This window comes from Frankia sp. AiPa1, assembly GCF_023243075.1.
Taxonomy (GTDB): domain Bacteria; phylum Actinomycetota; class Actinomycetes; order Frankiales; family Frankiaceae; genus Frankia.
Map to the genome: position 1 here is coordinate 1 of NZ_JALKFZ020000193.1, position 42,267 is coordinate 42,267.

At 71.5% G+C, this 42,267-nt stretch carries 39 protein-coding genes and 1 riboswitch; of the genes, 24 read left to right on the plus strand and 15 right to left on the minus strand.

All coding sequences use genetic code 11. The features are described from left to right. Positions 1-201: 201 nt before the first annotated feature. Positions 202-801 (minus strand): TetR/AcrR family transcriptional regulator, encoded by a 600-nt coding sequence (locus MXD95_RS26990; RefSeq protein ID WP_285223793.1) that lies wholly within the window; start codon positions 799-801, stop codon positions 202-204. A gap of 39 nt (positions 802-840) precedes the next feature. On the opposite strand from MXD95_RS26990, the gene MXD95_RS26995 reads away from it, so the two are divergent. Beyond that, entirely contained in the window at positions 841-1,002 is a 162-nt protein-coding gene (locus tag MXD95_RS26995) for a hypothetical protein (RefSeq protein ID WP_250643555.1), read from the plus strand. 317 nt (positions 1,003-1,319) lie between these two features. After that, entirely contained in the window at positions 1,320-1,763 is a 444-nt protein-coding gene (locus MXD95_RS27000) for a hypothetical protein (RefSeq protein WP_250643556.1), read from the plus strand. Between the two features lie 78 nt (positions 1,764-1,841). Here the strand turns inward: MXD95_RS27000 and MXD95_RS27005 are convergent, their stop codons facing one another. Continuing rightward, complete coding sequence (locus MXD95_RS27005) at positions 1,842-2,087, minus strand: hypothetical protein (protein ID WP_250643557.1); 246 nt, start codon at positions 2,085-2,087, stop codon at positions 1,842-1,844. Between the two features lie 483 nt (positions 2,088-2,570). Here MXD95_RS27005 and MXD95_RS27010 point away from each other — a divergent pair, with 483 nt between their 5' ends. Both MXD95_RS27010 and MXD95_RS27015 read left to right on the plus strand, forming a co-directional pair. Next, positions 2,571-3,782, plus strand: a complete 1,212-nt coding sequence (locus MXD95_RS27010; protein WP_250643558.1) for a sensor histidine kinase — start codon at positions 2,571-2,573, stop codon at positions 3,780-3,782. After that, the gene (locus tag MXD95_RS27015; RefSeq protein WP_250643559.1) at positions 3,779-4,426 is read left to right on the plus strand and encodes a response regulator; all 648 of its coding nucleotides are present in this window, start codon (positions 3,779-3,781) and stop codon (positions 4,424-4,426) included. Before MXD95_RS27010 ends, MXD95_RS27015 begins: the two co-directional genes overlap by 4 nt. A gap of 93 nt (positions 4,427-4,519) precedes the next feature. Here MXD95_RS27015 and MXD95_RS27020 read toward each other — a convergent pair whose 3' ends face one another. Together MXD95_RS27020 and MXD95_RS27025 are read right to left on the minus strand one after the other, a co-directional pair. Then, positions 4,520-4,735 (minus strand): hypothetical protein, encoded by a 216-nt coding sequence (locus MXD95_RS27020; RefSeq protein WP_250643560.1) that lies wholly within the window; start codon positions 4,733-4,735, stop codon positions 4,520-4,522. Positions 4,736-4,901: 166 nt separating this feature from the next. Continuing rightward, on the minus strand, positions 4,902-5,924 hold the full coding sequence (locus tag MXD95_RS27025; protein ID WP_250643561.1) for a helix-turn-helix transcriptional regulator: 1,023 nt from the start codon (positions 5,922-5,924) through the stop codon (positions 4,902-4,904). Positions 5,925-5,987: 63 nt separating this feature from the next. Here MXD95_RS27025 and MXD95_RS27030 point away from each other — a divergent pair, with 63 nt between their 5' ends. Beyond that, positions 5,988-6,500: a pyridoxamine 5'-phosphate oxidase family protein gene (locus MXD95_RS27030; protein ID WP_250643562.1), complete on the plus strand. Its 513-nt coding sequence runs from the start codon at positions 5,988-5,990 to the stop codon at positions 6,498-6,500. A gap of 74 nt (positions 6,501-6,574) precedes the next feature. Here MXD95_RS27030 and MXD95_RS27035 read toward each other — a convergent pair whose 3' ends face one another. Both MXD95_RS27035 and MXD95_RS27040 read right to left on the minus strand, forming a co-directional pair. Beyond that, complete coding sequence (locus MXD95_RS27035; protein WP_250643563.1) at positions 6,575-7,657, minus strand: aldo/keto reductase; 1,083 nt, start codon at positions 7,655-7,657, stop codon at positions 6,575-6,577. Continuing rightward, positions 7,588-7,998: a MerR family transcriptional regulator gene (locus MXD95_RS27040; RefSeq protein WP_250643564.1), complete on the minus strand. Its 411-nt coding sequence runs from the start codon at positions 7,996-7,998 to the stop codon at positions 7,588-7,590. Before MXD95_RS27040 ends, MXD95_RS27035 begins: the two co-directional genes overlap by 70 nt. A 224-nt stretch (positions 7,999-8,222) precedes the next feature. Here MXD95_RS27040 and MXD95_RS27045 point away from each other — a divergent pair, with 224 nt between their 5' ends. Then, positions 8,223-8,549, plus strand: coding sequence for a nucleotidyltransferase family protein (locus MXD95_RS27045; protein WP_250643565.1), 327 nt, complete (start codon positions 8,223-8,225; stop codon positions 8,547-8,549). Positions 8,550-8,732: 183 nt separating this feature from the next. Continuing rightward, positions 8,733-8,912 (plus strand): HepT-like ribonuclease domain-containing protein, encoded by a 180-nt coding sequence (locus MXD95_RS27050; RefSeq protein WP_250643566.1) that lies wholly within the window; start codon positions 8,733-8,735, stop codon positions 8,910-8,912. Between the two features lie 6 nt (positions 8,913-8,918). Here MXD95_RS27050 and MXD95_RS27055 read toward each other — a convergent pair whose 3' ends face one another. Next, positions 8,919-9,203, minus strand: a complete 285-nt coding sequence (locus MXD95_RS27055) for a hypothetical protein (protein ID WP_250643567.1) — start codon at positions 9,201-9,203, stop codon at positions 8,919-8,921. Here MXD95_RS27055 and MXD95_RS27060 point away from each other — a divergent pair. The 3 genes from MXD95_RS27060 (at position 9,193) to MXD95_RS27070 (ending at position 12,970) form a co-directional block, all read left to right on the plus strand. Beyond that, positions 9,193-10,587, plus strand: a complete 1,395-nt coding sequence (locus MXD95_RS27060; protein ID WP_250643568.1) for an MDR family MFS transporter — start codon at positions 9,193-9,195, stop codon at positions 10,585-10,587. The genes MXD95_RS27055 and MXD95_RS27060 overlap by 11 nt on opposite strands. Positions 10,588-10,807: 220 nt before the next feature. Then, positions 10,808-11,293: a DUF456 domain-containing protein gene (locus MXD95_RS27065; RefSeq protein WP_518456275.1), complete on the plus strand. Its 486-nt coding sequence runs from the start codon at positions 10,808-10,810 to the stop codon at positions 11,291-11,293. A 471-nt stretch (positions 11,294-11,764) separates the two neighbouring features. Then, positions 11,765-12,970 (plus strand): arginine deiminase family protein, encoded by a 1,206-nt coding sequence (locus MXD95_RS27070; RefSeq protein WP_250643570.1) that lies wholly within the window; start codon positions 11,765-11,767, stop codon positions 12,968-12,970. 10 nt (positions 12,971-12,980) lie between these two features. Here MXD95_RS27070 and MXD95_RS29070 read toward each other — a convergent pair whose 3' ends face one another. Further along, on the minus strand, positions 12,981-14,567 hold the full coding sequence (locus MXD95_RS29070) for an FUSC family protein (protein ID WP_250643571.1): 1,587 nt from the start codon (positions 14,565-14,567) through the stop codon (positions 12,981-12,983). 164 nt (positions 14,568-14,731) lie between these two features. Between MXD95_RS29070 and MXD95_RS27080 the strand changes: the two genes are divergently transcribed. After that, on the plus strand, positions 14,732-15,202 hold the full coding sequence (locus tag MXD95_RS27080; RefSeq protein WP_250643572.1) for a MarR family winged helix-turn-helix transcriptional regulator: 471 nt from the start codon (positions 14,732-14,734) through the stop codon (positions 15,200-15,202). 169 nt (positions 15,203-15,371) lie between these two features. On the opposite strand, the gene MXD95_RS27085 is transcribed toward MXD95_RS27080, so the two are convergent. Continuing rightward, a complete protein-coding gene (locus MXD95_RS27085; RefSeq protein WP_250643573.1) occupies positions 15,372-16,145 on the minus strand; it encodes a 4'-phosphopantetheinyl transferase family protein in 774 nt (257 codons plus the stop codon). A 5-nt stretch (positions 16,146-16,150) separates the two neighbouring features. Next, positions 16,151-17,095, minus strand: a complete 945-nt coding sequence (locus MXD95_RS27090; RefSeq protein WP_250643574.1) for a metallophosphoesterase family protein — start codon at positions 17,093-17,095, stop codon at positions 16,151-16,153. Positions 17,096-17,367: 272 nt separating this feature from the next. Between MXD95_RS27090 and MXD95_RS27095 the strand changes: the two genes are divergently transcribed. Then, the gene (locus MXD95_RS27095; protein WP_250643575.1) at positions 17,368-17,727 is read left to right on the plus strand and encodes a YkvA family protein; all 360 of its coding nucleotides are present in this window, start codon (positions 17,368-17,370) and stop codon (positions 17,725-17,727) included. Between the two features lie 83 nt (positions 17,728-17,810). Further along, positions 17,811-18,422, plus strand: coding sequence for a DsbA family oxidoreductase (locus MXD95_RS27100; protein WP_250643576.1), 612 nt, complete (start codon positions 17,811-17,813; stop codon positions 18,420-18,422). Between the two features lie 211 nt (positions 18,423-18,633). Here MXD95_RS27100 and MXD95_RS27105 read toward each other — a convergent pair whose 3' ends face one another. Beyond that, positions 18,634-19,209, minus strand: coding sequence for a TerD family protein (locus tag MXD95_RS27105; RefSeq protein WP_250643577.1), 576 nt, complete (start codon positions 19,207-19,209; stop codon positions 18,634-18,636). Positions 19,210-19,525: 316 nt separating this feature from the next. On the opposite strand from MXD95_RS27105, the gene MXD95_RS27110 reads away from it, so the two are divergent. The 4 genes from MXD95_RS27110 to MXD95_RS29075 all read left to right on the plus strand — a co-directional run bounded on the left by MXD95_RS27110 (position 19,526) and on the right by MXD95_RS29075 (position 22,873). After that, positions 19,526-19,744, plus strand: coding sequence for a hypothetical protein (locus tag MXD95_RS27110; RefSeq protein WP_250643578.1), 219 nt, complete (start codon positions 19,526-19,528; stop codon positions 19,742-19,744). Positions 19,745-19,886: 142 nt separating this feature from the next. Continuing rightward, positions 19,887-20,348 carry a MerR family transcriptional regulator gene (locus MXD95_RS27115; protein ID WP_250643579.1) on the plus strand — a complete coding sequence of 154 codons (462 nt, stop codon included), beginning with the start codon at positions 19,887-19,889 and terminating at the stop codon, positions 20,346-20,348. Continuing rightward, positions 20,348-21,325: an aldo/keto reductase gene (locus tag MXD95_RS27120; RefSeq protein WP_250643580.1), complete on the plus strand. Its 978-nt coding sequence runs from the start codon at positions 20,348-20,350 to the stop codon at positions 21,323-21,325. The genes MXD95_RS27115 and MXD95_RS27120 overlap by 1 nt, the downstream gene beginning before the upstream one ends. 600 nt (positions 21,326-21,925) lie before the next feature. Continuing rightward, complete coding sequence (locus MXD95_RS29075; RefSeq protein ID WP_250643581.1) at positions 21,926-22,873, plus strand: endonuclease domain-containing protein; 948 nt, start codon at positions 21,926-21,928, stop codon at positions 22,871-22,873. A 225-nt stretch (positions 22,874-23,098) separates the two neighbouring features. Here MXD95_RS29075 and MXD95_RS27130 read toward each other — a convergent pair whose 3' ends face one another. Both MXD95_RS27130 and MXD95_RS27135 read right to left on the minus strand, forming a co-directional pair. Beyond that, positions 23,099-24,328 carry a winged helix-turn-helix domain-containing protein gene (locus MXD95_RS27130; RefSeq protein WP_250643582.1) on the minus strand — a complete coding sequence of 410 codons (1,230 nt, stop codon included), beginning with the start codon at positions 24,326-24,328 and terminating at the stop codon, positions 23,099-23,101. A gap of 239 nt (positions 24,329-24,567) precedes the next feature. Next, the gene (locus tag MXD95_RS27135; protein WP_250643583.1) at positions 24,568-28,605 is read right to left on the minus strand and encodes a cobaltochelatase subunit CobN; all 4,038 of its coding nucleotides are present in this window, start codon (positions 28,603-28,605) and stop codon (positions 24,568-24,570) included. A gap of 175 nt (positions 28,606-28,780) precedes the next feature. Next, positions 28,781-28,904: riboswitch (cobalamin riboswitch) on the minus strand. 553 nt (positions 28,905-29,457) lie between these two features. Here MXD95_RS27135 and MXD95_RS27140 point away from each other — a divergent pair. From MXD95_RS27140 to cobJ, 3 genes are read left to right on the plus strand one after another with little or no spacing between them, the layout of a single operon-like run. Continuing rightward, positions 29,458-31,080, plus strand: coding sequence for a ferredoxin-like domain-containing protein (locus MXD95_RS27140; RefSeq protein ID WP_250643584.1), 1,623 nt, complete (start codon positions 29,458-29,460; stop codon positions 31,078-31,080). Then, on the plus strand, positions 31,074-31,730 hold the full coding sequence (locus tag MXD95_RS27145) for a precorrin-8X methylmutase (RefSeq protein ID WP_250643585.1): 657 nt from the start codon (positions 31,074-31,076) through the stop codon (positions 31,728-31,730). The genes MXD95_RS27140 and MXD95_RS27145 overlap by 7 nt, the downstream gene beginning before the upstream one ends. Before the next feature lie 53 nt (positions 31,731-31,783). Continuing rightward, entirely contained in the window at positions 31,784-33,352 is a 1,569-nt protein-coding gene (cobJ, locus tag MXD95_RS27150; RefSeq protein WP_250643586.1) for a precorrin-3B C(17)-methyltransferase, read from the plus strand. Here cobJ and MXD95_RS29775 read toward each other — a convergent pair. Beyond that, positions 33,337-34,971: a cobalt-precorrin-6A reductase gene (locus tag MXD95_RS29775; protein ID WP_308301593.1), complete on the minus strand. Its 1,635-nt coding sequence runs from the start codon at positions 34,969-34,971 to the stop codon at positions 33,337-33,339. The two genes, cobJ and MXD95_RS29775, sit on opposite strands and share 16 nt — an antisense overlap. A gap of 183 nt (positions 34,972-35,154) precedes the next feature. Beyond that, complete coding sequence (locus MXD95_RS27165; protein WP_250643587.1) at positions 35,155-36,084, minus strand: DUF3710 domain-containing protein; 930 nt, start codon at positions 36,082-36,084, stop codon at positions 35,155-35,157. A gap of 305 nt (positions 36,085-36,389) precedes the next feature. Here MXD95_RS27165 and ybiA point away from each other — a divergent pair, with 305 nt between their 5' ends. From ybiA to MXD95_RS27185, 4 genes are all read left to right on the plus strand, one after another. Continuing rightward, positions 36,390-36,986: a riboflavin biosynthesis intermediates N-glycosidase gene (ybiA, locus tag MXD95_RS27170; RefSeq protein WP_250643588.1), complete on the plus strand. Its 597-nt coding sequence runs from the start codon at positions 36,390-36,392 to the stop codon at positions 36,984-36,986. A gap of 147 nt (positions 36,987-37,133) precedes the next feature. Beyond that, a complete protein-coding gene (locus MXD95_RS27175) occupies positions 37,134-38,540 on the plus strand; it encodes a DUF5925 domain-containing protein (protein WP_250643589.1) in 1,407 nt (468 codons plus the stop codon). Positions 38,541-38,998: 458 nt separating this feature from the next. Beyond that, on the plus strand, positions 38,999-40,645 hold the full coding sequence (locus MXD95_RS27180; protein ID WP_250643591.1) for a carboxyl transferase domain-containing protein: 1,647 nt from the start codon (positions 38,999-39,001) through the stop codon (positions 40,643-40,645). Between the two features lie 419 nt (positions 40,646-41,064). Then, positions 41,065-42,267 (plus strand): acetyl-CoA carboxylase biotin carboxylase subunit (locus MXD95_RS27185; protein WP_250643592.1); only part of this gene is annotated, 1,203 nt, incomplete at its 3' end.

A 42,267-nucleotide genomic window follows, 5' to 3' on the forward strand; every position in this document is an offset into this window, starting at 1 on the left:
TTTTTGTTTTTGTTCAAAAAAAAAACCCCCCGCCGCCCGTAAACCTAAGGGGGAACCCCCCGGGGGCCCACCACCAGCGCCCGGCCCCCCGGGGCGCGGGGCCCCCTCGGCCGGTTGCCGCTCGGCCGGATCCAGCGCCGGATCAGGGCCGGATTCCGTGCCGGATCCAGCGCCGGATCCAGCGCCGGATCCAGCGCCGGATCAGCGGGGAAGGTCGCGCAGGATCAGGTCGAGGCCGGCGAGGAACTGCGCCTCGTTGTCGTCGCGCAGGTGCGGGGCGACGTCGGACAGGTCCGGATGGCGGTCCTGCGGCGCGTTGACGGCGGCGACCGGTCCGCCGTCGGCGCCGGCGCCCTCCCGCTCCAGGGCCCGGGCGAGCTGGCGGGCCTCGGACAGGGTGTGGCCGAGGGTGTAGAACAGCAGCGTCTGATAGACGTTGGCCGCGTCCAGCGGGTCCATCCCGGCGCGGTGGAGCTGGGCGACGGCATGGTCGGAGCGTTCCCAGTAGGCGCCGACCCCCGGCGGACGGCGCAGCACCAGCGGCGCCAGCGTCGGATGCGCCAGCAGCGAGCGGCGCAGCTGGCGGAAGTTCGCCCGGATGTCAGCCCGCGGGTCGTCGGTCTGCGGCAGGTCCGCCGAGCCGTCGCGCACGACACTGTCGAGCAGCGCGTCGAGCAGCGCGTTCTTGGTCCGGTAGTGCCGGTACATCGCGGTCGGGTCACATTCGAGGAACGCACCGAGGGCTCGCATACTGAACCCGCCCGCGCCCTGTGTGTCCACGACCTGCATGGCCGCCGCCATCAACACCTCCCGCGAGAGCGTCCCCCGGGGGGTGCGCCGGTGCCGTCTCGTCCGCCGCCCCGCCGGCTGCCCGGTCTCGCCTTCGCCTTCGGCCCCGGGTTCGGCTTCGGCGCCGGGCTCACCCTCGGCCCCGCCTTCACCCTCGGCCCCGGGCTCGGGCTCGGCCCCGGGCTCGGCGCTGTCGGAGGGGCCGGCGGCTGAGTCCTGCTCGTCATCGTCGATGCCGTCATGATAATCAACGCCGTTGACGCCCGCCCGCGGCCGGCCTGATCGTCATCGTGGCGGGAGGATCGGGGCGTCCGGGGGGCGACGGATGGTCGGGTCGTAGGCATCGAGCTCGCCCGGTTAGAAGCGGACGTCCTTCACCATCCACCAGAACCGGCCGTCCGGCTCCCCCATCAGCTTGTAGGAGCCGTCGGGCAGGAGCACCGCCCACCCCCGCCGCCAGGGGGAGCAGCACCGCGCGCATCTCGGCACTCGCGCTGTCCCACAGCCGTACCGTGCCATCGTCGATGGCGGTGGCCAAGGTGGTGCGGGAGTGGGCAGATCTGCTTCCCGCTGAAATCGAGACGCATGTGGCGCAATACCCCGGCCGTGAGGACCGGCTGGCTGAGGCTCCGGCGAGGTCCATGGCGGACCTGGCTGACGCGCTGACGCCCGAGGTCGAAAAGCGCCTTGGCGTGGTCTGGTTGACCCCGGCAACGTTCGTCTCCTCGGGTTTTGTGCCGGCGTCCACCTTGCCCGCGCCGCTGCGCATCGTCGCTGAGTGGAATCCCGCCACGGCGGCCATCAATGCCGCGCGAAAGCTGTTCGGGAATCAGGCTCCAGGAGGATCGGAACTTGTCTCGACCGGCTGGCCCGCGACACATTCTACGTATTACGCCCCGCTTTGCTCACTGGCGATCATGGCGGTCTTTGTTCCGCTGAGTATCCGTGCGTATCGCCGGGCGGCCACCAGCTGAAGCCCACAGGCGAAGCGGTCGGAGACGGACATCGCCGTCTCCGACCGCTTCGCGCTTGGCTGCTTGCTGATCCTTCTTTCAGCGCCCTTTTCGGTTTGGGCTGGAAATCGACCGGTACACGGCTGTTATCAGCAGAAAAAGTACTCCGACGAGTGCTAGGGTGATGGCTGCGTTCGCCACGACCGGGAAGTCTTCGATCAGCTTCTGCTTGGCCAGATTGGCGCCAACAATGATAACGACGTAGACATACCAGGGAGCCCACCTACCGTCAGTCGGCTGCTGATTTTCCATACCTGCCTTCGCACCCTCGGGCCGAGTGGTCAAGACTGCTCCTCAATCGCGCGCGGCTTCGGCGATCCGCGGGGCGTTGGGTGAGAGCGGGCACCGTGGTGGCGCACCGCCTTGCTAGCGTTGACCCGGGACGGGCGAGTGGAAACGGCGGACCGTCTTCCGCCGTCCCGTATTAGGCCTGCCGTCTCCGTCGACGGCATCTCGATCGAGCGCCCTCCAACATGCTCCATCTGCTGTTCGCCTGCCTGCCTGTGCGGGTCGGCCGCACGGGTCTCCCCTGAGGTGACGTGGGCGACACCGGGTCGTACACAGGAGTCCGGTCTGCGGCTATGACGAGCATGCTTGAGCGCGGCCACGGGCGCGTCATGCGCTCGTACCATCTGTGTCTCATCACTTCGAAGGAGGCGCTGTCCCGGTCCCTGTGATGTAATCAAGGTCGTGCGGCTCAGCGGCGGTCGGCGCCTACACCCTCCGTCGTTTTTGCGCCCACGCGATCTTCCGGTATGGCTGCAGGACGTGCTCGTCGTCGCAAGCTCGGTGGCGGTTGGCGGTCTCCTCTACGTGACCCGCCTGTATCCCGTCGACCCCGAGCCGGTCCAGCGTTTCTGGTGGGTTCGTATCGGTTTGTTCGGGGTAATCTGTCTTGTGGAGCTGCTCCGGCGTCGGGCGCCCGGGTTCGCGCTGACGTCGGGGTTGATGCTGGTTCTCCTGGATGGCGCCCTCGCCGGCTACACCGGCGTCAGCCTACCGATGCTGGTGGTATTCGCCGATCTCCTCTACGCGGCTACGCTCTACGGCTCGCCGCGGTTGAGTAGAGATATGGTGTTGGTCGCCGTTCTGTGCATGTTCGGCCTGATTCTGGATGCGCAGATACTGGTCGCGGACTGGCGGGCGACAATCATCACCGGATTGTCGGCCTTTCCTCTCATCGTGCTTCCTGTGTGGTTGGCCGCGAACCTTCGGCAGGAAAAGAGGATTTCCGAGGTCGAGCGAAAAAATTCCGTCCAGGTGGCCTGGATAGCCGAGCTCGACCGGGCCGCAGCGGTTGCCGCCGAAAGATCACGGCTTGCCCGCGACCTGCACGACGTGATCGCGGGTCACCTGTCCGCGATCGCGATCCAGTCTGAAGCGGTCCTAGCGACCAGCGGCGGGGCGATCCGGGACCCCGCCCGAAACGGGCTGGTATCGATCCGCAAAAACAGTGTGAAGGCGTTGGAGGAGATGCGGGCGATCATCAACCTCCTCGCCGCGCAGGACAGCGTGGACGACGAGATGACATCGCCGTCCCGGCTCGCCGCGCTGTCCACCGTCGTTGAGTCGGTACGGAGCTCGGGCATAAAAATCGAGGTGAACTCCGATCTCGAGGACTCGCCGTCGTTGCCGATGGCGGTCGATCTCACCGCCTATCGAATCGCCCACGAGGCGCTGACGAACATTATCAAGCATGCCCCCCGGAGTCGGGCGCACGTGGATATCCAGCGTATTGACGGGGTGCTTTCGGTCCGGATTGTCAATGAGCTGCCCGATCTAAGGAGTCAATCCACCATGGTTCATGATGGCGACTGCGTAGTGGGTGATGAGGCGGCGGCCTCCGCCGCTCAGGCGGGAAACGGCCTGCGTAACATGCGGGAGCGGGCCACCGCGGTTGGGGGATCTTTCAGCGCCGGATTCGCCGATGGTGGCTGGCAGGTGTGCGCCCGCCTCCCGATCGTGGATGGAATTGTATGACGATCCGGGTACTCGTCGCCGACGATCATGCGACTGTGCGTGCTGGTCTGACGGTTATTCTCAACAACGCAGAAGGAGTGGAGGTCGTTGCCGAGTCGGCGGACGGCGCCGCCGCTATCCACGAGGCGCGCCAGCGGCGACCAGATGTTACGCTCATGGATGTTCGCATGCCGGTGGTAAACGGGATAGTCGCGACACGGACGATGGTCAGAGAGGGCCTGTCGGACGTCCTGATCCTTTCGGCCTTTGATCTGGATGAATACGTGTACGCGGCGATGCGTGCCGGCGCCGCCGGCTTCCTGTTGAAGTCGCTGGAAGCGGCCAGGTTGATCGATGCGGTGCGCCTGGTGGCTGCTGGCGACGGTGTGCTGGCGCCACAGATCACACGCCGAATGATCTCAACCTTTGCGACGATGAAAGTGAATGTGTCCCCTCGGCCTGTGGAGGAACTCAAGGAGTCTCTGACCGGGCGTGAGCGCGACGTTCTTGCCTGTCTTGGGAAAGGTATGTCGAACGCCGAGATCGCGGGGGCGCTCTTTATCAGCGAGACAACGGTGAAGACCCACGTGTCGAACGTGTTGGCCAAGCTCGAACTGCGAACGCGGGTTCAGGCGGCCATCGCCGCACGGGAGTGGGGTCTGTGACGGCAAGCACCGACGTGTCTGTCGAGCGCTCATTTTTGTGTGGCGGGATCGTTCACTGGGTGTGCGGACAGCGAGATCCATGGCGGGCGCCGGTCAGGAGGACTTGAGGCCCGCACCAGTGAGCGGCAGCACGACCTGGGGCGGGTGGCCGGTCTCGCGACGGAATCGGCTGCTCCATTCGCCGCCCGGTCCTTCCATCCAGGTCAGGAGCCCGGCGTAAGCCGCAGCGGCGGTGGGCTCCACGAACAGGCCATGTGCGGCGAGCCGGGATCGTGCCGCGATGATCGCATCCTCCGTGACCGTGACCACCGAGCCATGGCTCAAGCGGATCGCGGTGAGGATCTCCGTTTTCCTGGGGGGCCCACCGCGACCAGGGCGGCGGTCCAGCCCTGCCGCCTGGTCCGGCCCTCGCCCAGGCGGCGATGACGAACGCGGTGCCGAGCCCGCCGACGCCGAGGGCCTTGACGGCAGTTTCCTACCCGGCGTGGCGCTGCCTGGCGGGGCATTGTTTGATATCCGACAGCGGTGCGGCATTCCGCTCGGCGGTGCGGCGGGCGCTGGCCGCGAGGGCGGCGCGCAGGTCGGCGGGGTCGAGCACCTCGACGCCGTCACCGAGGGCGCGCAGCTGCCCCAGAGCGACGTCCGGGCCCTCGGTGCACAGGGTCACCACTCGCCAGCCGTCCGCATCCGGATCGGACGCGTTGGCCCGAGCATCCCGCGCGGCCACCGGGCCGACGGCGCCGTGCAGGGTCGTGAACGCCTCGGGCGACAGGCGAAGCCGGCAGGTCCAGCGCATCAGCGAGCGGGCGAAGTCGTCGCCGGCGGCGCGCCACCAGCCGGCGAGGTCGAAGTCGTCCGGACGGTCGAACGTCTCCGCGCGCGGTCCGACCGAGACTATCCGGGCGACCCGGTAGCTCAGGATCCGTCCACGGTGCCGGGCGACGAGATACCAGGTCCCGGCCTTGCAGACCAGTCCCAGCGGGTCGACCCGGCGGGTGATCGAGTCGCCGTCACGCCGGGCGTACCCAAGGTCGAGGCGGCGGGCGGCCCAGACCGCCTCGGCGAGAGCGGACAGCTGCGGCACGGCCTCCTCCCGCGCGAACCAGCCGGGAGCGTCCAGCAGGAACCGCTGGTGCACCTGCCCGGCGTGGACGCGCGGCCGGGGCGGCAGCGCGGCGAGAACCTTCGTGCGTGCGGCCACGGCCGCGGTGGCGAGGCCCAGCCCGGCGAGAATCTGCGGCCCGGCCCCGGCGAGCAGCAGAGCGGCGGCCTCGTCCCCGGTGAGCCCGTCGAGATCGGTGCGCCACCCGTCGGTGAGCCGGACGCCGCCGTGGCGGCCCGGTTCGGACCACAGCGGGACGCCGGCGTCCTGCAGCGCGGCGATGTCGCGGCGCACGGTACGCACCGACACCTCGAGCGCCGCGGCCAGCTCGGGCGCCGTGGCCCGGCGTACCGCCTGCAGATGCAGCAGTAACGCGGTCAGCCGACTCGAACGCACCCCGGAATGGTAGTCGGGAAACGGTGACAGCAGATGTCACGGTTGGGCCCGCAGGATGGGCACATGGCCACCTCCTGGCAGGACTTCGAGAACGCCCAGCCCGCGCTGGCGACGACCGTACGCACCCGGTTCGAGGCGTTTCGCCACCACGTGCTGGCCACCCTGCGCCTGGACGGCGCCCCGCGCACCAGCGGGATCGAGGCGACGTTCCGCTCCGGCGAGCTCTGGCTGGGCAGCATGCCCGGCGCCCGCAAGGTGGCGGACCTGCGCCGCGACCCCCGTTTCGAGCTGCACGCCAACCCGGGCCCCGGCACCGACATGGCCGGCGGCGACATCCGCATCGCGGGCCTTGCCCGGTGGGTGGACGACCCGGCCACTCTCGCCCGCTTCACCGACGAGGTGTCGCCGCCGGAGCCGTTCGCCCTGTTCCGCGCCGAGATCACCGAGATCGTCCGCACCAGCGTGGACGAACCCGCCGAACAGATCGTCCTGGAGAGCTGGCGGCCCGGCTACCCTGGCGTCCGCGTCCAGCGCCGCGGCAACAGCCCCGAACCCGCGGTGGAAAGGTGGGCTTGAGCGGTCGTCAGGGCGACTCCTTCGGCTGGGCGGGCCGTGCCGGTCGGCCGACGATGGCGATTATGCGCTGGGCGTCACACCTGTTCCATCTGGATGGCGGCAGGGTGAGCACGCCATCCGGCCGCCGGCCGGCTCAGACCGGTGGTGGCGACGACGAGACTGGCCGCGCCAAGGTTGTCCTCCAGATGCGCGCGACTGGCCGTGCCGGGGATCGGCACCACGTCGCTTCCCTGGGCCAGGATCCAGGCCAGGGCGAACTGGGCCGGCGTGCAGCCATGGTCGGCGGCTGCCCGCCGGACCTGCTCGGCGAGGTGCTGGTTCGCGGCAAGATTGTCCGGTTGGAAGCGCGGCATCCGGCGGCGCAGGTCCGTCGGGCCCAGGTCGTCGGTGCTGGTGATGGTCCCGGTGAGGAAGCCACGGCCCAGCGGGCTGTACGCCACGATGCCGATGCCGAGTTCACGGGCTGTCGGCAGCACCTGCTCCTCGATGTCCCGCGACCACAGCGACCATTCGGTCTGCAACGCCGTGATCGGATGGGTGGCGTGCGCGCGGCGCAGCGTGGCGGGCCCCACCTCGCACAGTCCGAGATGGCCGACCTTCCCCTCGGCGACCAGCTCCGCCATGGCGCCGACCGTCTCCTCGACGGGCACGTCCCGATCCAGCCGATGCTGATAGTAAAGATCGATATGGTCGATGCCAAGTCGCCGCAGGGACGCTTCGCACGCCTCGCGGACGTAGGCGGGCCGACCGTTGTTGACGTACCCGTCATCCCCCGGCACGAGCCCGAACTTGGTCGCAATCACCACCTCGTGCCGGCGGCCCCGCACGGTTCGCCCGACCAGCTCCTCGTTGGTGTGGGGACCGTAGATGTCCGCGGTGTCGAGCAGGGTCACTCCGCGGTCGATGGCGCGCACCAGCGTCGCCTGCGCCTCGGCCTGGTCCGGCTGCCGGTAGAACCCGTTCAGATTCATGCAGCCCAGCCCGATCGCTCCCACCTCCAGCCCCGCGCCCAGCCGGCGGCGCGGCAGGCTGCCCCGACCGTCCGGCGCGTGGACGCCATCGGGGTTCCATCCCTTGTTCGCTTCATTCACGCCGACTCCCCGGTGCTCGTAGTGGTAACCAGCTGTGATGATCGGATGGTTGTCGACCGCGGACACTCGTCGATCTTTCCGTCGATGGCAGTCAGGCAGTCGTCGATCCGCGTCCGTTGGCGACGCAGGCGCAGCCGCTGCTCCTCGAGGATCTGGCGGCGTCGGCCGGCCGTCCGTTCACCCTGCCGGGCGAGACCGAGATACTCGTGCAGCACTCTCAGCGGCATCCCGGTGTCACGCATCAGGATGACGAAACGGATGCTCGCGAGGGTCTCCTCGTCGTAGAGCCGCCGGCCAGCGCCGTCCCGGCGAACCGGCTCGAGCAGGCCCACCCGCTCGTAGAAACGCAGGGCGTTGGGACTGACGCCGCAGAGCTCCGCGGCTACCCCGACCGACATCAAGGTCATGAACACAACCGTAGGACTTCGCCTGCAGGCGAAGTCAACGCGGCCGGCCGGGCGTTGGCGGGTCATCCCGACTGCGCACGCAGGCCGCGGACACACCGCCAAACCGTGAGCGGCTCAGCCAGCCACACCCACAGATAACTACCGAACGTTAAAGATCGTTACAGATCAACGGGAATGGTGCGGAAATCCAGCCGGTGCATCCAGGCTCAGAGCGGTGCCGAGTCGTGCTGCCGTCGCTGCGTGGAGGTGATAATGGTCAGGTGACCGTCGACCTTCGTGACAGCCGGATCGCTGAGGTGTGCCGCCGTTACCGCGTCGCTGAGCTGTCCGTCTTCGGCTCGGTGGCACGCGGCGAGGACACCGAGTCCTCGGACGTCGACCTGCTGTATGTGCTGGCGCCCGACTCGACACTAGGCTTCGAGATCGTCGATCTCCGAGACGAGCTCGAAAAGATCGTCGGCCGTCACGTCGACCTGGTGCCCAAGTCTCGGTTGAAGTGGGTCATCCGCGATCGGGTGCTAGCGGAGGCCAAGGTTCTCTATGCGGCGTGATGAGCTGTACCTCGTCGCCATGATCGAAGCGGCAGCTGCCGCGACAACGCTCGTCCGGGACGTCGACGAGACCGGCTTCGGAGCGAGCGACCTGATCCAGAGCGCCGTTCTGCAGAAGCTCCTGGTGATCGGCGAGGCGGCCGGACGAGTGTCGCCCGAGATCCGCGCGCACGCTGGCCGGACGTGCCATGGCGGTCCGTCACAGGTTTCCGCAACATCGCCGTGCACACATACTTCGATGTCGACTGGTCCATCGTGTGGCGCATCGCCACCACCGAGCTGCGCGAGCTCCACGAGCAACTGACCGCGCTCCTCAAGGCAGAGTTCCCGCTCGTCGCCAGCCAACTCGACCAACCGCACTGACCACGATCACGGCCGACTGGCGGCCCAGCGGTTGCCCGAAAACGGCAGGTGTTCGGAACGCCTGTTCTCCCGGGTAGACGGTGTTCCGGTCGGCGCGGTCACCGAGCATTGTCCCTGTTCGGGGTCCGTGCCGCCCCGTGCGCTCGAAAGACCGAGCGGGAAGTGAGCGGAGGTCAACTTGCTTGGGGCTGGGGTGAGCCTGTCGCCGCGCAACCCCAAAATAGCCGTCAGTGTCGTCTTCGTGGCGGCGATGTTCATGTCGATCATGGATGTTACGATCGTGAACGTCACGTTGCCGACGCTCGGACGGGAGTTCGGCGTCGCCCCATCGAGGCTCAGTGCCGTCTCGATCGGCTATCTGGCGAGTCTGGCGGTGGTGATCCCAGCCTCGGGCTGGGTCGGTGACCGGTTCGGTGGCAAGCGCACCCTGCTCGTGGCGGTGGCGCTGTTCACGGTCGCCTCGGTGCTCTGCGGAGTCGCGAACAGCTTCGGCGAACTGGTCGCGTTCCGGATCCTGCAGGGTGTCGGCGGCGGACTGCTCACACCGACGGGCATGGCGATGCTGTTCCGTGTCTTCCCGCCGGCCGAACGGGTGCGGGCCTCGGGCATTCTCACGATCCCGACCGCGTTCGCGCCCGCGCTCGGGCCGGTACTCGGCGGCCTGCTGGTCACCGACCTGTCCTGGCGCTGGGTGTTCTTCGTGAACGTGCCGATCGGCCTGTTCGCGCTGCTGTTCGGGCTGGCGTTCCTGCCCGAGCACGCCGAGCCGGACGTCGGCCGCTTCGATGTGCGCGGGTTCCTGCTGTCCGGCATCGGGTTCGCGCTGGTCATGATCGGTATCAGCGAGGGCTCGGAACGCGGCTGGGCGTCCCCGCTGATCCTGACCTGCCTGGCGCTCGGCGCGGTTCTGCTCGCCGTCCTGGTCGTCGACCAACTGCGTTCGCGGGCGCCGCTGCTGCACCTGCGGCTGTTCACCGACCGGCTGTTCCGCTCCACCAATATGGTGATGTTCCTGGCCACCGCGGCCTTTCTCGGCAGCCTCTACATCATCGCGCTGTTCTACCAGGACGGCCTGGGCCTGTCGGCGCTGAACTCGGGCCTGTCCACCTTCCCGGAGGCGGTGGGCGTGATGGTCGGCTCCCAGGTCGCCAGCCGGGTGCTCTACCCCGCTCTCGGCCCGCGCCGGGTCATGATCGGCGGGCTGCTCGGCATCGCGGCCATGACCGCGTCGATGTCGCTGGTCGGCGCCGGCACCAACCTGTGGTGGATGCGGCTGGCGATGTTCGGCCTGGGGTACTCGATGTCCCACGTCTTCGTGCCGACCCAGGCAGCGGCGTTCGCCCGGATCAGTCCCGCCGAGACAGGTCGGGCCTCCACCCTGTTCAACGCCCAGCGTCAGTTCGGCGGTGCGGTGGGTGTGGCGGTCCTGTCCACGGCGCTGGCCGCCGTCGGCACCACCCACCTGGTCGGCGGCCACACGGCGCCCGATCTCGCCAGCTACCACGTCGCCCTGCTCGTCGCCGCCGGCGTCGCCGTCCTCGGTGCTCTGGCTGCCCTGACCATCCACGATGCCGACGCCGAACACACCCGCGTCCGCCGCGTCCGCCGCGTCCGGCTCGCGAGCCGCCCGGCGAAGGAACCCGGTCGGCTGGCCTATGGCAGCGACGGCGGCTGACTGGCGTACCGGCTGGGTGGCACACACGCCGGCGCAGCGGCACGCCGGCGCAGCGGCACGCCGACGGAGTGTGGCTTCGTCCGGACCGAGGTGTCCGGACCGGGGAATCGGACTGACGGCGGAATCGGATGTTTGTCAGGTCGGCCTGGCCCCATACCGGTATGCCGGGGGCGGCGCGCCGGTACCTTCGTCGAAGGGTGGATGCGAAGGAGGGTGCGCCATCAGTACCGCGCAGCTTCTGGCCGTCGCCGCCGTGATGGCGGTCGGACTGGTCGGAGTCGTGCTTCCGGTCCTGCCCGGGCTCGTCCTGGTCTGGGGGGCGGGGCTGTGGTGGGTGATCGCGGACGGCGGCGGGGTGGGCCGTTGGATTGTGCTGGCGCTGATGACGGCACTGTTCGTGATCGGTACGCTGACGAAGTACGTCCTTCCCGCGCGGGCCACCTCGGGGCGGGGCGTGCCCTGGCCGAGCCTGGTCATCGGCCTGGTCTGCGCGATCGTCGGCTTCTTCGTCATCCCCGTGGTGGGCCTGCTGGTCGGTGGGGTGCTCGGCATCTATGCGGCGGAGCTGGTCCGCCTCGGTGACCCTCGTACCGCCGCCGCCACCACCTGGGCGGCGATCGTCGCCTTCGGCATCGGCGTCCTGGTGGAGCTGTTCGCCGGACTGGCGATGGCCGCGGTCTGGGCCGTCGGCGAACTCGTTCTGTAGCTCTGCCCTCCTCGGCAACGCTGCCTCCTTGGCCGCTGCCCCTTCGGCCACGCCGCCCGCTCGGTGACGCCACGCTTCGGCGATTCTGCCTTTTCGATGGCAAAGACCCGTGAACGGCGGCGTCCGGGGCGCACGGCGGCGGTTTTTCGGGCTTTTTGGCTCTTATTCCGGACTGCGCCTGGGCGGGGGAATCGCATCTTCTGTTTTCGTTGTCTACGTGCAGGAACAACGCCGCCGGATGCCCGGGTGCGCCCCGTACGCCGTTCGGAGCGGTGTAGGGGTCGGCATAATGCGGGAATGATGGATCCGCGCCGGGAAATCGGCCAGATGATTGCCGACGCCCCGACGCGGAACGAACGTGCGGCACCGGGGCGTGCGCGCGGCTCTGCCACGGCCCACGCTGTCGCGGCTGGCCCTTTCGCGGCGGGCACTGTCGCCGACGGCTCGCTCGGGAGTGGGCCGTCGGGGCCGATGGTGTTGATTCAGAGTCCGACGGTCGTCCAGCCGGTGGAGACGTTCGTGTTCCAGGCGGGCCGCCCCGCCTATGATCCGGTGCGGGCGGCGGCGGAGTCCGCCATGGTGCGGTCCGCGCTCGTCGAGCTCGGCGCCGAGGCGTGGTCGCCGTCGGAACTGCTCACCATGCTGCCCCGAGGCGTCCTGCTGGAGCTCGCGGCGCGGGCGGTCAGCGCCGACGACGACGCGCGGCTGCACGCGGCCCGGGAGGCGCTGCGGGACTGGTCGGTGCCCGCGCTCGCGCCCGTGGTGCTGCGCCAGCCGCGGTTGCTGCTCGAAGCGGGCGCCGGCGGTGGGGTGATCGGCCCCGAGACGTCCGATGAGAGTTACGCGTTGCGACCGCTGACCGGTCTGATGTTCCCGCGCGACCATTACGTCGATCTGGGCGGTGCCGTCGCCGTCGGGCGGCTGTGGCGGCGCGAACGCGCCCGCGAGACGGTGGTCATGGCCGCGGTGCTGCGCGGGCTGCGGGGACGCTCGGCCGAGGTGCGGGTCCCCGAGCCGCTGTATCTCGCCGGTGGCGACGTGGTGACCTGCGGCGGCGTGGCCGTGCTCGCCACCGGGGCGCGCACCAGCCCGGCGGCGTGGGGGCTGCTGCGACCGCACCTGCGGGCGGCGTTCACCCACGTCGTGCGGGTCCGGGACGAGCTGCGCCGTCCCGGCGAGCCGCACCTGGACCACTGGTTGGGCCTTGGTCCCGGCATCGCCCTGGTGGCCGCCGACCGGCTGGACGCCCCGGCCGTGGTCGAGAGCCCGGCGGGCCGCGCGCATCCTGGTGCCGGCACCGTCCGTGCGGCCTACGTTCCCGCCGGTCCCCGCGGGCATCTGAACGGCGGGTCCGGCGACCCGGACGGCGAGGGGATCGTCGGGCGGGAGACGACACTGGTGGACGCGCTGCGCAGCATCGATCTGGCAGTCTGCCCGCTGGCTCCGGAGATGGTCGCCGGTTTTGCCGCCGGAGTCTTCTTCCTGCCCGCCGCGCCGGGCTCTACTGGCTTCGACGAGCCGGCGGCGCTGGTCTCGACGGCGAGCGCGCCGTGGACGGAGCCGGTGCTCGCCCGGTTCGGCGTGCATACCGTCGCCGTTCCGTTCGATGAGCATCACAAGCAGTTCGGCAGCCTGCACCGGGCACTCAACACCGTTCCCCTACCGCCGACGGCGTAGGCCCGTTCCCCTACCGTGCCCGGGCCGCGGCGCTGGCCCGACCCATGGCGCGGCGGAACTCGACGATGGTGGTCCGTACTCGCGCGATCTGTTCTCCGTGCGCGCGGGCCGGCGGGGCGCCACGAGCGTCGAGGGCACGGGTCATCGCGCGCAGCGCCCCTCGAGTGGCGAGCAGCGCCTCGACACCGTCGTAACGATGCGGCCCGGGATGGCCGTGCTCGCGTGAACTGCCGTGCTCGTGTGAACGGGGGTGTCCGCGCAGCCGGGCCAGCGTCCGCGCGCGGGTTCGGTCCAGGGCGCGATGGGCGCGCAGCGTCGGGGCGATCTCCGCCAGGCGGTCGAGTGAGCTCTCCACCTGGGCGTGGGCCTCGGTCAGCGCGGCCCGCAGATCAGCGGGATCGGGCCCGCGCCGGGGGCCGGGCGGGCGGGGGCTGCCTCGCCGGCGACCGGTCTGGGCGACCACCAGATAGTCGGTGAGCGCGGCGAGCACATCCGCGACCCGGCGGCGCAGCACGTCGCCGGTGCGCACCGGCAGGACGAACCAGGCCGCCGCCAACCCGATCACGGCACCGAGCCCGACGGCGAGCAGACGTTCGCGCAGGATGCCCGTGCCGCTCTGCCCGTAGTAGCCGTAGAGCAGCGCGAGCACCCCGGTCACGCAGGCCGCCCACCACGCATAGGATGCGGCCCGCAACCAGACACCGACCGTGAGCAGCACGAAGATCGCGACGATCGACCATGGGTTGTGCACCGGTAGGTGACCGGCCAGGACACCGGCCGCGGCCGTCCCCAGCGCCGCGCCGACCAGCCGCTGCCCGCTGCGCAGGGCGACGTCCCCTCGCCCGCGGTTCCCGCTGTTGACGATGTAGGCGGTCAGGACGAGCCAGGTCCGATGCTCGGGGAAGAGCCGAGCGCCCAGCACGAAGGCCGTTCCCAGCGCCACCGCGAGCTGCACGGCCATGCGCGTACTGGCCGGCAGCCGACGCCGACCGGGCCGGGAAGCACCCACCATCCTGGCCTGCGCCGGGCCGGCGGCGGCACCGGCGGCACCGGGGGCGGCCGGTGCCGCCGGTGCGGTATCGGGGGCGGCCGCGGCATCCGAGGCGGCGGTATGACGGGCCTCGAGGAGCCTGGCCAGCAGGCCCGCGAGGAGGGTCCAGCCGGTGGCGATCAGCGCGATCACGACCAGGGTGAGCCGGGATATCCCATGGGTGTGCGGCGGAACCGGTGTGATGATCAGGGCCAGGAACGGCAATGTCATCAGGGTGCCGGCCCGGGTGCCTGCCGGGCCGAAGCGGCGCAGCCAGACGGCGCCACTGAGCGCCACGGTGAACAGCACCTCGCCGAGGGCGCGGTGGCGGATGGAGAGCGTGGCGACCTCGCTGGCGACCAGGGCAACTGTCGGCGGCACGACTACCGCCAGCAGGCGGCCGTGCCGGGGCTGGCCGCGCCGCCCGACCCGGCCGAGCGTCAGCGCCAGGACGACAGCGAGGACCACCGCCCCACCGGAGACGCTGGAGTCCGCACCGCCGGTCAGTGCGCGCAGCGCCATCGCCGAACCGAACGTGGCGAGGACGGCGCCCATTGTCGTCGCCACCACGATCCACGACTCGCACCGCCGATACGCCCGCAAGATAGTCGTCAGTGTTAACTTTCCTGTGGCGGGGGTGGCGGCACTTGTGCTGCTGGTGGCGGCCATGATCCCGCATGATAGTAAGTGGATGCGTGATATTCGAGGAGCCGGGTCCGGCGGATCCGGCAGTGCCGGCACTGCCGGCCCGGCGGGTCCAGAGGGCGCACGAGGCGCCCGGCCGGATGGAGTCGGCGGCGGCGGTTCGGCGCGCGGTGACGAACCTGGGGCGTCGGCTGCGGGCGGAGCGGCCCGCGGGTGCCCTGAACGGGACGAAGCTGAGCGTGCTCAGCCACCTGTACCGGCTTGGCCCGAGCACGGCCGGAGCGATCGCCGCGGCCGAACGTCACCAGCCGCAGTCGCTGTCCCGCACCTTCGCCGAACTCCAGGGCGCCGGGCTGATCAGTCGTCGGCCGGCCGAACAGGATCGGCGGGCCGTCGTTCTGGCGATCACCGAGGCCGGCCGGGACGCACTCGTCGTGGACATGGCACACCGGGATTCCTGGCTTGCCCAAGCCATGGAGGATCTCACCGGCGCGGAGGTCGAACTGGTGCGCATCGCCGCCGAGCTCCTCGACCGGCTGGCCGAACGTCCACGCTGAGGGCGCCCGGGGCACCGGCGCCGCCGGCTGGAGCCGGTCGGCTAGCGGGGTTTGCGGCCCTCGACGCCGCGGGTGCGCGGCCGGCGGCCGGCGGGGTGGGACCCGGGGCCGGTGCGGCCCGCTGGGCGGAACCGGCCGGCCGGACGCGGCCGGCGTCCTGGACGGCGCATCACGCGGTGACCAAGGGCGCCGGCGTGCCGTCGATGTGGGGGACGGTGATCGTGGTGATCAGCAGGCCTCCTTCGGCGCGCCAGCGGCCGTCGAAACCGGTGAGAACGCCCTGGCCGAGCGCGGGGCCGTCGACCAGTAGCCGGGCGGTGAACGTCCCTTCGCCTCGCACGGTCGCCGAGGAGGGACGGCTCGCGACCCCGACCGGGCCGTCCAGGTGGTCCGGTGGACGCCCGAGTGGTGCCGTGCCCGGGTCGAGGGCGAGCACGGCGTCCTCGAATCCCAGCCAGCGCTGGGCCAGGGGGAACCACGCCTTGTACACGGATTCCTTGGCGCTGAACAGCAACCGGTCCCAGCGGATGGCCGGCCGGTCTGCGAGGAGATCGGCGAGCCGGGCCGCCTCGTCGGCCACCGTGATCTCCTGGGTGACCCCGGCCGGGTTCGGCTCGTTCGGCTCGGCGTCGATGCCCAGGGTGTGCAGATCGCTGGCCCAGGCGACGGCGGCGGCCCGGTAGCCGGCACAGTGGGTGATGCTGCCGACGACGCCGTCCGGCCAGCCGGGCGCGCCGCGTGGGCCGGGCAGGATCGGCGCCGGGGGCAGACCGAGCTGGCGCAACGCCTGGTGGGCACAGATCCGGGCGGTGGTGAACTCGCGCCGCCGTTTCTCCACGGCCCGTGCGAGCAGCGCCGACTCCTCGGGGAACAGCACCGCGGCGAGATCGTCCTCGAACGCCTCGACCGCGATGGCCGCCGCGGGCAGCAGGCTCGCGAGCACCGCCGTCAGCTCCGCGCCGCCGCGCCGGTGTCCGGCGAGACTGTGCCGGACACGGCCGCCCTCGATGTTCCGCCGGCCGAGGATCCGCCGGCCCGCTGCCCGCCGGCCTGTGCTCGTCCAGGTCGCGGCACGTACGGCAGGATCTGGCGCGGGCCGGCGAAGGGCCAGCCGTGCGCCTCCCAGGCCACCCGTTCCCGCGGATACCCCATCGAGACCTCCTCGAAGCGGACGTCGTCGTACCAGGTCGTGCGGGGGATGTGCAGGTGGCCGTAGACGGCGGCGGCGGCGCGGAAGCGCAGATGCCAGTCGGCGGTGGCGGTGGTGCCGCACCACAGCGCGAACACCGGGTAGCGCAGGATGTCCGTGGGCTGGCGCACCAGCGGCCAGTGGTTGACCAGAACCGGGGGGATGGCCGGGTCGAGCGCCGCCAGCCGCCGCGCGGTGTAGTCGACGCGAGCGCGGCACCAGTCGTCGACGTGGGGATAGGGATCGCTGTGCAGCAGCCACTCGTCCGTGCACACCACGCCGGTGCGGTGGGCCAGGGCGAGCGCCTCGTCGCGGGTGGCCACGCCGGCCGGGCGGAAGCTGTAGTCGTACGGGACGAACAGCGGGGTCACGACGGCCGGACCGCCTTCGCCGGACCACACCGGATAGGGATCCTCCGGGGTGAGTACGCCGAGGTCACGGGCGGCCTCGACCAGATAGCGGTAACGGGCTTCGCCCCGCAGGCGCAGCGGGTCCTGCTTGGCCGTCCACAGCTCGTGATTACCCGGCACCCAGAGGACCTTGGCAAAGCGACGCGTCATCAGACGCCAGATCGCGAGGATGTCGGCCGCGATCTCACCGACATCGCCCGCGAGGATAAGCCAGTCATCGGGGGAGTGCGCCTCGATGCCCTCGACGAGCTGCCGGTTCTCGGCGTAGCCGACGTGGACGTCACTTACGGCCATCAACCGGCCGCTGTGCGCCGACGAATCCGCGGGGGCCACAGTGTGAAGCCTACCGGCGTCGCCGCGATTCTGTCCGCCGCTCGCAGGATCCGCTTCGCGACATCGCCCGCCGGTTTCGCGTGGACCGGGTGTCACCTATGTGTCCGTCGCGGATATCACCACTGTGCCGGTCAATGTTCGGACCGGGCCGTCGCGGGGCATGCCGCGGGAGATCATGCCTGTCGACACGGAGGAGACGATCTCCCGCGGCAGAGGCGAGAGGAACGCGGACGATGGATGACTTCGGGACCGTGCTGCTGGTCGGCCTGGGCGTGCTGGTGGCGGTCGGCCTGGTGCTGACGGCGGTCGCGCTGGTGGTCATCCGGCGCTACGAGCTGCCGGTACGCGGGATCGTCGCGACGCTGGCCAGCCTCGCCTACGTGGTCTCGCCGGTGGACGCCGTCCCCGAGATCCCGCTCGGCCCGATCGGCCTGGTCGACGACCTGCTGGTGATCATCGGTGCCGTGGTCTACGTGCACGGTCTCGTCCAGGCCCGCCGCGGCGGACCAGGCCATGCCTCCGGGCTGGCCCGCGATCTACCCCCACCCGCCCGCTGGCCCCGACTGAGCCGGGGCCAGCGGGGCCGCCGCTGACGGGCGGGCCGCTGATCATTGCAGCGCTGTTACGAGGTTTACCGCGGTGGAACACTGCCGGACGGGTGGGCGTTGCCGCGGATATGACCTCTGCCACGTTCGCCGTCACCTGGGACTACCGGTGCCCCTTCGCGCGCAACGCGCACGAGCACGTGCTGACCGGTCTCGCGGCCGGAGCCGACTGGAATGTCGAGTTCCTGCCCTTCTCTCTGGGGCAGGCCCATGTCGAGGAGGGCCAGCCCAGCGTCTGGGAGAAGCCGGAGCAGGACACCGGGATCCTCGCCCTGCAGGCCGGAGTCGTCGTCCGCGACGAGTACCCCGACCTGTTCCCGGCCGCGCACCGCGCGCTGTTCGCCGTCCGGCACGACGAGGGCCGCCATCTGGAGGACCGCGACGTCCTCGCCGCGGCGCTCACCGGCGCCGGCGTGCCGGCGGACGACGTGCTGGCCCGTATCGACGACGGGTCGGTCCTCGGAAAGGTACGCGCCGAACACGAGCGTTACGTACAGTCGCATTCCGTCTGGGGAGTGCCGACGTTCATCGCGGGCGAGCAGGCCGTGTTCGTCCGGCTGATGAACCGGGCGCCGCTGGGGGCGCCGGCGGCGGTGTCGATCCGCGCCGTCGAACGGGTCGTGGACCTGCTGACCGGATGGCCAGAGCTGAACGAGTTCAAGCACACCTCGATTCCCCGTTGAGGCGGATTACCCGTTGAGCCCGCCCGGCCCCAGCCTCGCCAGAACCTCGCCGAGCCGGGGTCGCCCGGGTCGGCGGCCTGGGCGACCCGGGGTGCCTCGTCTGGCTCGGGCGCCCCGTCTGGTCCGGCACGGGCGCCCGGGTAGGGCGGCCGGACCTCTCTGAGCGGGGGGCATCGGCTGCCCGGCGCCGGCCAGGGCTGTCCGGGCCGGTCTAGACGTCGAGGCCGTAGGAGCGTGCGATCTCCGTGAGCCCTCGTACCCCGCCCTCGCCCAGGGCGCGGAAGTGCCAGCCGTCGTCGGCGCGCAACAGATCACCGAAAAGCATCGAGGTGTCGCGCGCGGCGGACGCGGTCAGGTCGTAGCGGACCAACTCCTCACCCGTGTCCGCGTTGACGATGCGGATGTAGGCCTCGTGCACATCCCCGAAACTCTGCCGGCGGAACTCGGCGTTGTGAATGCTCACCGGAAACACGATACGGGTGATCGCCCGGGAGAGCAGGTCGAGACGCACCTCGATCTGCTCGTCATCTCCGCTGCCCGCGCCGGTGAGATTGTCCCCGCGATGAACAATCTCACCCCGTGGGGTGCTCAGATTGTTGTAATAGACGAAGTAGCTGCGGTTCGGCGCCCGGTCGTTTGCCTGCAGGGCGATGGCGCTCGCGTCCAGGTCGAATTCCTCGGCACCCGGACGGTTCGGATCCCAGCCCAGGCCGACAGTGATGTGGGTAAGAATGCCGCTGGTTTCGGCGAGGACGGTGCTGGCGCCCTTGGCAAGGTCGATGCCCACTGTTCTCCGTTTCCCCCTGCGTCGGTAGGCCAGCCCGCGTCGGTAGGCCAGCTGAGTCGGTGAGCCAGCGTGTCGGCCACGGTCGGTCGGCCCTGTCGGCCCGACGGCGACTGGTCCGGTGAGCGGCGCGCCTGCGGCTGACGCGATCCGTGATCAGCCAAGCACATGCCGGCGTTCGGCCGCAGCGCAACGCCGATACTCTTCCTCAGCCTGGGCATCGGAGGTAGTGCCAAGGTGCCAGGCTGGAAGTACCACAGGGCCGAGCTGTTCCGTTCCACGGGCGCGTGATAGGTGTGGTTGGCTAACGTCGGCAGGTGTGGATCAACTTCCGCTGCTCGTCGGCTCCGGTGACATCGCGCGCACGCTCGGCCTGACCCGTCAGGCAGTGGACCATCGGCTGCGGGTCGACCCGGCGGCGCCGAAGCCGGCCGCGGTGGTGAACCGCACCGCGACCTGGGGCGGAACCCGGATCTGGTGGCGTGCGGAGATCGACCGCTGGCTTCGGCTCGAACCGGAGCACTGGCACCTGAGCTGAGGGGCCCGGTCGGCGGGCACAGACGTTTGACTTGGAGTGCACTTCAGGACCTAGCGTCTGAGGTATGGCCACGCTCGAAGCGTCTGTATCACCGTCCCTTCGGCTGCCCCCCGCCTCTCCCCGATCGTTGCCGCCCGGATCGTTGCCCCCCGCACCGTCGCCGGCCATCCCGCCTGGGCCCGAGGCGACTCCTCGGGACGGCACGGATGGTTGCGCTGACCCGGCGGTCGGCTCCGAGACATCGGCGTGGACGATCGCCCAGGCAGCGCAGGCAACCGGGGTCAGCGTCCACACGCTGCGTTATTACGAGCGGGCCGGGTTGATGCGCATGCCGGTCGCGCGGGCCACGTCGTCGCATCGCCGATACACCGAGACCGACATCGCCTGGGTGATCTTCCTGACCAGGCTGCGCCTGACCGGCATGCCGATTCGCGAGATGGCCCGCTATGCACGTCTCGCCGGCGCCGGGGAGGGCAACGAGGCCGAGCGGCTGGAGCTGCTCACCGAGCACCGGCGCCGGGTACTCGAACGGCTGCACGAGGTGCAGAGCAACCTGGCCGCCATCGACGTCAAGATCGCTGCATACGAGGAGAGGATCCGCTGATGCGTGCTGTCACGCTAGGTAACCAGGGTCTGCGGGTGTCCCGCCAAGGCCTGGGCTGTATGGGGATGTCCGACTTCTACGGAGTGTTCGACGACACCGAGTCGATCGCCACGATCCACCGAGCCCTCGACCTCGGCGTCACCCTGCTCGACACCGCCGACATGTACGGCCCGTATACCAATGAGCGTCTCGTCGGCACCGCGGTCGCGGACCGCCGTGACCAGGTGGTGATCGCCACGAAGTTCGGCATCGTCCGTGACCCGGCCAACCCGGCGGCCCGCGGGGTCAACGGCCGGCCGGAATACGTCCGTGCCAGCGCCGACGCTTCACTGGCACGGCTCGGCGTCGACCACATCGACCTGTACTACCAGCACCGGGTCGACCCGAACGTTCCCATCGAGGAGACTGTCGGGGCGATGGCGGAGCTCGTCACCGCCGGCAAGGTGCGGTATCTGGGCCTGTCCGAAGCGGCGCCGGCGACGATCCGCCGGGCCCACGCCACCGCGCCGATCAGCGCCCTGCAGACCGAGTACAGCCTGTGGTCGCGGGAGCTGGAGGCGGAGATCCTGCCGACCCTGCGGGAACTTGGTATCGGCCTGGTCGCCTACAGCCCGCTGGGCCGAGGGTTCCTCACCGGGACCCTGCGCTCGCAGGCGGATGTCGGTCCCGACGACTTCCGGATGACCCTCCCGCGGATGCAGGGCGAGAACCTGGAGACGAACCTCGGCCTGCTCGCCGAGATCGAGAAGCTGGCCACGGACAAGGGGGTGACGCCGGCGCAGCTGGCCCTCGCCTGGGTCCACCGCCAGGGCGACGACGTCGTGCCGATCCCCGGCACCAAGCGCCGCCGGTACCTGGAGGACAACGTGGCCGCCGCGGAGCTCTCCCTCACCGAGGCCGAGGCGGCGCACCTGGCCACCCTCGCCGCGTCCGTCGCCGGCGACCGCTATCTCGACGCGTCGACGATCGACCGCTGACCGCTGACCGCTGACCGCTGACCCCCGACTCCTGACCGCTGATCGCTGGGCTTGGACCGCTGGTCGCTGACTCCTGTCGGCCGGCTCCCGTCGGCCGACCGCATTGCGCGGCTCCCGGCGGCGGCGCGGCATGGTCTCGACCGGCGACTTCTCCGCTCGCCGTGGTCTCAGGCAGCCAGCCTGACCGGTCCTACGCGCCCTGCGTGAGTAGCCGGAATCGCTGTGTGTCTGGAGTCGCCGTGTGTGACGACGAAACCCGAATCTACCCGGGTCAAGATCCAAGCAGGTCGTTGTGGGGGTGTTCGTGTCTGATTTGCCCCCCACGACGACCTGTGTAGCTGGATCTTGATCGGTGGCCCACTGCGCCGCGTAGCGCTCGGGAGCTGTCGACCGCTCGGGCCGAGTGTGGAGGCTGGAGGCGAGTATCTGGGGCGGAGTGCGATGCGAGCGGAAGAGGACGCGGGGCGGAGGAGGCGGCCTCTCGGGCGGTTGTCCACAGCTGCCTGGTGCGATCCACGGATTTCCACAGAAGGAGGAAACGCCTTTCGCGGGGCGGTCGCCGGACCGCAGACTCGGTAAGTGCACCCGGCCCAGCAGAATGTGACCGCCCTTGCCCGGCAGCAGGATGACGTCGTCACCCGTGTGCAGGCGCTCACCTTCGGTATGACCCCCGACGCGATCAGGACCTTACGGCAGCGGCACGGCTGGGGGTCACCGATCCGCGGCGCGATGTTCGTGCCGCCAGTGCGCAACGAGCTCCGGGCACACGCTCGGGCCGCGTCCACCGTGCTCGGCGGCACGATCTGCGGGCTGACCGCCGCGCGGCTCCACGGCCTGCCTGGCCTTCCCGAGCGTCTGCCTGGCGAACCGGTCGACCTTGCGTTCCCCGATGCCGACCAGGAGCGTCGGCGGCGTGGATACCGCAGGCACCGATCGTCCTTCGAACCCTGGGAGGTCACGGACCACGCTGGGATTCCCACCAGCTCACTTCGGCGAACCCTGGAGGACGTCGCGGTCATGCACGACCGCGAGACGTTTATCACCACGATGGACGCGACCCTGCATGCGCGTCGAATCACCCCGGCGGACGTCGCCGAGATGCGTCGCCGAGTCTGGTGCCGCCGTGGCGGCGGCACCACCAGGACCTGGTGGCCGCTGATTGATGGGAAGGCCGAGTCGCCCCTGGAAAGCCGCATCCGCCTTGTGCTTTGCGACGCCGGCCTGCCGCCGGGCGAGACCCAGTGGCCCGTGCGTGATCCAGTCACCGGCAACGAGGTCGCCCGGCTCGACTTCGCTTGGCCCTCGTTGCAGGTGGCGATCGAGGCCGACGGTGTTGGGCCGCACGGCCAGCCCGCGGCGCTGTACCGCGACCGTCGCCGCCAGAATGATCTCGTCCGTCTGGGCTGGGAGATCCTGCGATTCACGTGGCGTGACGCGATCTCGGATGCCGAGCGCCTGACGGAGATCGTCCGCGCCGTGCTGCGTGATGCCGAGGCCCGCGCGGTCCGTGGGTCCGGAGGGTCTGCGGGGTCCATGAGGTGGCCTTGACCCCAGGGCTGGCTGGCGGGGCAGCGTGAATCGCGGTACGTGACGTCATGGTCGACCGTGTGGGGGGTCAAGATCCAAGCAGGTCGTTGTGGGGGTGTTCGTGTCTGATTTGCCCCCCACGGCGACCTGCGTAGCCGGATCTTGCTCTGCGGCCGGCTGCGGAGGGTGACTATCGGGAGAGGTGGGATGTGGGAGACGGGAGGCGGTAGGTGGTGGGTGGCGGGATCAGCCGGCGGGGATGGGATCACGAGCGGTCGGAGAGCAGACGCGGTAGCCGATGCCGCGGACCGTGAGGATGTGGGTGGGGGCCGAGGGGTCCGCCTCGATCTTGCGGCGCAATCGACGGACGTGGACGTCGAGCATCCGCGCCCCGCCGAAGTAGTCGTAACCCCAGATCCGTTCCATCAGCTGCTTGCGGCTGACCGCCCGGCCGCCGGCCACGGCCAGCTCGCACAGGAGCCGGAACTCGGTCCGGGTCAGATGCTGGTCCTCGCCGCTGCGGCGGACGACCCCCTCGGCCGGGCGGATCTGCAGGTCACCGACGCTGAGTAGGTCGCCGACACTGAGAGCCCGGGCCGCCGCGTGGTCGGGATGGGTCCGGCGCAGTAGCGCCCGCAGCCGGGCCAGCGCCTCCGCGGACAGCGGTGGGGCGGTGATGTAGTCGTCGGCGCCGGCCTCCAGACCGGCGACGATGCTGTCCGGGTCGTACCGGTCGGCGACCAGGACGAGCGGGACGTCGCTCGCGGCTCGGACCCGTCGACAGAAATCCAGGCCACTCAGCCGGGTGGCGTCGGTCCGCATCAGGGCGGTGCCGGAGGCCGACACGGTCGGTGGTACCGCGGTCGGTGGCACCGCAGCCCGAAGTACCGCGGCCCGAAGTACCGCGGCTGGGGGCATGGCGGTCGGGGGCGGCGTGACGGGTGGGGATACGACGGCGGGTGGGTCCGCGGTGGGCTGGGCGTGAGTCTCGTGGACAACGGGGGAGCGGCGGTCTCGGGCGGGGCGGAAGCCAGAGCCAGGTATGGGAAGGAGCCGGAGGGCTGGAGCCGCAGCGGGAATGTCGACGGTCGGTGGGCCCTCGGGGCCGTAGACCAGGGTGTCGAGCCGCTCGGCGGCGAGCTCGGCCCGTTCGGGTGGTGAGAGCTGCTCCCGGGCAGGCGGCCGCTCCGCTTCCCCGAGCCAGGCCAGGTGGTCGAAGCACGAGCCGTCGAGGGCGGCAAGGCGGCTGGGCAGTGGGTCGCCGGGCAGGAGGCCGTCGGGCGGAGGAAGGCATCCCGGTTCGGAGGGCAGGGGGAGGCAGGCCAGCACCAGGTGGATCGGCTGGGCGGCGAGCATGGCGAGGGCCTGATCGCCCGAACGGGCGGTGTCGACACCGTAGCCCTCGTCCATCAGAGCGGGCAGGAGTTCCCGGCGCGCCGCCGTCTCGTCACCTACGAGCAGAAGAGTCGTCCGCACCTTGGCCATTTTCCCCGAACTCCCCGCATTGTCCCGCCAGGGGCGCGGTCGGGTGGTGGATGGTGCTGTCCGAGCACGTGGGCCGATGCGCGGGAGACCCGGTGAAGGCGCTGTCCTGCGGGGTTTCCGAGCCATCCGGGCCCTGCGGGGACAGGCCGGATGGCCCCGGCCGGGGGTACCTAGGCCGTGCCGGGACGGGTCCGTGGCCCCGGCCTGTTCGCGCCGGTACCCGGCTGGTGCTACCTGGCCGCGTCCGGTGTGCCCGCGGTGCCGTCCTCGAGCTGGCCCTCGGTGCGCAGGTAGAGCTCCTGAAGGCCGTCGAGGGTGGCGGGCTCGGGATGCTCCCACAGTCCGCGGGCGGCGGCCTCGAGGAGCCGTTCGGCGATGCCGTGCAGGGCCCAGGGGTTCGACTCGAGGAAGAACTTCTGACTCTCGACGTCCAGGGCGTAGGTCTCGGCGAGACGCTCGTACATCCAGTCGGCGACCACGCCGGCGGTCGCGTCGTAGCCGAACAGGTAGTCGACGGTGGCGGCCATCTCGAACGCACCCTTGTAGCCGTGACGGCGCATCGCGGCGAGCCAGCGGGGGTTCACCACCCGGGCGCGGAAGACCCGGGAGGTCTCCTCGATCAGGGTTCTCGTGCGTACCGCCTCGGGCCGGGTGCTGTCGCCGATGTAGGCGGCGGGCGCCCGGCCGGTCAGCGCACGCACGGTGGCGACCATCCCGCCGTGGTACTGGAAGTAGTCGTCGGAGTCGGCGATATCGTGCTCGCGGGTATCCACGTTCTTCGCGGCCACGGCGATGCGCCGGTAGGCCGCCTCCATGTCGGCGCGGGCTGCCGTCCCGTCGACGCCGCGGCCGTAGGCGTAGCCACCCCAGGTGGCATATACCTCGGCGAGATCGGCGTCGTCGCGCCAGTTACGGCTGTCGATCAGCGGCAGCAGTCCCGCGCCGTACGCGCCGGGACGTGACCCGAAGATGCGCAGGGTGGCGCGCCGCTCGTCGCCGTGGCCGGCGAGGTCGGCGCGGGTGTGTGCGCGCACGTAGTTGTCCTCGTCGGGTTCGTCCAGGCCCGCGGCCAGCCGTACCGCGTCGTCGAGCATCGCCACGACGTGCGGGAACGCGTCCCGGAAGAAGCCGCTGATCCGTACGGTCACGTCGATACGGGGTCGGCCGAGCTCGGCGAGCCCGATCGGTTCCAGCCCCCGCACCCGGCGGGACGCGTCGTCCCACTGCGGACGGACGCCGAGCAGGGCGAGCACCTCGGCGACGTCGTCCCCGCTGGTCCGCATCGCGCTCGTGCCCCACACCGACAGCCCGACCGACTCCGGCCAGCGGCCCGTCTCGGCCTGGTAGCGCGCGAGCAGGCTGGACGCCATGGACTGGCCGGTCTCCCAGGCGAGCCGACTCGGCACCGCCTTCGGGTCGACCGAGTAGAAGTTGCGCCCGGTCGGCAGCACGTTGACCAGCCCGCGCAACGGCGAGCCGCTCGGCCCGGCCGGGATGTACCCGCCGTCGAGCGCGTGCAGCACATGCGTGATCTCGTCGGTCGTGCGCGCCAGCCGGGGCACGATCTCGGTGGCCGCGAACCGCAGCACCGCCGCGACCGCCTCAGCGCGGCCGGCCGACTCCGGAAGCCCGGCCGGTTCCGCGAGGCCGGCCGGTTCCGCGGAACCGTTCGATGGTGCCGGCACGCCGGGAGGTTCCGCGGAACCGCTGACTGCCTCCCCGACGGGCGCCTCGTCAGCCCGTTCGCCGTCAAGGCCTGTGCCACCGTCAAGGCCTGTGTCGCCGTCAAGGCCTGTGCCGGGGCCGGGGGCGGGGTGAGTACCGAGGACGGCGGCGACGGTGGGGGCGATGGCGGCGGGTTCCCAGCCGTGCCGTTCCAGCTCGGTGACCAGGGTGAGGGCGGTGCGTTCGGCGTCGTCCACCGCGGTGCGGCTCGCCGTCTGCAGGCTCTCGTCGAGGCCGAGGGCTTCCCGCAGACCGGGCAGGGTGCGCTGGCCGCCCCACAGCTGCCGGGCCCGCAGCATCGCCAGCACCAGGTTGACCCGCGCGGCACCGGTCGGCGCGACCCCGAGGACATGCAGGCCGTCGCGGATCTGGGCGTCCTTGACCTCGCACAGCCAGCCGTCGACGTGCAGCAGGAAGTCGTCGAACTCGGCGTCGTGCGGGCGGTCGGCCAGGCCCAGGTCGTGATCGAGACGGGCGGCCTGGATGAGCGTCCAGATCTGGGCGCGGATCGCCGGCAGCTTCGCCGGGTCCATCGCCGCGATCGACGCGTGCTCGTCGAGGAGCTGCTCGAGCCGGGCCAGGTCGCCGTAGCTCTCCGCGCGGGCCATCGGCGGCACGAGGTGGTCGATGAGCGTGGCGTGCGCGCGTCGCTTGGCCTGGGTGCCCTCACCCGGGTCGTTCACCAGGAACGGATAGATCATCGGCAGGTTTCCGAGCGCCGCGTCCGACGGGCAGGACGCGCTCATCCCCACCGTCTTGCCGGGCAGCCATTCCAGGGTGCCGTGCTTGCCGAGGTGCACCAGCGCATGCGCGCCGAACCCGCCCTCGCCGGCTGGGGCCGACAGCCAGCGGTAGGCGGCCAGATAGTGGTGGCTCGGCGGCAGGTCCGGATCATGGTAGATGGCGACCGGATTCTCGCCGAACCCGCGCGGCGGCTGGACGAGCAGCACCACGTTGCCGGCCTGCAACGCCGCCAGCACGATCTCGCCATCCGGATCGGCGTCGGTGTCGCGGGAGGTGCTGCTGTTCCGGACGGTGCTGCTGTTGCGGGAGGCGCTGTGGTCGACGTAGAGGTCGCCGGGGGCCGGGCCCCAGTGCTGCTCCACCCGTTCGCGCAGGTCGGCCGGCAGGGTGTCGAACCAGGTCCGGTAGTCGGCGGCGCGGATGCGGACCGGGTTGCCGGCGAGCTGCGCCTCGGTCAGCCAGGCGGGATCCTGCCCGCCGGCAGCGATGATCGCGTGGATGAGCGCATCCCCATCGCCGGCCTCGACCCCGGGCAGCGCGTCCGGGCCGCTGTCCGGGCCGGTCTCGTAGCCGGCCGCGCGCATCGCCCGCAGCAGCCGGACGGTGCTCGCGGGCGTGTCCAGGCCGACGGCGTTGCCGATCCGGGAGTGCTTCGTCGGGTAGGCCGACAGCATGAGCGCGACGCGACGCCGCGCCGGTGGGATGTGGCGCAGTCGGCCGTGTGCCACCGCGAGGCCCGCCACCCGATCGGCCCGCTCGGCGTCGGCGACGTAGCTGGTCAGGCCATCCTCGTCAATCTCCTTGAACGAGAACGGGACGGTGATCAGCCGCCCATCGAACTCGGGGATCGCCACCTGGGTAGCCGCGTCCAGCGGGGAGAGCCCGTCGTCCGAATCGGCCCACGCCGCTCGCGGGCTGGTCAGGCACAGCCCCTGCAGGATCGGGATGTCCAGCGCCGCGAGCGCGCCGACGTCCCACGCCTCGTCGTCCCCGCCGGCACCGGCTTTCGCCGGCTGGCTGCCGCCCGCGGCCAGCACGGTCACGACCAGCGCGTCCATCCGGCCGAGAACGGCGAGCAGCTCCTGCTCGGCGGCCCGCAGCGACGCGCAGAACACCGGCAGCGCCACCCCGCCGGCCCGCTCGACCGCCGCGCTCAGCGCCTCGACGAACGCCGTGTTCCCGGCCACATGATGCGCGCGGTAGTACAGCACGCCGATCACCGGCCGGCTTGTCCCGCCGGCTTCGGGGGCGGGGAACTCGGCGGACTCGGCGGTTGTGGCGGCTGTGTCCGCGGTGGGCCGATGGTCTGCCGGCGAGGCGCCGGACGAACGTTCCAGCACGCCCCAGGACGGGGTGACCACCGGCGGGGCGAAGCCACCTCCGGTGAGCAGAAGCGTGTCGGCGAGGAAGCGGTGCAGCTCGCGGAGGTTCGCCGGGCCGCCTTCGGTCAGATAGGTGTGCGCCTCGGCACAGATGCCCGCGGGCACGGTCGACGCGGCCATCAGTTCGGCGTCTGGCACTCGCTCCCCGCCGAGGACCACCACCGGCCGGGGCCCGGCGAGCAGCGCATCCAGCCCCTCCTCCCACATCCGCCGGCCGCCGAGGATCCGCACGATGACGACGTCGACACCGTCGGTCAGCCCGGGAAGATCGTCGACGCCGAGCCGCGCCGGGTTCCCGAGCCGGAACCGTGCGCCGCTGGCCCGGGCCGAGAGCAGGTCCGTGTCGGACGTCGACAGCAGAAGGATCGTCGCGTCGAACTCCCCGGAAGGGGACGGTTCAGGGCGTGCGAGGATCATGGAGCTGCCTCTCCCGGGGATCCGCGTCCCCGTGTCAGCCGGCTGCCGTGCTCGGCCGTCGGTGCCGGATGGTGCCCGGCCGGACGATGGCCCGGCCGGACGGTGGCCCGACGGGACGGGACGCGCGCGGGCAACGTGAGGTGCGCGGGCAACGCGAGGTGCGCGGGGCCACGGTGGATCGTCGACGATCGCTCGCCCCGGCCTTCCCAGCGTGGACGGCTGTCCGCGCCAGTGGCCATGCCTGGGGTCCGCTCCCCGGTGACGGTGGCGGGACCGCGCCGGATTCACACCGGACTTCCTCGCCGCTCGCCGCTCGTGGCTGCTCCACCATGACAGATCGCCCGGCATCACTGTCAAGCCGCGCCCGCGTCAACGGACGCATCCCGGCCACTTTCCCTTCCCCGGCACCTTCCCCCTGCCTCGTCCGTTGTCGGCTTGGTCTTTCTCGGCTCCATGTCGATCGCCGGCCGGACCTGTGGTGCTGGCTAGGAACCCCGCCGACCACTCGAGGCCGGCCCGCCGACATCACGCGCCTAGCGTCACGCTCCGCGACGAATTTCCGGGAGTCAGTCAAGCCCAAGATTCAAACAGGTCGTCGTGGGCGTATTCATGCCCGATTTGCCCCCCATGGCGACCTGCGTGGCCGGATCTTGCCCCGCTGCCCGGTGCGTAGCGTAGCGATCTTGGTGGTTGGGGGTCAGGTCCGGCGCCCTGGCCGGTCCGCGCCCTGGTCGGTCTACCGGATCACGGCCGGCACCGCGACCGCGCCGCGGGCCGTCGAATCGGGCGGTGCCACCCGCTGGCGTTTCTGAACCGCCGGCACCTGTCCCGGCTTGCACGTATGCTCCGCCGGTGTCCACCAGCCGGCGGGAGCGTGCCCAGGACGCCTGCCCCGGGGTGCTCAGGACGCATTCGGCTGCCGATGGCGCGCTGGCCCGGCTTCGCCTGCCCGGCGGGCGGCTCACGGCGCACGCGGCCCGCGTGCTTGCGGCCTGTGCCCGAGAGCTCGCGGACGGGCATGTGGAGCTGACCTCCCGCGGCAACGTGCAGCTGCGCGGCCTTGCTGACGGCGGCCTTGCTCGCGGCGGTGTTGCTGACGGCGGTCTCGCGGGCGGTGGCGCCGCGGAGCTGGCCCGCCGGGCCCGGGCGGCTGGCCTGTTGCCTTCGGACACCCACGAGCGGGTCCGCAACATCGTCGCCTCGCCGATGTCCGGGCGGGTCGCGCACGGACGGGATGTCACGCCGTTGGTCGCCGCGCTCGACCGTGGGCTGTGCGCCGATCCGGCGTTGGCGGCGCTGCCTGGCCGGGTCCTGTTCACCGTCGACGATGGCACCGGTGACCTCGGCGCCATCCCGGCGGATTTCGCGCTGCGGGCACTGCCGGGCGGGCGGACCCTGGTGCGCGTGGCCGGCGAGCCCTGGGAGCTGCGCGTTCCCGACGCCGACGCGGTACCCGTGCTGCTCGCCGCCGCCCGGGCGTTCGTCGAGCTGATCGGTGCGGGCGGCCCGGCCGCGTCCGCCTGGCGGGTCGCGGAGCTGCCGTCTGGCCGGGAGCGGCTGCTCGCGGCGGCGGCGGCGGCCGCGGTGGGTGTTTCCGTCGTCGCTGCCAGTGCTTTCTCCGGTGGCACGCGTGGCGGTGCGGAGTCGGTGTCTCAGGGTGCGGGTGCGGACGTGGCGGATCCCGCGCCGCGGGGAGCTCGGCCGGGGGTGTACGTCCAGCGGGACGGTCGCCGGGCCGTGACCGTCCTCGTCCCGCTGGGACGGCTGAGGGCTGGCCAGCTCGAGCTTGCCGCCGAGCTCGCCGGCGGTGACGGGCTGACCGTAACGCCGTGGCGGTCGGTGGTTCTGGTCGATCGGATGGCGGCGGACATCCCGGGGATCCGGGCGCGGCTGGCCGCCGCCGGGCTGGTGGTCGAGCCGGGCGCCGGATGGACCGGTGTGACGAGCTGCGCCGGCCGTCCCGGCTGCGCCCGGTCCGTCACCGACGTGCGTCGCGACGCCACCCGGCTCGCGGCCGCCACCCGCACGCCGGCGGAGGTATCCGCGGCCGCCACCCGCACGCCGGCGGAGGTATCCGTGGGCGCCACCGGCATGCCGCCGGAGGTATCCGCGGGCGGTTCCCGCGCGGCGCAGGGGGGCGGGCCGTTGGCGGGGTCGTTGGCCGGGTCGGCCACGGGGACGCGCCGGCCGGCTCGGGCGTCCGAAACGTCCCCTGGCGATGAGCGCCGGCTGCTGCCGACGCACTGGTCGGGATGCGGGCGGCGTTGCGGGCAGCCGTCCGGATCCGTCGTCGAGGTGGTCGCGGAGCCGGACGGCTATCGCGTCCACCGGACGGACGGCACCCAACCGCCCGAGGGAACGCTGATTACCTGGGCGACGGGCAGTGGTGGTGAGCTGACCCCCGAGGACTGGTCGGCGCTGGTCGGCGCGGTCACGGCGGCACGGACGACGGAAGCAGGCGGGTGGAAATGGTGACGTCGGCGGGCACGCCACGGTCGGAGTACAGCTATGTCCGCGACGGCTCCGAGATCTATCGCCGGTCGTTCGCGACGATTCGCGCCGAGGCCCGCCTGGACGGGCTGCCCGCGGACGTCGCCCGGGTGGCCGTTCGCATGATCCATTCGTGCGGGATGGTGGATCTGGTCGACGATCTGGCGTACAGCCCGGGGGTGGTCGCCGCGGCGCGGGCGGCGCTGCTGGCCGGCGCGCCGGTGTTGTGCGACGCGCGGATGGTCGCCGTCGGGGTGACCCGAAGCCGGCTTCCGGCGGGCAACGAGGTGCTGTGCCTGCTGGGTGACCCGCGGGTGCCGGCGCTCGCCGCCGAGCTCGGCACCACCCGCAGCGCCGCCGCCGTCGATCTGTGGGCGCAGCGGCTGGCCGGTGCGGTCGTCGCGGTCGGCAACGCGCCCACCGCCCTGTTCCGGCTGCTCGAACTGGTCGCGGCCGGGGGCGCTCGGCCGGCCGCCGTTCTCGGCGTTCCGGTCGGCTTCATCGGGGCGGCCGAGTCCAAGCAGGCCCTGGTCGACGATCCGGCCGGGCTGGAGTATCTCGTCGTGCACGGCCGCCGTGGGGGCAGCGCGATGGCCGTCGCCGCGGTCAACGCGATCGCGAGCGAGCAGGAATGACCGCGCGACCAGGGCGGCTGTGGGGCGTGGGGGTCGGGCCGGGGGATCCGGAGTTGATCACTGTCAAGGCGGCGCGGCTCATCCGGGACGCGGATGTGATCGCGTACCACAGTGCGCGGCACGGCCGCAGCATCGCGCGGTCCATCGCCGCCACCCTGCTGCGCGGCGACCAGGCCGAGGAGGCCCTGGTCTACCCGGTCACCACCGAGGTGACCGGGCATCCTGGCGGGTACCGCGGGGCGATCGACGAGTTCTACGAGGACTGCGCCAAGCGGCTGGCCGTTCACCTGGACGCCGGCCGGGACGTGGTTGTGCTCAGCGAGGGCGACCCGTTCTTCTACGGCTCGTTCATCCACCTGCACCGCCGGCTGGCCGACCGGTATCCGACCGAGGTCGTGCCGGGAGTCACCTCCCTGTCCGCCGGATGCGCGGTACTCGGCCGACCGCTGGTCGAGGGCAACGAGGTGCTCACCGTGATGCCAGGGACCCTGCCGCCGGACACGCTCGCCGAACGGATCGCCGGGACTGACACCGCCGTCGTGCTGAAGATGGGCCGGACGTTCCCCGGGGTGCGTGAGGCGTTCAGCGACGCGGGCCGGCTCGCCGACACCTGGTATGTCGAGCGGGCCACCACCAGCGGCCAGCGGATCGCGCGGCTGGACGAGGTAGACCCGGCGTCCGTGCCGTACTTCTCCCTCGCCGTGCTGCCGAGCCCCGTGCGCGGACCGGACGACCCGGCGCCGCTGCGGGCCGGACAGGCCGACTGGGTCACCCGGGCGGGCAGCACGCCTGCCGGGCCGATCGGCGCTGCCAGGGCCGGGACGCGGCCGGCCGGGGCCGGGGGCGGGGACGGGGCGCTCGACGGCGGGCGGGCCGGTGAGGTGGTCGTCGTCGGGCTGGGGCCCGGCGATTCCGCCTGGCTCACCCCGCAGGCCGAGGCGGCGTTGGCGGCGGCCGAGGAGCTCATCGGCTACGGGCCGTATCTCGACCGGGTGCCCGTCGACCCGCGGCAGCGGCGGCATCCGTCGGGGAACACCGTCGAGGCTGACCGGGCCGAACACGCCCTCGAGCTCGCCGCCGGGGGCGTCCGGGTCGCGGTGGTCTCCTCGGGGGATCCGGGAGTGTTCGCGATGGCGACCGCGGTCGTGGAGGCCGCCGAGCAGGAGCGGTTCGCGCAGGTGGCGGTGCGGGTCGTGCCGGGGCTCACCGCGGCCCAGGCGGTGGCGAGCCGGGTCGGCGCGCCACTGGGGCACGACTTCTGCGTGCTGTCGCTGTCCGACCGGCTCAAACCCTGGGAGATCATCGAGCGGCGGCTGCGGGCGGCGGTGGCGGCCGATCTCGTCCTCGCGCTCTACAACCCGGCGTCGCGCGTCCGCCGGGAGCAGCTTGACCGGGCGCTCGCCGTCCTACGGGAGCATCGGGGTCCGGACACGCCCCTGGTGATCGGCCGCGACGTCGGCGGCTCCACCGAGACCGTCACCGTGACCACGCTCGGCGCCGTCGACCCGGACGTCGTCGACATGCGCAGCCTGCTGCTCGTCGGCTCGTCCACGACGCGGACGGTGCGCCGCCCCGGCCGCCCCGACCTGGTCTTCACCCCCCGCAGCTACCCCGACTCCTGATGATCGCTGCCGTTGGCTCGTGGGTCCTGCGCGATCCGCCCGGCGAGCCAGCCAAGAGCATCGTCAACCGAGTCGACGAGGTCGACGCCGGCCGGCGGCGCGGGCCGGTCCACCAGGACGACCGGCAACCCCAGCTCGCGGGCGGCGGTGAGTTTCGCCGCGGTCATGGCCCCACCGCTGTCCTTGGTGACGACCAGGTCGATGGCATGCCGGCGTAGCAGCGCCCGCTCCCCGTCGACGTCGAACGGCCCCCGGTCGAGCAGGACGGTGTGCCGTGGCGGCAGCGGCCCGTCGGGGGCCTCGACGCAGCGGATCAGAAACCAGGGCCGATCCAGCCGTGCGAAAAGGTCGAGATCCCCGCGCCCGGTCGTCAGGAACACCCGCGCCGCCGCGTCGGAGCCCGGCCGGCTTTTCGGATCGGGGACGAACCGGTCGAGCAGGTCCACGGCGGCGGACAGGGACGGCACCCGGCGCCAGTCGTCGCCGGGGCGCTCCTGCCAGCCCGACCGGCGCAGCAGCAGCAGGGGGACGCCCGCCGCGTCGGCCGCGGTCGCCGCCGACGCGCTCATCCTGGCGGCGAACGGATGCGTCGCATCGACCAGGATGTCGATGCGCTCGGTCCGCAGCAGCGCGGCGAGCCCGTCCGGCCCGCCGAATCCGCCGATCCGGATCTGGCTGGCGGGTGGAATCCGCGGGTCCCGCACCCGTCCGGCCAGGCAGTACAGCACTTCGACCCGGTCGTCGCCGGCCAGCGTCGTGGCCAGCCGGCGGGCTTCTCCGCTGCCACCGAGCAGAAGGACGCGGCGCGGGGCTCGTGGCGGGGCTGGCTCGGGGGGCACCGATGACCAGCCGGTGGCCGGCGCGGGCAGGTCGCCGGCCGCGGCGAAGCGGGCCTTGGAGTAGAGGAAGCTGTCCGGGAAGCCGTCCGCGGCCAAGGCCTGGCCGACGAGGATCACCGCTGTCCGGGTCAGGCCGGCGGCGCGGGACTGCCCGGCGATGTCGGCGAGAGTGCCGCGCAGCACCACCTCCCGCTCCCGGCTCGCCCAGGCCACGACGGCCACGGGACAGCTCGGGCCGTACCGCGGGGTGAGCTCGCGGACCACGTCCTCGATCCGGTGCACCGCCAGGTGCAGCACCAGCGTCGCCTGGGACGCCGACAGGGTGGCCAGGTCCTCACCGGGCGGCATGGGGCTCGACACCACGGACACCCGGCTGAGCACGATGGTCTGGGCGATCCCGGGCACCGTCAGTTCCCGGCGAAGAGCGGCGGCGGCGGCCGCGAACGCGGGTACGCCGGGTGTCACATCGTAGGGGACGCCGGCCGCGTCCAGCCGGCGCATCTGCTCGGCCAGCGCGCTGTACAGCGACGGATCGCCGGAATGCAGCCGGGCGACGTCCAGCCCCGCCGCGTCGGCGGCGCACAGCTCGGCGACGATCTCCTCAAGGTTCATCCGGGCGGTGTCGACGAGCCGCGCTCCGGATGGGCACCAGGTCAGCATCTCGGCGGGCACGAGGCTCCCGGCATACACGCAGACCGGGCTGCTGGCGATGAGGTCGCGCCCGCGCACGGTGATGAGGTCGGCCGCCCCCGGCCCCGCACCGATGAAGTGCACCGTCATCCGAGCTGCACCGTCATCTGAGCTGCACCGTCATCGGGCCGAGGCCGTCATCCGCCGCTCGCCCGATGCGGGCCGACACTGGGCGCCGGGCGGGCGCTCGGAACAGGACACGCCGGGCAACGCTAGCAGCAGTCCCCGGCGGGATCGCGGGATCGCGGGCGGACGACCTTGTGTGACAGCGGGTCAGGTCGACGAGGCGGAGGTGGTCGGTGGGGTCGACGTGGTCGATCTGCCCCGCCCGCCGAGGGTGATGATCTCCGTCGGCTGGCGGGGGGCGGGGATGTCGAGGGTGGGGGCGGCGTGGCGGTCGGGCGGGACGATCGGGAGCGGCTCGCGGACCGGCATCGGTTCGGAGCCGCGGACGACGACGGTGGCGCCGAGCAGTTCGTCCAGGGCAGGCGCGGCCGACGGATCGGTGGCGGCCTCGCCGGTGAACACCACGCACAGGAACCACCGCGGACCGTCGATCCCGACGATGCGTGCCGGCAGCGGGCCCTGCTCGGTGACGATGGACAGTTGCACCTCGAGGCCGTGCGGCCCTGGCCGCTCGGTTACCACCCCCAGGTCCGGGCCCGCCTCGGGCGCCGCCGCGTCGACCTGGCCCTCGTCGATCCGGTCCTCGGACCGCGTGTCCGCGCCGTCCCGATCCTCCGCACCGGCGTTCGCATCGGGTCCTTCGCCTGATGTGAGCCGTTCGTCGGACGTCGTCGCGCCGTCGTGAGCAGCCAGGATTTCGGCGCGGATCCCGTCCCACAGATCCTCGCCGCGTGGCGCGGCCAGGACGGTCATCTCGATCGCGGACGCGCCGTCGGTGGCGATCAGCGCCGGCAGGGGGCCGTCGAGCGAGAGCCGGATCCAGGTGCCGTCGACCTGCGGGATGTGCAGCGCCCCGAAGTCGGCACGCCGGCGCCCGTCGTCCGGCTGATCGGCGAGATCGAAGGGACCGATACGGGGGACCGCGTCGCCCGGGGCGTTCTGGGGCCGGATGCCCGCGGGCTGGGCGCTTGCGGACTGGCCGCTCCCACGCTGGGTGGTCATGTGCTGGGCGGTCTCGGGGCCGCCGGTCCCGGGGCGGGCGGTCTCGGGGCGGGCGGCCCTGTCCTGCGTGGCCATGTCCGGCCTGGTCCCGGAGCGAGAGGCATCGGGCCTGGGGTCGCCAGGATCTCCAGTCACCCTACGTATAATCCTGTGAGCAATACGTCCACCAAGCACTGCGTACCACCTCCATCGACGAGCATGAGGTGACGACATGAGTTCGCCAGGTAGGCGCGCCGGGGATGTGGGGCCCTTGCGGCCGCACCGGGAGGCACCGGGAGGCGTCGGGCGGAAGCGTTCTGTCGTTGATCGGATGTCACCTGTCGAGAGAAATCTGGGTAAACCGGGGTCGGCGGAACCTGGTATCTGCGAGCCTCGCACCTGTGCTCCCGACCGCCGCCCCGCCCCGCACCGTTGACGACCTCTGCCGTCTCGAGCTGACCGAGACTCCGCTGCGTTATCGCTACTTCGGCGGGCTGTCCCTGGCGGTCTCGGACAGCACCGGGGCGGGGTGCCTCAGCCTGCTGTGGCCCAGCCGGTTCGAGGTGGACGGGGTGCAGTACCGCAGCGCCCAGCACTTCGTCCTGGCCCGCAAGGCCATCGTGTTCGGTGATGAGGAGGCGTTGCGTTCGGTGTGGGCGCTGCCGGCGCCGATTCCGCTCTCGACGCCGTGCCAGCGGGTGCGGGGCTATGACCCGGCGGTCTGGGCCGGCCAGCGGCGTGCTGTCGCGGTCGAGGCGAACCTGGCCAAGTTCGGCCAGAACCGGGCGCTCGGTAGCTACCTCGTCGGCACGACGGGCCTGATCCTCGCCAACACGAGCCCGCGGGACCGGATCTGGGGCATCGGCTGCGACCGCCAGGACGAGCGGGCCGCCCATCCCGGCCGCTGGCCGGGGCACAACCTGCTGGGTTTCGCGCTGATGGAGGTGCGCCACAGGCTGCGCGTCACCCGGTCGGCTGGCCTGAGCGGGGCGGCATAGGCGGGGCCGGCGGGGCCGCTTTCTGGCCGCCGATGACGGCCTGGCCGGCCGCGAGGACCGTGTCTCGGCCAGGCTGTGTCGCGGCGTGGCGCGGTAAATCCCGTAACGGGATGGTGGAATCCGCATGCGTCCGGGACCATTGAGAGCGTGTCTGTTCCAAACCAGAAGGCGTCGTTGCCCAAGTCCTGGATGGTCTCCGAGTCGCTGAGCGGGGGGATGAAGCTTCCGTTCGTCGTCGGCCTGGACGATTCCGATACTCCATATGACGTGGTCGACGCTCTTGCGCTCGCTCCCTTCACGACCGGTGAACAGCCCTGGGCCCGCAGTGCGCGGCTCGATCGGCTGCTACCCGGCGCTACCCTGTTGCCTTCCGGAGCCCGGTTGCTGCGCTCCGTAGTTGAGGAGTCTCGTGACTCACGGCTTGCTGTCGGCGAGGGCTGGACCGTGCGGGCCGTGCGCTGGCGCGGCGGCGGGGGTGAGGTCACCGTCACCGCCGTGACCGAACAGCTCGCCCGGGGGGTGCTCGATGACGTGGTGCGCACCTCGACCGCCGAAGCCGGCACGGACAGCGCCGTCACCATGGGCTTCTGGTATCTGTCCAGCCAGCGCGGACCGATCCGGACCAGCCGCCGCACGGCGACGACGAGCTGGCCGTCCATCCGAGGCAACTACGCCTCGTCGACGGTGGGCGGGCTCGACGCGCTGATGGCTGTGCGCCGGGACACCGTCGCGGGGAGGCTGATCCTGCTGCACGGCCCCGCCGGTACCGGGAAGACGACCGTGCTGCGCGCATTGGCCCATGAGTGGCGGTCCTGGTGCCAGGTCGACTGCGTGCTCGACCCGGAGGCGCTGTTCGCCGATCCCGCCTACATGATGGAGGTCGCGATCGGCTTCGACGATGACGGTGAGGGCGAGGCCGATGCGGCCGAATCGCTGACCGATGCCGGCGCGGGACCCGTCGGGCTGGCGGACTCCGAGGACGCGGGGGGAACCGACGACAGCGCCGATCGGCAGGGCGGTTCTCACGGTTCTCACAGTTTGAGTGGTTCCGGCGGCGTCGGCAGGGCCAGCGGTGCGGACAGCGGTGAGCGCCCAGGGGTCGAGCGGGGGGCGGGACTTTCCCGCTCCGCGGCCGAGGCGTACAGCGAGCGGGTCGAGGACCGGATGGGCCAGCCTGTCGGTCGGCGCTGGCGGCTGCTCGTCATCGAGGACTGCGACGAGCTGATCCGTGGTGACGGCCGGGGATCGACCGGTCAGCAGCTCTCGCGACTGCTGAACCTCACCGACGGCCTGGTCGGCCAGGGCCGCGAGGTGCTCGTCGCGCTGACCACCAACGAGGACCTGACCCGGCTGCATCCCGCCGTCGTCCGCCCGGGACGTTGCCTGGCCCAGATCGAGGTCGGCGCGCTGCCGCACGCCGAGGCGGTCTCCTGGCTCGGTTCGGCCGAGGGCGTCGGCTCCACGATGACACTCGCCGAGCTGTTCGCGCTGCGCGACGGCCGCGGTCTGCCTCGCCCCACCCTGGCGGACCCTCGCCACGGCCTCTACCTGTAGGGCGGGACACCTCTGCGGCGGACTCCCGGAGTCCGCGACACCTGTCGGGTCGGGTCGGGACAGGAAACAGGCCAGAGGCTCGGGGCGTCGCACGCTGGGCCGTGCGGCGCCCCGAGCCGGACCGGACCGGACCGGGGCACGGTTGTATCGCCGCAGGTCGCAAGGGGTGACCACGTCCCATCGCCGGATGTTTACCCGCAGCGGCTAAGGTATGCCGCGTTGGTATCAACCAGGGCAATTCGGGTTGCAGGTGGCGTACCGAATTCGGGGTATGCGGTGGTGTCCACCGGCGCGGTGGGAAGCCCTTGTCGGCAAACGGCACCGCACGGTTCTATGTCTGCCGGCGGCATCAGGATTCGCAACCTGGTGGCCTGGGGAAACGTCGTGTCTGGTAGGGATCTGTTCGTCATTGTGGGGGTGTGGCCGTGACCGCGGTACAAGGTGGAGTCGCCGCGCAGGTGCCGGGCGTCGAGGTGGGTGGTGCCGCGTGGGCGGACGTTCCTGTTCTGCTCAGTCGGGTCGACGCGTCGGGGGAACAGGCCCGGCGTAACGCCGAGGGGCACTGGCACGCGGTGACTGACCTGCAGGAGCGCCTCGCCGTCGCCGCGGCCGGGGGATCGCCGCAGGCGCGGGAGCGGCACGTCGAGCGAGGCAAGATGCTGCCCCGGGACCGGGTCGACGCGTTGCTTGATCGGGGCAGCCCCTTTCTCGAACTGTCCCCGCTGGCCGCGAACGGGTTGTACGACGATCCGGTCCCGGGCGCGGGCATCATCACCGGCGTGGGGCGGATCAGCGGACGGGAATGCCTCGTCATCGCCAACGACGCGACGGTGAAGGGGGGGACGTACTATCCGTTGACGGTGAAGAAACATCTGCGCGCCCAGGAGGTCGCACTGCACAACCGGCTGCCGTGCGTCTATCTGGTCGACTCGGGCGGCGCCTTTCTGCCCCTACAGGACCAGGTCTTTCCCGACCGGGATCATTTTGGTCGCATTTTTTATCACCAGGCGCGGATGTCGGCGCAGGGTATTGCGCAGATCGCCGCCGTGCTCGGGTCCTGCACGGCGGGCGGCGCCTACGTGCCGGCGATGGCGGACGAGGCGGTGATCGTCCGCGATCAGGGAACGATCTTCCTGGGCGGGCCGCCGCTGGTGAAGGCGGCGACCGGCGAGGTCGTGAGTGCCGAGGAGCTGGGCGGCGGCCTGCTGCACGCGCGCATCTCCGGGGTGATCGACCATCTCGCCGAGGACGATCATCACGCGCTGCGCATCATCCGGTCGATCGTGGCCACGCTGGCGCCGCGTGCGCCACGCCCATGGGGGGTCGTACCAGTCGAGGAGCCCGCCGTCGATCCCGCCGGCCTGTACGCGGCCGTGCCGCCGGATGGGCGGACTCCCTATGACGTGCGTGAGGTCATCGCCCGGATCGTCGACGGCAGCCGTTTCGCCGAGTTCAAGGCTGAGTACGGCCCCACCCTGGTCACCGGCACGGCCCGGCTGCACGGCCATCCGGTGGGCATCGTCGCGAACAACGGGGTGTTGTTCGGCGAGTCGGCGCTCAAGGGTGCGCACTTCGTCGAGCTGTGCGATCAGCGGGGCATCCCGTTGGTGTTCCTGCAGAACATCACCGGTTTCATGGTCGGCCGCGAGTACGAGGCGGCGGGCATCGCCAAGCACGGGGCAAAGATGGTCAACGCCGTCGCCTGCGCCCGGGTCCCGAAGCTCACGGTCGTCATCGGCGGGTCCTACGGCGCCGGCAACTACTCCATGTGTGGAAGATCGTTCTCTCCGCGGTTCCTCTGGATGTGGCCGACCGCGCGGATCTCGGTGATGGGCGGTGAGCAGGCCGCCGCCGTGCTGGCCACGGTCCGGCGCGACCAGCTCGCCGCGACCGGCGTCGACTGGAGCGACGAGGACGAAACGGCGTTCCGGGCGCCGATCCACGAGCGTTACGCGACGCAGAGCAACGCCTACTATTCGACGGCACGGCTGTGGGACGACGGCGTGATCGACCCCGTGGACACCCGTATGGTGCTGGGCCTGGGTCTTTCCGTGGCCGCCAACGCCGCGCTGGAGCCGGTGGGATACGGGGTGTTTCGGATGTGACGGGGCGAGGACGGGGCGAGGCAGGGCTGTCGCCGCAACGACCGGGCCGGATCCGTCCGCGGATGGTCGGGTCGGGATTCCCGCGGGACGGCGCGTGGGTGACGAGGACAATGCACGGGAGTCGACGGTGCGCAGGAGCAATCGGGAGGTAGGGGTCCAGGGTGTCCGCCGCTGATCTGACCTCGTGGGAGAACTCCGGCCACTCGCCGGTACCGTCCGGCGGGCCCGCGGATGGACCCGAGCGCGGCAGCGGCGGGATCGGTCCGCCGCCCGCCGCGGCGCCGCCCGGCGCGGTGCCGGTCGGGGCGGTGCCGGGCGTCTCGGCACCGCCGGTCCCGGCGCCGGCAGGGCCAGGCCCGGCCGGACCGTCGCCACTGGAACGGCCCGCGGTGAATGGCGCTGCCGGCAGCGGAGACGATGTGGGCATCACGTCCGTCCTGGTCGCGAACCGCGGGGAGATCGCGGTTCGGATCATCAGGACGTTGCGTGAGCTCGGCATCCGCGCGATCGCCGTCCATTCCGACGCCGACGCCGACGCACGTCACGTCCGGGCGGCGGATCTGGCCGTCCGGATCGGGCCGGCACCCGCCCGCGAGAGCTATCTCGACATCGACGCCGTGCTGGACGCGGCGAGGGCGAGCGGTGCGCGGGCGGTGCATCCGGGTTACGGGTTCCTGGCCGAGAACGCGACGTTCGCGCGGGCCTGCGAGGCCGCCGGACTGGTGTTCATCGGACCACCGGCGACAGCGGTGGAGGTGATGGGCGACAAGATTCGCGCGCGGCGGACCGTCGCCGAGGTCGGCGTGCCCGTTGTCCCGGGTCGGTCGGCGCCGGGGATGAGCGACGCGGCGCTGATCGAGGCTGCCGGCCAGCTCGGCTACCCGGTGCTGGTCAAGCCGTCGGCGGGCGGCGGTGGCAAGGGGATGCGCATCGTGCGGGAGCCCGCGGAGATGGCCGAGGCGGTCGCCTCCGCGCGCCGTGAGTCTGCGGCGGCGTTCGGTGACGACACCTTGTTCGTCGAGCGGCTGATCTCGCGGCCTCGCCACATCGAGGTGCAGATCCTCGCCGACCGGCATGGCAGCGTCCTGCATCTGGGTGAACGTGAATGCAGCCTGCAACGGCGCCACCAGAAGATCGTCGAGGAGGCGCCGTCGCCGATGCTCGACGCTCGCACCCGGGAGCGGCTCGGCACCGCCGCCGTCGCGGTGGCCCAGGCCGTCGGTTACGTGGGCGCCGGCACGGTTGAGTTCATCATGTCGGCTGACACGCCCGACGAGTTCTACTTCATGGAGATGAACACCCGACTGCAGGTCGAGCACGCGGTCACCGAGCTGGTCACGGGGGTGGATCTGGTCGCCGAGCAGATCCATGTCGCCGTCGGCGAGCCGCTGCGCTTCGGCCAGGCCGACGTGCACACGGCCGGTCACGCGATCGAGGCCCGGGTGTACGCGGAGGACCCGGCGCGTGGATTCCTGCCGACCGGCGGCACGGTTCTCTCCTTCCAGGAACCGGTGGGCGACACCGTGCGTGGGGGGGGGGGGGGGGGCGGCGGGGCCCCCCCCCCCCCCCCCCCCCCCCCCCCCCCCCCCCACAACCACACCCCCCCCCCCCCCCCCCCCCCC

Bases quoted from the DNA above. Each gene is read 5' to 3' on its own strand.
- MXD95_RS27100 (WP_250643576.1), top strand. From the start codon at position 17,811: ATGACCTCTGCCACGTTCGCCGTCACCTGGGACTACCGGTGCCCCTTC.
- MXD95_RS27095 (WP_250643575.1), top strand. From the start codon at position 17,368: ATGGATGACTTCGGGACCGTGCTGCTGGTCGGCCTGGGCGTGCTGGTG.
- MXD95_RS27165 (WP_250643587.1), bottom strand. From the start codon at position 36,084: ATGGCCACGCAGGACAGGGCCGCCCGCCCCGAGACCGCCCGCCCCGGG.
- MXD95_RS29775 (WP_308301593.1), bottom strand. From the start codon at position 34,971: ATGACGGTGCACTTCATCGGTGCGGGGCCGGGGGCGGCCGACCTCATC.
- MXD95_RS27030 (WP_250643562.1), top strand. From the start codon at position 5,988: ATGGCCACCTCCTGGCAGGACTTCGAGAACGCCCAGCCCGCGCTGGCG.
- MXD95_RS27090 (WP_250643574.1), bottom strand. From the start codon at position 17,095: ATGGCCGTAAGTGACGTCCACGTCGGCTACGCCGAGAACCGGCAGCTC.
- MXD95_RS27070 (WP_250643570.1), top strand. From the start codon at position 11,765: ATGGTGTTGATTCAGAGTCCGACGGTCGTCCAGCCGGTGGAGACGTTC.
- MXD95_RS27135 (WP_250643583.1), bottom strand. From the start codon at position 28,605: ATGATCCTCGCACGCCCTGAACCGTCCCCTTCCGGGGAGTTCGACGCG.
- MXD95_RS26990 (WP_285223793.1), bottom strand. From the start codon at position 801: ATGGCGGCGGCCATGCAGGTCGTGGACACACAGGGCGCGGGCGGGTTC.
- MXD95_RS27015 (WP_250643559.1), top strand. From the start codon at position 3,779: ATGACGATCCGGGTACTCGTCGCCGACGATCATGCGACTGTGCGTGCT.
- MXD95_RS27145 (WP_250643585.1), top strand. From the start codon at position 31,074: ATGGTGACGTCGGCGGGCACGCCACGGTCGGAGTACAGCTATGTCCGC.
- MXD95_RS27120 (WP_250643580.1), top strand. From the start codon at position 20,348: ATGCGTGCTGTCACGCTAGGTAACCAGGGTCTGCGGGTGTCCCGCCAA.
- MXD95_RS27040 (WP_250643564.1), bottom strand. From the start codon at position 7,998: ATGACCTTGATGTCGGTCGGGGTAGCCGCGGAGCTCTGCGGCGTCAGT.